This is a genomic window from Micromonospora sp. NPDC005237 (assembly GCF_040607775.1).
Taxonomy (GTDB): domain Bacteria; phylum Actinomycetota; class Actinomycetes; order Mycobacteriales; family Micromonosporaceae; genus Micromonospora.
The window spans coordinates 512,126-566,970 of the sequence record NZ_JBEXHJ010000003.1 but is presented as its reverse complement, the minus strand read 5'-3'; the positions used below and the strand labels follow the sequence as shown (position 1 = coordinate 566,970).

Below are 54,845 nucleotides of genomic sequence, written 5' to 3'. Positions count from 1 at the left end.
ATGCTTGACCTGTTGTTCACGGAGGACCGCGACATCCAGGTAGCGGTCTACGACGCGGCCACGAGCCGACGGGTTGCCCGTATCGCCGCGCGTTCACACGTGTCGTTGGATGTCGCGCACGCCGTCGCGACCGCCGCGCTCTACCGCTGCTATCTGGTCACCCGAGACCCGAAGACCGTGTCGCCGGCGATGCCCCCTGGGCTGGAGATCCTCGATATCAGCCTGACCTGGGACTAACACTCCGCTGGGACCTCTGTCTCGGCCGTTCGACGGGGCCGGTCAGGTCGGGCAGGGCTCAGTCGCCATGCCGACAATGCGTGGATGGTGGTCACTCGTCGGGGATAGTGGCGAACGTGGCGAGGCTGACCGACGAGGGCGATGACCCGTACCTCTGGCTGGAGGACCTGGATGGCGCGGACGCCGCCGGGTGGGTGCGGGACCGCAACGCGGAGACCCTGGCCACGCTGACCGGAGGCGAGGCGTTCGCCGGGCTGCGGGCCGAGATCCGGCAGGTGCTCGATGCGGAGGACCACATCCCCTACCCGGGCTGGCGCGGGGACGGCTTCTACTACGGCTTCTGGAAGGACGCGTCGCACCCGCGTGGGGTCTGGCGGCGGACGACGCTCGATGAGTACCGCCGGCCTGCGCCGGAGTGGGACGTGCTGCTCGACGTCGACGCGTTGGCGGCGGAGGAGGGCGAGAACTGGGTCTGGAGCGGGGTGACGGTGCTGCGGCCCGGTTATCAGCGCTGCCTGATCAGCCTGTCCCGGGGCGGCGCCGACGCGGTCGTGGTGCGCGAGTTCGACCTGCTCCGCCGGGCTTTCGTCGAGGACGGCTTCACGCTGCTGGAGGCGAAGAGCCGTGTCTGCTGGATCGACGCGGACCACATCTACGTCGGCACCGACTTCGGGCCGGGGTCGCTGACCTCCTCCGGGTACCCACGCGTCGCGAAACGCTGGCGGCGAGGCACGCCGCTGTCGGCGGCCGACACGGTGCATGAGGGGCGGCCGGAGGACGTAGCGGTGTTCGCCTCGCACGATCCAACCCCTGGATTCGAGCGCGACTTCGTCGTTCGCAGCCTGGACTTCTACCGCACCCAGAGCTACCTGCTGACCGGGGCGGGCGAACTGACCCGGATCGAGGTGCCGGAGGACGCCTGGTGGGAGGTGCACCGGAAGTGGCTTTTAATCCGGCTGCGCTCGCCGTGGCTGGTCGGTGGGGTGACCCATCCCTCTGGTGTTTTGCTGGCGACCCGATTCGAGGCGTTCCTCGCTGGTCAGCGGGAGTTGACGGTGCTCTTCCGGCCCGACGCTCGCACGGCGCTGAGCTCTTACGTCTGGACCCGGAACCATCTGATCCTGGCCACGCTAGTTCACGTGCGGAGTCGGCTGGAGGTGCTGACGCCCGGCGAGACCGGTTGGCGGCGGGAGCCGCTTGCGGGGGTGCCGAAGCTCGACCACAGCCGGATCCTGGAGACCGACCCGCACCACGACGACGCCTACCTGCTCGCCTCCGAAGGGTTTCTGCAACCGGCGAGGCTGCGGCTCGGCCAGGTCGGCGGCGCGGTCGAGACGCTCAAGCGGGAGCCGGAGTTCTTCGACGCGGACGGCCTGGCGGTACGCCAGTTCTTCGCCACCTCGGCCGACGGAACCCGGGTGCCGTACTTCGTGGTGGGGGAGCCGGGCGCGGCCGGCGGGCCGACGCTGCTCACCGGGTACGGCGGCTACGAGGTCTCCCTGACCCCGCACTACAGCGGGACCATCGGGCGCGGCTGGCTGGCCCGGGGCGGCAGCTACGTGGTGGCGAACATCCGGGGCGGCGGAGAGTACGGCCCCGAGTGGCACCGCGCCGCGCTGCGGGAGAACCGGCCCCGGGCGTACGAGGACTTCGCGGCGGTGGCGGTCGACCTGGTGACGCGCGGGATCACCACGCCGGAGCGGCTCGGCGTCGAGGGCGGCAGCAACGGCGGGCTGCTGATGGGGGTGATGCTGACCCGCTACCCCGCGCTCTTCGGGGCTGTCGTCGCCAGCGTGCCGATGCTGGACATGCGGCGCTACCACCGGCTGCTGGCCGGAGCCTCGTGGATGGCCGAGTACGGCGACCCGGACCGGGAGGCCGACTGGGCCTACCTGCGGGAGTACTCGCCGTACCACAACGTCCGCGGCGGCCGGCTGTACCCGTCGGTCCTGTTCATCACCTCGACGCGAGACGACCGGGTGCATCCGGGGCACGCCCGGAAGATGGCTGCCCGGCTGCGCGAGCACGGCCACGACGTGTCCTACTACGAGAACGTCGAGGGCGGGCACGGGGCGGCGGCCAACAACGAGCAGCGGGCCTTCGTGTGGGCGCTGACGCTGGAGTTCCTGTGGCGAAAGCTGACCGGACAACCCGACAGCCTGCCGCGCCAGGTCTCGCCGGACGACGCGGTTGAGGCGGGAGCGGACCTGGGCGTTGCAGCGCCGGGAGGACGCGGGGGAGAAGGTCGACATCGAGGTGCCGCCGAAGTACAGCTCGGCGGACTTCGCCCGGCCGTCGTACTGGAAGGCGCGCGGCAAGCTTGACGTGCCGAAGGAGCGGTTCATCTCGTACCCGCAGGCGGGGCGGGACAGTGACGGCAGCGAACTGCTCGGCTGGGCCGGGTGGGACCACTTGGCGCAGGCGCAGGCGCTCGCCACCATCTACCTTGACCGGAAGACGCAGGAGGCGTGGCCGGCGCACCGGCGGCTGCCGCTGCTCGCCGGGCTGGTGGAGATCGAGCCGTGGCTGCACCAGTGGCACACCGACGACAATCCGGCCTACATGGGTTCACCCGCAGCGTTCTTCAGCACATTCATAGACGCTGAGCTGGCCCAGCTCAGCTCCGACCGCTCGGCGTTGGCGCTGCTGCGTGGCGTGCCGGAGCTGCCATGAGCATCAGGAATCCGGCATGATCCGACGGTCCGCAAGGAGGGCGTAGAGGTAGCTGGGCCCGCGTACGACGTTGTTCAGTGCGCCGGGCCCAGCCACCGGCCACAGGCCCAGCGCGGCCGTCAGCTGACTGCGGTGGATCCAATGGTGGGTGCGGTCGGTCAGCAGCCGGTCTCCGTCAACTGTGTAGTAGAACTTCAGCCCGCTGACCGTCCGAAAGGTCTGACCGGCGTGCTCGGTGATCGCGGCCCAGACTTCATCGATGTCGTGCATGGACGGCTCCGCTCTACCGGTCGAAGGCGGACCAGTCGTCCTCCCACTGTGCGACGTCCTGCGGCTCGATCTTGGTGTGTCGGCTCTCGCTGTTGCGCGGTCTGACGCCCACCCGGGCCATGAACTGCTGGTGGCGCTGCCGCACGTCATGACGCAGCTCGTCGCCAGGTGCGATGAAGAACCGTGGGTGTGCCTCCGAGACGTCGACAAGTACGTACGTCGCAACGGTGCTGTCGGTGAACGTGGCGATGTCCGCGATCATCCAGGCGCCCTTGCCGGCGACCATCACGGCGGCGCGGCGGCCGTCGATGTCGATGAAGGTTTGTGCACCGGCGAGGCTCGCGCGGTGGCCACGTAGCAGGGCCTGGCCAACGGCCAGATGACGGCCGGCTTGGTGGGTCTGCTGATGAGTCGGCATCTTGTCCTCCCAATGGTCCTGTCGGTTGTCGCTACTGCGGCGCGTCCGACCTCGGCCAGAGTGCCCGGAGAGCCTTCGCCTCGGGGGACTGCGCCTCGAAGGGCTTGCGCCAGTCGATCTCACCGCCAACTGCTTGGACAGCCTCATTCACCTTCTCGAACGGGCATGTGCCAAGACCGCCGGAGTTGTGCGGCCATACCAGGAAGGCCACCGGCCGGCGTCGCTCCTCGGTCACCACCCGTGCGACCCGGGCCGGCGGCCAGGCTCGGGAATTCTTCCGTGGTTCCTGCCTGATCGGGCCGACATCGACCAGAACGACCTCGTCTCCCTGACGGACCATGCGCTCGTCGCCCCGGTACATGCGCCACGGCAGGACGGCGCTGTGGCCGTGGCGCTGCTCTAGCCGCTCTGCCACCGCCGCAGCCTTTCCTGAAAGTGCCGTCGGCTCGTTGACGGCCATGCCCACCCACAGGCGCGATAGCCGCCGGCTGGCGTGCGGCGGGGATGCTATTACAGGAGGGCGATAGACCTGCTGTGCGTGCGTCAGCCACGTCGCGTCAATCCGATCGCTGTCGGCCTGCCACACGTCCAACTGCTCGATGACCTGCGCGCACAGCCCCTCGTCGTCTGTGACGACGGCCGCCTCCCGCAGTCGATCGCGAGAGTGAGCGGAGGCGTTGGCCGAGCCGATAACGACCCGCGTGCGCCTGCCCGCCAGGTGCATCACCTTGGCATGCAGGCCCCACAGGGAGCGCACCTCGACACCGGCGGTGAGCCAGGCGCCGATGACGGCTGGGTCTACGAGACCGGCGCCGAGCGCGGCGTCGGAACCGTCGATGATGATCAGATCGCCGGACACGAGGCCGAGCAGGTCCGCGGCGGCCGATCCGACGTAGGCAATGGCGGCGCGTTTGCGGGTCGCCTGCCTCAGATAGCTTTCCAGGCCGTGCCAGGTGTCATCCGCGATCAGCCGGATCATGGTCGCATCCTTGCACTGCGCTGCAACTGCGGTCGATGCCGTCTCAGGCAGTTGATGGGTCCCGAGACCGGCGCTTCCTCGTCACCTTGGCGGGTTGACGGATGATGTCCTCGTCCTCCGGCTCCCGCGGCACCAGGTGGAAGCCCTCCTCCGTGTCCGGGTCGTAGTGCACCACGGCGTGCCGCTCCTTCAGATCGCGCAGGAGGGCGTCGACTCGATAGATGTCGTCCTGGTTCAACGTCTTGCCGGCGCGACGTCGCGCCTCTGCACGGAGCAGGACCACCAGGTAGTTGTACTTGTGTCGAGGCTCGACCCCCCCACGGGATCAGCTCCTCGTCGCGAACCTGCCTGGGATCCAAGCCGTGCGTGCGTCGGAAATAGCTCCAGCCGGAGGGGCTGATGCGGATGCTGTACTTCCGCTCGTGCTCGGCGGTCATCCACGTATAGGTGCGGCCCTCCGTGATCCATTGGATCGCTTCATCTGCGTTCTGGATCTTCGGCTTCGGTGCCATCCAACCCCCTGTCATCACGCCCCGGCCAGGCGACTCCCCGATCGCGCCGGCGCTGGAACTTACCTCGTCGCCGAGACGAGGCAAGTGGGGACTCCACGCCTTCGCGGACGACCCGGAGCGCATGCCCGTGAACCCCTTATTGGTGAGCGCCGCGAGGTGCCAAGCAGTGCCCAGGCGATCCGGAGAGGGCGCCCAGCCTCCGAAAGATTCGAAGGCTGCGCCGATAACAGTCAGTGGCGGAGGTTCATGCCCCTGACGCCTTGGACGAGGTGGCCCAGGCCGCCGGGGTGAAGGTCAGCCCCGGGGCCGCTTGGATGCTTCTGACCAAGACCTTGGGCCTGCTGATCGCCGACGAGCATGTGCCGTACCTGCCGGCGCAGCGGTACAAGCCGTCCGGGCTGCGCAAGCGGGCGCAGTGGGAGCGGACTTGGGCGTTGCAGCGCCGGGAGGACGCGGGGGAGAAGGTCGACATCGAGGTGCCGCCGAAGTACGCCTCGGCGGCCTTCGTCCGGCCGTCGTACTGGCGGGCGCGGGGCAAGCTCGACGTGTCGAAGGAGCGGTTCATCTCGTACCCGCAGGCGGGGCGGGACAGCGACGGCAGTGAACTGCTCGGCTGGGCAGGATGGGACCACTTGAAGCAGGCGCAGGCGCTCGCCACCATCTACCTTGACCGGAAGACGCAGGAGGCGTGGCCTGCGGAGCGGCTGCTGCCGCTGCTCGCCGGGCTGGTGGAGATCGAGCCGTGGCTGCACCAGTGGCACTCGGGCGAGCAACCCGGCTTCCCCGGATCGCCCGCCGAGTTCTTCACCGACTTCATCAACGCGGAGTTGGCCCAGCTCAGCTCCGACCGCTCGGCGCTGGCGCTACTGCGCGGCGTGCCGGAGCTTCCGTGACTTTGGCGAGCGCCACCGTGAATACCCAAGTCAATCCCTGTCAAAGTTGGCGGGCGCATGCGGGCGGTGTGTAGACTGAATCAAACGACATGATCATGATTCACTGCTTGGGGGTAGGTCATGGCCAGGGTCGATGTAGGCGTGTCGATTGAGCGTGCCAGGGTGGCTGCCGGCCTCAGTCAGCGAGCCCTTGCGGACCGGACGGGCATTTCCCAGGCCACCCTGTCACGGATAATCTCCGGCGACCGGGCGGCGAAGATCCCCGAGATTGTGGCGATTGCGTGGGCGACGGGGCATACGGTGGCCCAGCTCACCGGGGCGCAGACGGTTGCCGACCGCGCCCAGTACGCGGCTCGGGCCACCAACGGTTCGGGGATGGAAGAAATGCGTCAGGCGCTGCTGCACTTCCTGGAGCTGGACGACTACCTCGATGAGCAGGCCATTCCGGCCACGATCTGACCTTGGTGGAAGACCGTGAACGCTGAAGCCGAAGGGTGTGCTGCTGCCACCCTTTTCCGCAGAGAGCACCGCTTGGGCGTGCAGCCTCTGGGTGATCTCATTGCGATCATCGAGCAGGCGACTGGGATTGATGTGGCCGTGCTCGATGCCGGACCGGACGAGCACGGCCTGACGATGCGAGACCCGAAGCGCAACACGATGTTCATCGGGGTTGCCCGCTCCCGGAGACCGATTCGGCAGCGCAGCACGCTGGCTCATGAGCTCGGCCACGTGCAGTTGGGAGACTGGGCGGACGCCGACGCGGGCGACCTGAGCGCTCGGTCCCCTGCCGAGATCCGGGCCGATGCCTTCGCCAGGCACCTGCTTCTCCCCTCGGACGGCCTCCGGGATTTCCTCGGCGACCGAGAGCAGGCAGCGACGCGGTCCACCCTCTCCGTGGTCGTCCAGCGATTCCTGGTCTCACCCGCCGTCGCAGCCATCGCGCTGCACCAGGGCGGGTACATCAACGCCACCACCAAGACGGAGTGGATGGCCCTCTCCACACCCCAGCTTGCGGTGCGCTTCGGGTGGATCGACCAATACCACGCACTGCAGGCCGACTCCGACAAGCGGCGGGCTCCGCAACGTCTGCTCGCCCGCGCGACCAAGGGCTACGTGGAGGGCGTGCTCCCCGTGCAGGCCATCGCCAACCTGCGTGGCATCGCCGCAGAGGCCGCCGAAGCGGAGCTGCGGGAAGCGGGCGTGGTGCCTGTCGACCGTCCGATCGCCTGGGCCGATCCCGCTGAGCTGCCGGAGGTTCCGATCGACCTGGCGGCGCTGGACGAGGACCTGAGCGCGCCAGACGACCCGCCGGACCGGACGATCGAGACAGACGCACGATGAGTCAACGGCCGATCATTGACGCTGGGCCCAGCCTGAACTTCCTCTCGATAAACCGAGAGCGGCTCCTGATCGGCATTCTCGGCCCGCTCAGCGCCCCGGAGACGGTCCAGTCGGAGGTCATGCGCAAGTCTCGGGACGACCAGCGCTTCCGTCCCGCCGCGACAGTGTGGCGAAAGCTGGCACCGCGCTGGCTACAGATTCTCTCCGACGACGAGACACCCGAACTCGCCGCAGTGGTCCACCGGATCACCCGGCAACCCATGCACGAGCGGCTGAAGCAGTCGAGAGACCTGGGCGAGGTAATGGTAGTGGCGCACGCTGTGGTCGCTGCCGAAGCTGGCGAGTCGATGACCGTGCTCATTGACGATGGGGCAGGAGCGCGCCTCGCCACCTCGGAAGTAGGCCGACTGCAACGGCTTCGAGCTCAAGGCCGTGCGGTGGGATCGATCAGGCTGGTGAACACGCTGACAGTCCTCGAACGCGCGGCAGGCAGCGAGCACATCCCGGACAAGACTGCGATGCGCGACGTCTACGATCGGCTGCGCGGTCTCGATGACGGCCTGCCGCCGGTTGATACGACGAACCTCATGTCGACCGCCTGCTGGCGGTAAGCGGCCGCAGTCGAGCCAGCGGGCCGTAGCCACACGACGGCGTTCCCGGCAGCCTTCTCGTGTGGGGCTATCTCGGGTTGATGTATATGCCTCATCCGGTGCGCGCGCTATCGACCACACGCGGGTCGTGACGCCCGAGTTGGCGGGGCCCGCTGTCTCAGCGTTCGCAGTGTCCGTCTACAAAGGTCGACGATCTCGCCCAATCGTCGGGGCCTGCGGGGTCACGTACGCAAGATCGGTGAGCCAAGATCTTTAGCTGTACCGATCAACGCGTAGCTTCCTCGCCTGCTCCATGCGGGAGGCAGCGCGACGAGACTGCCGGGAGACCCCTCAACGTGATCAACAAGTTCGCCGGACGCTGTGGTAAGTGCGGACAGTGGGTGGCAGCCGGAGCCGGGCAGGCTCTCAGGCTCGGCGGCCGCTGGAATTCGTTCCACCACGATTGCGCGCCGATCCAGGCCGCGCCGCCGGTGGGGAATCACCGAGGGTGGCACGACATGCCTGTCGTCGGTTTCGACATTGAGGGCACTGACGGCGAGCCACAGGACACGCGGATCGTGTCCGCAGCCTTGGTCTACGCCGACGGCACGGCCAAGACCTGGCTGATCAATCCGGGGGTGCCGATTCCGGCGGACGCCATCGCCATCCACGGCATCACCGACGAGCTGGTGCGCGACGCCGGGGCGGCACCCCGTGAGGCGTTGGCCGAGCTCAGCACCGAGATCGCCAAGCTGATCGTGAACGGCACACCGCTCGTCGCCTTCTGCGCTCACTACGACGTCACGGCGCTCCACACCGAGTTGGCCCGGCACGGTCTGCCGGCGGTGGAATGGGAGCGGGCCAGCATCATCGATCCGTCGATCCTGCACCGGGAGGTTGAGCCCGACTGGTCCGGAGGGTGGCGGCTGGGCGACCTCTCTAGGTACTACGAGGTCGAGTTGACGAACGCCCATGATGCCGCGAGCGACGCGCGGGCGGCTGCCGAATTGGCGGTATCGATCGCGACCCGCCATGAGCGGATCGCCCGGATGCGACCCGATGATCTCCACCAGGCGCAGGTCACCTGGTTCGCCGAGCAGAAGCGCGAGCTGCAGGCCTTCTTTGACAGGCAGGGGCGAGACGAGAAGGTGAGCCTGGAGTGGCCGTTGGAGACCAGGCGGCGCCGGTAGGCGCTGCGGCACCTCCGAGAACAGCGGCCGTCGGTGATGTCGCTCAGCGCCCGATCGCGACTGCCGTGAAGTGGTAGTTGCCGGGGCCGACTGACTTGTCGAGGGCGCGGATGATCCGGTCGGGGTTGTCGTACGGGCCTTGCTGGAAGTAGGGCTTGCCGCCCAGACCGAACGTGATCAGGCTCGGCGGGTCCCACGTTCCGAGGTGGGGTGCGCTGCTGTAGAAGTCGCGATGCGGGTCGAAGCCGAGGCCGTGGGCGTAGTCGACGGCCCCGAAGACCAGGTGTCGGGCGAGGTCGATGGGTGCCTTGACCGCCCCGGATTCGTAAGCCTGGAAGAAGTCGCCGAGGAAGTACGGCAGCTCGTCCAGGTCGGTCGTCGTAGGCGGCACGGCGTTCTTGACACCGAGGCAGTAAGTGTCGACCAGGAACCCGCAGGTGGTCACGGCGTCGCCGTCGGCGCGGGCGACCGCGACGCTGACCAGGCCTGCTCCCATCGCCATCGGTGGAAGTGCGTCATCGTCGATCCAGTCGGCGGGCCGCTCCGTGATAGTCAGGCCGTTGCTCCACTGACGGCTGATCCAACAGCCCACGAGCGGGAGTTCCGAGGGGTGAACGCGGCCTGGTCGCGTAACGGCCACACCACGGACGAGTTTGGTGGCCACGGCACGGGTGACGCCGAGCTCCCGGGCGATCTGTTTGGGCGTCCTGCCGGCTGCCCGGAGCGCCTGTGCCTGTGCCTTCAGCTCGTTCGATTCCACCGGGCCATCTTGATGTCGCCCCCGCCGGGCGTCAACGCCGGCACGCGGTTGCGGGGTGTCGCCGATGCTCGCGGTCAGCCCAGAACTTGATGTACTGCCGGACTGCTCGGCCGCTGCCTTGCAGGGTGATGGCGGCCTCCACCAGCCGCTGTTTGCCCTGCTCGGCTCGGTTGATGGCTCGGCAGCCGGGATCGGGAGACGACAAAGGGATGCCGCTTCGGCAACCGGACGGCATCCCTTCGAGTAGGAGGTGTCAGCGGCCGAGCGTCTCCTGCTTGACGCTGGCGACGAAGGTCGACCAGGCGGTCGGGCCGAACGTCAGCACCGGGCCGGTCGGGTCCTTGCTGTCTCGCAGCCCGACCTTGCCCGCCAGGTTGTCCGCAACTTCGACGCAGTTGCCGGAGCCGTTGCTGCGGGTGCTCTTGCGCCAGGTCACCGGGGCCTGGTTGACCTCTTCCACCCGCGCCGTCCTCTCATAGCTCGTCGAGCGCCCCCTGGATCAGGTCGCGCGACTCGCGAGCGCTGGCCGCTGTGGCGACCAGGTGCTCGAAGACGCGGCTGTACTCCCTGACCTGTTGGCCTTCGAGATAGAGGCTACCCGCGCGGGTCTCGACATAGACGACCCCCGGATCGGCCGGCTCGGGGAAGGTCAGCACGCTGAAAGCGCTGCCCATCGACCCGTATTCGCCTGCCCCGAAGGTCAGGATCTGGATGGTGCGGCCGGGTCGGTCCGCCTCCTTGGCCAGCCGCTGCAACTGTGCCTGGAACGCCTCGGCGCCGCCGACCGGCCTCCGCAGGGCTGCCTCGTCCAGCACCACCCAGAGCTTCGGGGGACTGTCGTTGTTCTGCCGGCGCATCCGCAACTCCACCCGCCGATCCACCTCGTCGCCGGGGGCGTCCGGATGCTCGGCACGGATGACCGCGCGGGCGTAGTCGGCCGTCTGGAGCAGGCCGGGGATCAGTTGCGGCTCGAAGGCGCGGATCTCCGAAGCTTCGGCCTCCAGTCCGACGTAGACCTCGAACCAGTCGGGCAGCACGTCGTCGTACGCCTGCCACCAGCCGCGCTTGCGGGCGTCGCGGGCGACCTGGACGAGCGCGTCCACCTCTTCGCCCTCGACGCCGTACAGCTCAAGGAGGCCACGGGCGACCGGTGGCATGACGGAGACCTGGGCGTTCTCGATGCGGCTGATCGCCGACTTCGAGATGCCCACCTCCTTGGCGGCCTGGTCGGCGGTCATGCCGGTTTGCTCACGGAGGCGACGAAGCGCGGCAGCCAGGCGTCGACGTCGGACGGTCGGACTTCCAGTCATGCCCGTCAGTGTGACGGAACGAGACAGGCTTCGCAACGAACCACTCCCAGATCGGGAGTTGCATAAAGGGTGCGGTTCGCTGCACGATGAGTGAGGCCACGAATCGCCTGAGTCACGAACAGTGCTCGCCTTTCGGGCTGCTCGACTGGCCCTGCTTCCGTACTGCTGATTGAAGGCTGCGGTGGCAGGTGCCGGGGTGGGTCCGTCGGTGCGCGGCGGGCCGATGGGCCCGCCCTTCCACAGGTCAATCTCGACGGTGAGAGGCAGGTCCTGTCATGCGCGTCTTCTTCCGGCGTGCCCGGCGTCGTCAGCGGTCGGTCAGCGGGCCGACCTGCTACCGCTCGGCGGCCTACCATCCGCTGCGCCCCTGGCAGGTGCGCGAGCGAGGCTTCCGGCCGACCCCGTTCGGGCGGCGTGGGCTCGACCCGCAGGAGGTGCGGGAGTTCCTCGACCGGATCGCCGGTGACCTGGCCGTCGTCTACGACGCGCTCGCGCAGAGCCGCCGGGAGACCGACCGGGTCAAGGACGCGCTGCGCCGCTGGCAGTCCGAGCAGGCCCGAACCCGCAACGAGCGGGGGTACGACCGGTGACCGAGCGCTGGGTCATCCACCTGCCGGTGGTCGCGAACGACCTGCTCTCCGCCCAGCGCCTCGCCCGGGTGGTGGCGCACTGGACCCACGTCCTGCCGCAGACCGACCCGGGCGGCACCACCGTCTCGGCGGAGGACGACCAGGACGTACGCCACTGGGTCTTCTGCGACCGGATCATGCCCGGCGGCCCGCGGTGCCTGCTCCGGTCCGACCACGACGGCGCGTGTTCCCGGCGGTTCCGCTGGCGGTGACCGGCCGGGCCGGTCACCGCCGCGGCGCTCGCGGTGTACGAGGCCAGCATCAGCGGTCCGAAGGACGGTAGCTTCGCCTACGGGTACTACGTAGAAAAGAGCACTTCTCGTAGTCGGGCGCGAGGCCTGTTGATCTGTCTGAAGTGAGCCATGCGCGCGCTGCCATACGACGCCGGTACGGTTGCGAACCGCTTGTGCCCGGTATGCCGCGCCCCTCCGGGCACGACAACCGGGCATGAACGTCCGCGCCGGCGGTACGGCTCCCTACCAGGCTCGGTTACGCGGAGGCGGCGGTCAGCGCCGAGACCTCCGCCTCCGTCAGCGCGAGGTCAGCGACCGCGAGCAGTGCCGGCAGTTGCTCGACGGTCCGCGCGCTCGCGATCGGCGCTACGACGGTCGGCTGAGCGAGGAGCCAGGCGAGCGCCACGGTGGCCATCTCGGCACCCCGCGCGGTGGCGATCTCGTCGAGTGCTGCGAGGACCTTTTGCCCCCGTTCCGACTTCAGGTACTCCGAGGCGCCCTGCGCCCGTACGCTGTTCACCGCCGCGCCCGGCCGGTACTTGCCGGTCAGGAAGCCGGAGGCGAGCGAGTAGTAGGGAACGACTGCGAGGCCGTGCCGCGCAGCCGTCGTCTCCAGGTCCCCCTCGTACGTATCGCGCGAGACCAGGTTGTAGTGCGGCTGCAGAGCCACGTAGCGGGCGAGGTTCTGGCTGTCGGAGAAGGCGAGGGAGGCCTCGAGTCGCTCGGGGCTGATGTTGGAGGCGGCGATTGCTCGGACCTTTCCCTCCTTCACCAGTTGGTCGAGCGTGGTGATGATCTCCTCGACGGGCAGGGTCGGGTCGTCGTAGTGGGTGTAGTACAGGTCGATGTAGTCAGTGCGCAGGCGGCGCAACGACTCCTCGACCCCGCCCTTGATGGTCGTGGCGGCCAGCCCCTTGTACGTCGGGTGGGCGCCGACCTTGGTGGCGATGATCATGGAATCGCGGTTGCCGCGTGCGGAGAGCCAGTTCCCAATGATGGCCTCGGACTCGCCGCCCTGGTTGCCGGGCACCCAGGCCGAGTACATGTCAGCGGTGTCGATGAAGTTGCCGCCCGCGGCGGCGTACGCGTCGAGCACGGCAACTGACTGCGCCTCGTCGGCCGACCAGCCGAAGACGTTGCCGCCGAGCGCGAGCGGGAAGACCTCGAGGTCTGACGAGCCGAGCTTACGAAGATCAACCATGTCTGGCACCAACATGCGTCACACGCCGTCCATTCCTACCTGGGAAAACATGTGAAAGACCTCATGTCGTGGTGGTGGCGAGGTCCACGCCGACGCCGCAGGCTGGTCGCCGCCGCTCTACTCGAAGCCGAAGAACTGGCCGAGTGCGACGCCGCGCAGTTGCGGCAGCCCTCGCAATAGGCGCTGATCATTACCACGCCAGCCCGGGACTGGGGACCTGCGGCGACGACGCCTTAGGGTCGCCGGTGACGCCAGCGTCACGGGGAGCGGTTGCGAGGCGTGAGATGACCCTGCTGCGGGACGTGATCGAGATCCCGACCTCGGTCGGGGACGGGGACTTCGTCGTCCGCGCCGCCGAGGGCGCCGACCTGCGCCGGTACGTCGTCACCGACCAGATCCGGGACAACTTCGCCGAGGCGCTGCGCCGGGTCGGCCACGCCGTCACCACCGGCCGCTCCCGGGCGAATGCCACGTTGACCGCCACGCTGGGCGAAGTCGTCGATCCGGTGGAGCGTTTCGACGGCAACAGCATCCGACTACGGGAAGATGTCACACCTGCGACCTGGCGGGCACTCACCGCGGACGCGGCCACCCGACTGTGCCTGCCTGAGGTCAATGACAAGGCCCTGGACGGTCTCAAGTTCGGCGCGGCCCTGCCGAAACGGTTGGCCGCAGCGACGCTCGCGGCGCGCCTGGCCGACCTGGACGGCGCTGCCGTGGTGCTGGACGAACCTGTGCGGTTCGTCGTCCTTTAGTAGTGAATGCGCTAGTTCCTTCGTGAGGATCGGCGATGGCCGCTCAGCGGCGGGGGGCCTCGCTGGCGATCGTCGCCTCCCGGGGCAGCGCCGCCGCGCGCAGCGCCCAGTCCAGGGCGTAGTCGGCGACCGCCTCCCAGCCGGGCGCCCCGACGGTGAAGTGCGAACGCCCGGGGAACTCCTCGTACGCGGTGAGCGCCCGGGACTTCTGGTAGAGCCCCGCGTTGGCACGGACCACCGACGCGGGCACCACGTGGTCCTCCCCGCCGGCCATCAGCAGCAGCGGCGCGCGGTCGTCGCGTCCGTTGTCGACGCGGGCGGGTGAGCGCGGGTCGAGGTTGGCGAACGCGCCCTCGAAGAACACCCGACCGGCGCCGGGCACGGCGTAGCGCTGCCAGGCCCGGTCGGAGTCCTCGCGGCTGAGCGTGTTGCCGAACGTGTAGGCGAAGTCGTCCGGGGTGAACGGGACGGCCCTGTTCCGATTGGCGGGGCTGCGCAGGATTGGGAAGCCGGAGCGCAGCTGGCTCAGCGGCACCTTGAGCACCCCCTTGATCGCTGCCGGATGCACCCCCACCACCGCCGCGCCGAGGCCCCTGTCGGCGAGGACCTGGGCGAACAGGCCTCCGAACGAGTGCCCCATGATGATCGGCGGTTGGGGGAGCGCCCGGATGATCCGGTCGTAGTGGGCGATGATCGTGGCCATGCTCTGCTGCGCGATCGGGGTGGGGTCGTCGCGCAACTGCTCCACGGACCGGTCCATCCCGGGCCAGGCGGGGGCGATGACGTGCATGCCGCGCTCGGTGAACCGCTCGACCCACCCCTGCCAGCTGCGCGGGGTCATCCAGAGTCCGTGGATCAGCACGACCGTGTCGACCCGGCCCTGCGGCGTGGCACCCATCGCGTCCTCCCGGTGTCGCTGTCCGGCCCGGCGGTTACCCGCTGCCGCGCTGGCAATGCCTGCCGGTGGGCTCGGACCGGGCGGAGCGCAAGAGCCAGGGGCGGTGGCGGACCTGTCGGAAGGCGATATGACGCAGAGGTATATCTATGACTCTGAGTCATATCGCTCTGGGCCGTATCTCCTGCCATGGCCGTCACACTCCGTGTCCGGCCAGGCGTGCCACATCGACCCGTCGGCGGGCCGTCCCTGACAAATGTCACGGCCGGAACGTGACGGCCGCTCCGGGAGCCGACGTCCGCGACGCCGGAGCATCTATTGCATGACCAGTACGCATCCGGCCGTCGAGCTGAACGGCCTCACCAAGACCTTCGGTACGGTCACCGCGGTCGACGGGCTGAGCCTGCGGGTGCAGCCCGGCGAGGTGGTGGCGTTCCTCGGCCCCAACGGGGCGGGCAAGACCACCACCATCGACATGCTGCTCGGCCTGGCCCGCCCGGACGCGGGCACGGTCCGCGTCCTGGGCGGCACCGCCGACGACGCGGTGGCCCGGGGTCGGGTCGCCGCCGTACTCCAGACCGGCGGGCTGCTCAAGGACCTCACCGTCGGCGAGACCGTGCGGATGACCGCCCACTTCTACCGACACACCCGCCCGGCGGCCGAGGTGCTGGAGCGCGCCGGCATCGCCGACATCGCCGACCGGATCGTGGGCCGGTGCTCGGGCGGTCAGCAGCAGCGGCTGCGTTTCGCGCTGGCCCTGCTGCCGGACCCGGACCTGATGGTGCTCGACGAGCCGACCACGGGGATGGACGTCGAGGGCCGCCGGGACTTCTGGCAGGCCCTGCGCCGCGACGCCCGCGACGGCAGGACTGTCATCTTCGCCACCCACTACCTGGACGAGGCGGACGCGTACGCCGACCGGATCGTGCTGGTCCGGCAGGGACGGATCGTCGCCGACGGCACCACCGCGGAGATCAAGAACCTGGCCGCCGGCCGTACGGTCCGGGCCACCCTGCCCGGCGCGGACCAGGCGGCGCTCGCCGCGCTGCCCGGTGTGGACGCCGTGGAGGTACGCGGCGACAGCGTGCTGGTGCGTACCGGCGACTCGGACGCGATCGCCCGTCACCTGCTCACCCGGACCGCCGCCCGGGACGTGGAGATCACCTCCCGCAACCTCGAGGACGCCTTCCTCGCCCTGACCACCGAGCGCATCGGAGCCTGAGATGTCCACCCTGCCGGCCACCCCCGCCGCCACCCGCACCGACCGACCCACCCAGCCCGACCGCCGGCTGCCCGCAATGGGTGGCTTCGCCCCGGCCGTCCTCGGCATCGAACTGCGGCGGGTGCTGCGCAACCGCCGCACCCTCGCCTTCACGCTGATCATGCCGGCTGTCTTCTTCCTCATCTTCGGCCTGCCGCAGCGGGGGCAGACACTGGACAACGGCCGACCCGTGACGGCGTACGTCATGATCAGCCTCGCCGTGTACGCGGCGATGGTGGCGACCACCAGCGCGGGCGGCGCGGTGGCCACCGAGCGGGCGTTGGGCTGGAGCCGGCAGCTGCGGCTCACCCCGTTGCGCCCGACCGCCTACGTGGCGACGAAGGTGGCCACGGCGATGACCCTCGGCCTGATCGCGGTCGTCATCGAGTTCGTGGTGGGCGCCGCGGCCGGCGTCCGCCTCCCGCTGGACGTCTGGCTGCTGTCCGGGCTCGCCGCGTGGCTCGGCTCGCTGGTCTTCGCCGCGTTCGGTCTGTTCATCGGCTACCTGGTGCCGGCCGAGAACGTCATGCAGTTCATCGGGCCGATCCTGGCCGTGCTGGCCATGTTCGGCGGGCTGTTCGTGCCGGTCGAGGTGCTCCCGCACGTGCTACAGCAGGCCGCGAAGTTCACCCCGGTGTACGGCATGGGTGAGCTGGCCCGCGCCCCGCTGACCGGCGACGGGGTGAGCATGGCCGGAGTGGCCAACATGGTCTTCTGGACCGTGGCCTTCGGCGTCGGCGCGGCCCGGCTGTTCCGCCGGGACACCGCTCGGGTCTGACCGCCGCGACCGCTAGCGTGGAGCCGATGGACCTCCCGACGGGGCAGCCCCAGCCGATGAACCGCCAGTGGCGGTACATCGGCTGGCTGCTGGCCGCCGTGTGGCTGTTCTTCCTCAACGTGCCGATCTCCACCGCCTTGCAGCAGCCGGAGCCGTGGCGGCGGGTCGTCGGGGTGACCGCCCTGGTCGTCTTCGGTCTGGGCTACGTGCTGCTGTTCCAGTGGGCCCGCCGGCTGCGCCAGTTGCTGCTGCCGATCCCGGCGTGGCGCGCGCGGCTGGGCCTGCTGGCGCTGCTCGGGGTGGGCCTGGTCAGCATCCCGGGCACCGGCGGCGACTGGCTGGCGACCCTGGTCTACGTGGCCGCGGCCGGAGTGTTCCTGCTGCCGCCGTGGGAGGCGTTGGTCACCGTGGCGCTCTGCGCCGTGACTCCCGCGTTGGCGTCCTGGCTGGTGCCGGGCTGGGAGGCGGAGCACGGCATCGTCTTCGCGGTGCTGCTCGCCTCGTTCGCCATGTTCGGCGTGTCCCGGTTGGCCCAGCGCAACAGCGAGTTGCAGGCCGCGCAGCAGGAGATCGGCCGGCTCGCGGTCGCCGAGGAGCGGGCCCGCGCCGCGCGCGACCTGCACGACATCCTCGGGCACTCGCTGACCGTGGTGGCGATCAAGGCCGAGCTGGCCGGGCGGCTGATCGAGGTCGACACCGTCCGGGCGGCCGCCGAGATCGCCGAGGTGGAGAGGTTGGCGCGGGCGGCGCTGGCCGACGTGCGGCAGACCGTCGGGGCGTACCGGGAGGTCACCCTCGCCGGGGAGCTGGCCGGCGCGCGGTCCGCCCTCGCCGCGGCGGGCATCGCGGCGGAGTTGCCGGCCGAGTTGCCGGAGCTGCCGAGGGAGTGGGACCGGCTGTTCGGGTGGACGGTACGCGAAGGGGTGACCAATGTGGTCCGGCACAGCGGCGCGCGGTGTTGCACGATCCGGGTGCGCCCGGACGGGGTCGAGGTGAGCGACGACGGCCGGGGGCCGTCCACGCCGGACGCCGGCGCCGCCGGGTACGGGCTGGTCGGTCTGCGGGAACGGGCCCGCCGGCTGGACGCCGTGGTGACCGTGGGCCGCGGCCGGGACGACGGCACCGGCTTCCTGCTGCGCGTGCACGCCCCGGCGGAGGCCCGGTGAGCGCGGCGGGTACGCCGATCCGGCTGCTGCTCGCCGACGACCAGGCGCTCGTCCGTGGTGCGTTGGCCGCGCTGCTGTCGCTGGAACCGGACCTGACCGTCGTGGCCGAGGTGGGCCGGGGCGACGAGGTGGTGCCCGAGGCCCTCCGGCACACGCCCGACGTGGCCCTGCTGGACGTGGAGATGCCCGGCCTGGACGGGATCGCCGCCACCGCCGCGCTGCGGGCGGCGCTGCCGGCCTGCCGGGTGCTGGTGGTGACCACGTTCGGTCGGCCCGGCTACCTGCGTCGCGCCATGGAGGCCGGCGCGAACGGCTTCGTGGTCAAGGACACCCCGGCCCGGCAGCTCGCCGACGCGGTCCGCCGGGTGCACGCCGGCCTGCGGGTGGTGGACCCGACGCTGGCCGCGGAGACCCTGGCCACCGGGGCGAGCCCGCTGACCGAGCGGGAGACCGAGGTGCTGCGGGCGGCCCGCGCCGGTGGCGCGGTCGCCGAGCTGGCGAAGGCGCTGCACCTGTCCGAGGGGACGGTGCGCAACCACCTCTCCGCGGCGATCGGCAAGACCGGCGCCCGCAACCGGGCCGCGGCCGTGCGCATCGCCGAGCAGAACGGCTGGCTGCTCGGCGATTGAGCGGCCCCGCTCAGGCGGTCGGCGGCGGGGTGGCGAGCTGGTCGACCACCACCAGGCTGCTGCCGGGTCGGACCTCGGCGAGCAGTTCCCGCTGGCCGCTGCGGTTGACCCGGATGCAGCCGTTGGTGGTGTTCTCGCCCAGTTCGTCGTCGTTGTACCAGGTGTGCAGGCCGATGTGCGCGCCGCGCAGCCCGGTGGGCACCGCCTCCGGGTCGTCGGGCACCGAGCCGAGGGCGTAGATGTCCACCCCGCCGTAGACCTCCCCGGGCGGTGGGGTGCGGCCCAGGACGAAGGTCCGCCCGAGCGGCGTCTCCTGCCCGGACTGGCCGAGACTCGTCTCCCAGGAGCGCACCGCCTTGCCGGACCGGTACCAGGTGAGCCGGTGCGCCTTGCGCTCGACCACGATCTGGTCGCGCAGCGCCACGGTGTCGAACCCGCCGGGTGGCAGCCAGGCGAGACGCCGGTTGGCCGAGGGCAGCAGGACGGCCGTCCAGCCGACCCGACGCTCGGCGATCGGCACGGTCAGCTCGACACCGGCGAGCGTCGGTTCGAGGAAGGCCCGCGGCCGTCCGCCGGGCGCGTCGTACGCGGCGATCCGCCGGGTCGGGTGCACGCCCTCGGTCAGGGGTGTGACGTCCATCGTGGCCGGGTCGGCGGGAAAACCCTTGGGCGCGGGGTCGTAGTCGAGCACCGGCAGACTGGCCGGGGCGGGCGCGGCCGGCGGGACCGACTCCTCCGGGCTCTGCTCGACGCTGCTCGGCGTCGGGTCGGCTGCGGCCACGTTCCGACTGTCGGGGGCCGTCGAGCGTGGGGTGAGAGCCTGGCCGACCAGCAGCGCGGCGGCCAGCAGCACGGGTACGGCGATGCCGGCGGCGATCCAGCCGGCACGGCGGCGGTACGGGGACATTCGGTCAAACGACACCAAACCACTCTATGGCGGTGGACGGTCCGGGGCCCCCGGTTCGGCGATACGCGCCGGCCGGAGGCCCCGGGGTCGGTCAGACCCGCGCGCCGATGTGGATGGCCACCGCGTCGTGCGCCGGCACGTTCGCGGCGAACCAGCCGTTACCGTCCACGGTGATCACCGGTCCGCTGCACGTGCCGCCCGCGTACGTGCCGTGGATGACGTCGCAGTACCGGCCGGCGGGCAGCCCGGTGTAGTACGAGCGACCGTTCACGGCGGAGTCCTCGTCGTTGAGCGTGACGAAGCCCTTGCCGCTGCGGCTGAACGCGATGTGGTTGTTGCCGTTGTCGTACCAGTTGGCCACGCCCGCGCCCTCGGTGGCGTTGCGGAAGCCGACCATGTTGGCGATCACCGGCCAGCGGTGCTCGCACTCCCAGCCGGAGTAGCAGGCGGTGTTCAGCGTCTTGTTGTTGCCGTCCGAGGGCGGGCCGGCGTCGCGGTTGCTGAAGGTGTAGCTGGACATGACGGTCGGCGAGCCGTACGGCCAGGCAAGCATGAAGGCGTTCGCGAGGGCGTAGATCCCCCGGTCGCGGTAGGTCAGCACCCCGCTGTTGTCCCGCTGGGTGTCGTGGTTGTCCACGAACACCGCGGCCGACCCGGTGGGCAGGTGACCCCAGCCCTCGCCGAAGTTGCTCAGGTACGCCAGCTTCTCCGAGCGGAAGACCCGGGCCAGGTCCTTGCCGTAGCGGAACTCGTGCACGTCACCGTTGCCGGTGTACTCGGTCGGCTGGACCGGCTCGCCCGCGCCGTAGATGACCTCCTGCACGATGTACACCGAGCGGGACAGCTTGCTCTTGATCGCGGCGATGTCGGCGGCCGGCATGTGCTTGCTGGCGTCCATCCGGAACCCGTCGACGCCGAGGGAGAGCAGGTCGTTGAGGTACGACGCGATCTTCGTCCGGACGTAGTCCGACTCGGTCTTCAGGTCCGACAGGTTGACCAGCTCGCAGTTCTGCACCTCGTACCGGTCGTTGTAGTTGGCGATGTCGTCGCCGCCGTTGCGCCCGCAGTGGTGGAAGTCCTGGGTCTGGTAGATGCCCGGATAGTCGTAGTGCGAGTACGACGAGCCGGCCCAGCCGGTGCCGCCGTTGTCCTGGCCGGACATGTGGTTGATCACCGCGTCGACGAGCACCTTGACGCCGGCCGCGTGGCAGGTGTTCACCATCGACTGGAACTGGGCCCGGGTGCCCTTGCGGGACTCGATCCGGTAGCTGACCGGCTGGTACGCCAGCCACCACTGGTTGCCCCGCACGTGCTCCTGCGGGGGCGAGACCTGGACGTAGCCGTAGCCCTTCGGGCCGAGCGTGCTCTGGCACTCGCTGGCCACCGACGGCCAGTTCCACTCGAAGAGCTGGACGATGACCTTCTTGGCGCCGGACGGGCTGGCGGCGGCCGGGGGCGCCGCCGCGGTGAGGGGGACGAGCAGGCTGGCGACCAGGCCGAGGGCGAGGATCGCCGAGCCGCGTCGACGTCGGTGCATCGGGACTCCTGACGGGAGCGGGGGTGGGGGTGGTGGTGCGGCGGGGGATCGCATCGGCTGCTCGAATCTTGCAACCCATGCTGAAATTTGCCGAAAGGTTACAAGCGTGTTGCAACGACTGTCAATGTATGGATGTCGATCACTGTCCACGGTGGCCGTTACACGCGTCCCGGCGTCGGTCGGTTCGATCCGGCTCAGAAATTTCCGTCCCCGGGTGATCCGCTCGCCCCGCCGGTCCGTACTGGATGGGGGAGCAGGGGTCGGCCGGTGGTGCGCCGCCGCGAGACGATCGAGGAGCAGATGGCCCGGGCAAAGCAGAACCAGAAGGCCACCGAGGTCCGGACCAGCACCAGCAGTCGGGGGGTGCGGACCAGGTCGCGCTCGGCGACGACGTTGCTGATCGCGTCCGCGCTGGCCGCGCTCTGGGCGGCGACCATGCTGACCGGCGCCGGCCAGACGGCGTACGCGTACGGCTTCTTCTTCACCGAGTTCTTCGCCGGGGTGATCGCCCTGGTGTCGTTGAGTCTCACCGTGATGCTGGGCCTGCTCGCCACCGACCGGCTGGTGCTGGGCATCTCGCACCGGGTGCTGATGCAGTCGGCGCACCGCGCCACCGGCGTCCTGGGCGTCGCCGGGCTGTTCTTCCACGTCCTCACCAAGATCGCTACCGGTCGCGCGGCGGCGACCGACTCGCTGGTGCCGTTCGTCGGCGGCCGGGGCCTCTACGTCGGCCTCGGCACGGTGGCGGCCCTGCTCATGGTCAGCGTGATCTGGACCGGCATCATCCGGGCCCGTTTCGCCGGCGTCGGTCCGAAGTGGCTGTGGCGAGCCCTGCACTCCGCCGCCTACCTCGCCTGGCCCTTCGCGATCGTGCACGGCCTCAACGCCGGTCGGGCCGCGAAGTCCTGGGTGGTGCTCAGCTACCTCGCCTGCATCCTGTTCGTCGTGCTGGCGCTGCTGGTTCGGCTCTCGGTCACCATCGGCCGGCGCAGCCGGGAGCAGCACCAGGCCGCCGTGCGCAACGCGGTGCTGGCCGGGCGGGCCACCGAGGAGGGCCGCGGGCGGTCGCTGCTGGCCGGCCTCAGCCGTCGCCGCGACGCCAGCGAGGACAAGCGCCCCGCCTGGGCGGAGGCGACCACCGCCACCTGGACGGCGCCGCCCGGCCCACGGCGGCGCGACCCCGAGCGGTTCACCGTTCCGGTGGTGCCCGAGCCCGGCTCGCTCGCCGAGCCGGCCCGGCCCAGTCGACGGCGGCGGGACGAGGCGCCGGCGGCTCGGCAGGACGCCGACCGGCCGACGCGTGGACGGCGCGACGAGGCGGAGACCACGACCCGCCGGTCGAGCCGGCGCAGCGTCGAGGAGACCGGCACCCGTCTTCGCGACGAGGAGGAGTTGGAGCCGGTGACCCGGCGGCGCGCGTCGCGTACCCGTGACGAGGAGACCGCCCCGACCCGGCGCCGTCGCGCCGAGGAGCCGGCCGCCGAGCAGAGCAGCCGCCGGTCCCGCTCCGAGGACGAGGGCACCCGTTACTCGGCGCCGCCCCGACGGGCCGTCGAGGAGCCGGAGGAGCCGTGGGACAGCCCGCGCCGCTGGCAGGCCGCCGAGCCGATCTCCGCCGGCCCGGTCTCCGCCGAGCCGATCTCGGCCGGCCCGATCTCGGGTGGTCCGATCTCGGCGGCGCCGCGCAGCGGCAGCGGCCGGCACAGCGTCGAGGACGATCTGCCGGAGGAGCCGGACTACTGGCGCCCGCCGGCGCGGTACGTGCCCGAGGAGGTGCCGCCGCCCGTCGACGACACCCCGACCCTTGTCGACCTGGCGTCGCGGCGAGCCCGGCGGGCCGCCGGCGAGGGCCGGTCCGCCAAGCGCCGCAAGGCCAGCGCCGACGCTGTGGACGGGGCGTACTGGGCCGGGCTGCGGGGTGAGGCGAAGTGATGCGCACGACCGTGCCGCCGGTGGCCTGCGTCGGTGAGCCTCGGCTGACCGCCGGCTTCGCCGAGTTCGGCCGGCTCGACCTGGCCGCGCACGAGGAGGTGCACGGGCCGATCGGCCCGATGGAGCCGGCGCAGTTGCTCCGGCTCGTCGAGGGCATGCAGCTCAAGGGCAAGGGCGGGGCGGGCTTCCCGTTCGCCCGCAAGCTGCGCGCGGTGCTGGAGTCCTGCGAGCGGCAGGACCTCGCCGCGGTGGTGGTCGTCAACGCCAGCGAGGGGGAGCCGGCCAGCTGGAAGGACAAGGTGCTGCTCACCCGCGCCCCGCACCTGATCCTCGACGGCGCGGCGCTGGCCGCGTACGCGCTGGACGCCGAGGAGATCGTTCTCGGCGTGGCCGACGACGGTGTCGGCCGGGACTCGCTGATGGAGGCTCTCGCGGAGCGCCGGATGCCGGTGCGGACCACCATCGTCACCGTGCCGCACCGGTTCATCTCCGGCGAGGGCGGCGCGCTGGTCAACGGCATCAACGGGCTGCCGCACATCCCGCCGGGCACCAAGAAGCGCTCCAGCGACTCCGGCGTCGGCGGCCTGCCCACCCTGCTGTCCAACGCCGAGACGTACGCCCAGCTCGCCGTCGGCGCACGACTCGGCCCGTACGAGTACGCGGCGCTCGGCACCGACGACGAGCCGGGCACCGTGCTGCTCACCGTGACCGGCGCGGCGGCCCGTCCGGCGGTGGTGGAGTGCACGGCCGGCATGCCGCTGCGCGACGTTCTCGACCTGTGCGAGGTCCCGGACGTCCAGGGCATCCTGATGGGCGGCTACCACGGCAAGTGGATCACCCCGGAGGCGGCGGAGAAGGCCGAGGTCTCCCGCAAGGGCCTGGCCGCGGTCGGTGGCACCCTCGGCGCCGGCATCATCATCCCGATCGGCGTCGACACCTGCCCGCTCGGCGAGGCCGCCCAGGTGGTGCGCTACCTGGCCGGCGAGTCCGCCGGCCAGTGCGGCCCGTGCAAGATGGGCCTGCCGGACCTGGCCCGCGCGGTCGACCTGGCCGTGGCCGGCAGCCAACCGGCCGACGTGGTGCGGGCCGCCGCCGGCGACGTCAAGGGCCGCGGCGCGTGCAGCCACCCGGACGGCACGGCCCGGTTCGCCCTCTCCGCGATCGAGGTCTTCGCCGAGGACCTGCGGCTGCACAGCACCGGCGACGGCTGCGGCCGGCGGGTCAAGGGCGTCATGGGGCTGCCCGGCGCGCCCGACCCCAATCCGCAGATGCTCACCCTGGACTGGTCCCGCTGCGACGGGCACGGCCTCTGCGCGCACGTGGTGCCGGACTTCATCCGGCTGGACGGCAACGGCTATCCGGCGTTCCCGACCACTCCCGTGCCGACCTGGCTGCGCGAGGGCGCCCTGAAGGCCGTCAAGGTCTGCCCGGAACTCGCCCTGCGCCTCGCCAAGGCCGAGTAGCGAAAGGCACTGACCACCACACCTGTCGAACGGAGCTGCGGATGCGCAAGCCGATCGGGCGGACAGCGGCGGCGTACCCGCCCCGCGCCGCCATCGTGGGGGCGCTCGTCGCCACCCTGCTCGCCACGGCGTCCTGCACCGGCACGGTGCCGCCCGACGCTGCCGCCGCCGGGACCGCGCCGGCCCCGGCCAGCTCCCCGGCCACCCCGGCTGCCTCCGCGACCGGCTCGCCGTCGGCCGCGCCGGCCCCGGTCCCGGTCCAGGTCCCGGACGTCCTGCGCTTCAGCGGGACCACCCTCACCGGCAGCGCGTTCGACGCGACGCGACTGGCCGGCCGGCCGGTGGTGCTCTGGTTCTGGGCGCCGTGGTGCGCCACCTGCGCCAGCCAGGCGTGGACGGTGGCCGAGATCGCGCCGAAGTACCGGGACACCGTGCCGATCGTCGGCGTCGCCGGGCTCGGCGAGCAGCGGGACATGAAGAACTTCGTCAGCGAGTTCGACCTCGGCGACACGCCGCAGATCGACGACCGCAAGGGCGTGCTCTGGAAGCGGTTCAAGGTGACCGAGCAGAGCATCTTTGTGATCATCGACCGGGACGGCAAGGTCGTCCACCAGGGTTTCCTGGACGGTGAGGCGCTCAGCGCCCGGGTCGCCGCCCTGGCCGGGGCGTGACCGCCCCGCTGCTGCTCGCGCTGACCGCCGGCATGCTCGGCGCGGTCAACCCGTGCGGCTTCGCGTTGCTGCCCGCGTACCTCTCGCTGTTGGTCGCCGGAGCGTCGGACGCCCGCGGCGCGGTCGGCCGCGCGCTCACCGCGGCGGCCGGGCTCACCCTGGGGTACGTGGTGGTCTTCGGCGCCTTCGGCCTGGCGCTCGCGCCGCTGGCCGGCTGGCTGCGTCCCCGGCTGCCGTGGCTGACCGTGGCGCTCGGGCTGCTGCTGGTGCTGGCCGGTTGCTGGCTGCTCGCCGGTCGGCGGCTGCCCGCGCCCGGGTGGACCGCGCGGGCGCCCCGGCTGACGAGGTCCTGGCCGTCGATGGCGCTGTTCGGCGCGGTGTACGCGCTGGCGTCGCTCGGCTGCGCCATCGCACCGTTTCTCGCCATCGTGGTGACCAGCCTCCAGGCCGGCTCGACCGGCCGCGGGCTGGCTCTGTTCGGCGCGTACGCCCTCGGGATGGGTCTGGTGGTCGCGGTCGCCGCGCTCGGTGTGGCGCTGCTGCGCGACGGTCTGGTGGCCCGGCTGCGCGTCGCCGGCGCGCTGGTGCCCCGGCTCAGTGGCCTGGTGCTGCTGCTCGCGGGCGGGTACGTCGCCTGGTACGGCTGGTACGAGCTGCGGCTGGCCGCCGGCCGCCGCGACGCCCTGCGTGACCCGGTCATCCGAGCGGCAACACAGTTCCAGCAAACCCTGTCGAACACCGTCGACACGCTAGGCCCGACACCACTCCTGGCCGCCCTGGCAGCACTCCTCCTGGCAGCCCTCCTGCTCAGGCGCCGCCGCCCTCCCAGCGTCGATCATGAAGTTGTTGCCGCGACACGCCGAGGCGGCGGGCAATAACTTCATGATCGACAGCGGGAGGCGGGGTTAGCGCGGGGACAGGCGGTCTGTGCCCAGGCGGTCCTGGAGCACCTCGGGGACCAGGACTGAGCCGTCGGCCTGCTGGTACTGCTCCAGGATGGCCGGGAAGAGCCGGCTGGTGGCCAGCGCGGAGCCGTTGAGGGTGTGCACGAAGCGGGTCTGCTTGGCACCCGGCTCGCGGTAGCGGATGGCCGCCCGGCGGGCCTGGTAGTCGCCGGCCCAGGAGACCGACGACACCTCCTTGTACTTGCCGGTGCTCGGCATCCACACCTCGATGTCGAGGGTCTTCTTCATCGAGGCGCTCGCGTCACCCGCCGAGAGCAGCGTCCGCTGGTAGTGCAGACCCAGCCCTTCGACCAGGCTCTCGGCGTGGGCGAGCATCTCCTCCAGTGCCGCGTCCGCCTGCTCGGGCAGGGTGAACTGGAAGATCTCCACCTTGTTGAACTGGTGCCCGCGCACCGTGCCGCGCTCGTCCGAGTGCGACCCGGCCGACTCCCGCCGGTAGCAGGGCGTGTACGCGAACGCCTTCAGCGGCAGCTTCGTGGTCTCCAGAATCTCGTCCTGGTACGCGCCCAGGATCGCCGTCTCCGACGTGGGCAGCAGGAACTGCCCGCGCGGCGCGGAGTCGGCGTCCAGGTGGTAGACGTCGTCGTAGAACTTGGGGAACTGACCGGCGGCGAAACCGGCCGAGTCGAGCAGCAGGTGCGGCGGGAGCAGGAACTCGTAGCCGGCCCTGATGTGCTGGTCGACGAAGTAGTTGAGCAGCGCCCACTCCAGCCGCGCGCCGACCCCCGTGTAGATCCAGAAGCCGGAGCCGCCGAGCTTGACGCCGCGCTCGTAGTCGACCAGACCCAGCGCGCGGGACAGCTCCACGTGGTCGCGGACCTTCTCGATCACCGGCGGCTCGCCGAAGGTCTTGACGACCCGGTTCGCCTCCTTGCCGCCGGGCAGGACGTCGTCGCTGGGCAGGTTCGGCAGCTCGCTCATCGCGTCGCGCAGCCGGGCCTGCACCTGGTCCAACTGGGACTCCAGGTCGGCGAGCTGCTTGCGCTCGGACTCCGGCGCGGTGACCTGCGGCTCGGTGCCGGCGCGCTTCGCCTGCGCGTACGCACGGGCCTCCGCCTTGCGGCGCTGCCGCTCGGCGTCGATCTCCGTGATCAGGGCGCGCCGTTCCTGGTCGAGCCGCTGGATCTCGTCCAGGGCCCGATCGACCTCGGCGGGATCCAGACGCTTCGCCAGCGCGGTCGCCACCGCCTCGCGATCCTTCCGGATCAACTCCATGTCGAGCATGCTGCTCCGTACGCCTCCGTCCGGGGTCGGGTGGACCACCAGATGCTACCGTCGCGCCCGTTTCGACCCGGGACGGGGAGCGCGACAGGTTTTACAGCCGGATCGGCATCAGCACGGAGAAGGTGTCCTCGTCGTTCGGGCGGCGCACGGCCAGCGGGGCGATCGGCCCGTCCAGCTCCAGCACCAGCTGCGGGCAGCCGGCCGCGTCCAGCGCGTCGAGCAGGTACTCGCCGTTGACCCCGAACCGCAGCCCGCTCACCGGATCGGGCGTCGGGTCGGCCGCGGCCAGCTCGGTGGGGTGCAGCAGGCGCAGGCCGCCGGAGTCGTCGAGGCCGAGGACGGAGACCGCCAGCGGCGTGCCGGCGTACTCGCGGGCCAGTGTGGGAGCGGCCGGGTCGCGCAGTGCCGCGCGCAGCGCCACCACGTCCACCGGGATGCGGTACGCGGCCGGCCGCTCGCCGACCGCCTCGCGCAGCAGCCGACGGTAGTCCGGGAAGTCGTACGGCAGGGCGGTGCCCGTCAGCGTCCGACCGGCCACCGCCACCCGCAGGTCGACGCCGGCCACGGTCAGCCGCACCTCCCGGGCGCCGGCGGTGTCGAGCAGCCGGCGCAGCCGGTCGACGAGGTCCACCGGCACGAGCACCCGCGCAGGCGGTCCGTCGACGGCCGCCGCCGCCCGGGCCACCGCGAGGCGGTGCCGGTCGGTGGCGACCAGGCGCACACCGTCCGGCTCCACGTCGAGCAGCACCCCGGACAGCGCCGGCAGCTCCGGGTTGGCCCCGACGGCGAAGCGCACCGCGTCGAGGGCGGCGGCCAGCTCGGCGGGGGAGAGCAGCAGCGTGGTCACCGTCGTGGGCGCCGGGTCGACCAGGGCCCGGAGCCGGACGACCTCGCGGCGGGCGTCGGCCAGCCCGTCGGCCAGCCGGCGCAGGTGCGCGTCGAGCAGCCGGTGCACCTCGGCCGGCTCGGCGCGGACGGCGGCGGCGATCTCGGGCACCGGCATGCCGACCCGGCGCAGCCCCGCGACCAGCCGGGCCGGGCCGATCTGCTCGTCGGTGTACCAGCGGTAACCCGTCACCGGGTCGACCAGGGCCGGCGTCAGCACGCCCGCCGAGTCGTAGAAGCGCAGCGCGCTGACGGTCAGGCCGCTGGCCCGGGCCAACTCGCCGATGCTGTGCAGGTCGCTCACCACGTCGGGCATCCTGCCCCCTCGACCTGGTCGAGGGTCAAGCCGCCGGCTCCGCGTCCCGCTGCGCCGTCGGCGTGGCATCGTCCCGCTTGAGCACCCGGAAGGTGAGCCCGGCCCGGACCAGCCGGTCCAGCAGCGCGTCACCCATCGCCGCGACCGGGGTGAGCTGGCCGGCGGTCGGCGGCAGGTCGTCGAACGCCAGGCACAGCGCCGACTCGGCGAGCATCTTCGCCGTCTCGTCGTAGCCCGGGTCGCCCCCCGCGACCTCGGTGACCACGCGCTTCCCGCCGCCGGTGCCGACGAACCGGACCCGGAACCAGGACGACGCCCGCTGCTGCGGGGTCGGGCCCTGCCCGGAGGCGAGCCGCCCGAGCAGCCAACGTCGGGTGGGCGGCACCTTCACCAGGCCGACCAGCGCGCCGAGCCCCACCGCGCTGACCAGCACGGTCGGCAGCCGCTTCACGGCGGCGAAGTGCCGGTAGCGAAAGTCCGGGCCGTACTCCGGGCGGCTGGCGGCCGAACGGCGGATCACCTGCGGGTCGATGGTGGGCAGCGGCACGGTCCAGATGCCCAGCTCCGCCGAGCGGGCCAGCCGGCCGGGCACCGCCCGGACGCGGCGGTCGGTGGGGCGCGGCTCGACCGCCCGGCGGGCCCGGGCGGCCCGGCTGGCCTCCCCGGTCCGGGCGAACGCGGTGAGCGCGGAATGGTACGTCCCGGCGGAGAACCGGCCACCGGCGCGTACGTAGCCGTCCACGGTGATCGGGACGCCGGCGGGCAGCTGCTTGACGGTGAACCAGACGCCCAGATCGTGGGGGATGGAGTCGAACCCGCAGGCGTGCACCAGCCGGGCGCCGCTGGCGGTCGCCTCGGCGTGGTGGCGGACGTACATCAGGTCGACGAACTCCGACTCCCCGGTGATGTCCAGGTAGTCGGTGCCGGCTCGGGCGCAGGCCGCGACCAGTGGCTGCCCGTGGTGGACGTACGGGCCGACGGTGCTGGCGACCACCCGGGCGCTCTCCGCCACGGCGCGCAGCGACCCGGCGTCGGTCACGTCGGCGGTGAGCAGCGGCAGGTCGGCCAGCGTGGGGTCGATCGCGGCGAGCCGGCCGCGCACGGCGGCGAGGCGATCGGGGTTGCGCCCGGCCAGCGCCCACCGCAACCCGGGCGGCGCGTGCCGGGCCAGGTACTCGGCCGTCAGCCCCCCGGTGAAGCCGGTCGCCCCGAACAGCACCACGTCGTACGCCCGCTCCCCAGCCATCCCCCGAGTCTGCCACCCGCCATCGCCCAGCGCCGATCGGAGGGCGCGGTCACGGTGTGAACACGGCCCGGACGCAGCCGTCGGCGCGGTCGGCGAACAGCGCGTACCCGCGGAGGCCGTCCTCCAGCGGCAGCCGGTGGGTGGCCAGGTGCTCGGTACGCAGCTCGTCGCGGGCCATCCGGTGCAGCAGCATCGGCACGTCGCCCAGGTCCGGCCGGCGTGCCCCCCGCACCGTGAGCCGCTTGTCGGTCACCGCGCCCAGTGCGAACGCGTCCACGTGCCCCTGGGCCCCGCCGAGCACCACCACCACGCCGTCCTTGCGGCAGGCGTGCACCGCCTCGCGCACCGCGTCCGGGCGGTCGACGTCCCGGCCGGCCAACCGATCGACGACCGACCGCGTCGGCGGCACGCCCACCGCGACCACGCACACGTCCGGGCCGCGTCCACCGCTGCGCTCCCGCAGCTCCGCCGCGACGTCGGTACGGCGGTAGTCCAGCGGCTCCGCCCCGGCGTGCCGCTCGGCCATCCGCAGCCGCTCCTCGTGCCGGTCGACGACGAGCACCCGGGCGGCGCCGCGCAGCGTCGCGGCGCGAGCGGTCAACTGACCCACCGCCCCGGCGCCCCACACCGCCACCACATCGCCGGGTCGCACCTCGCCCAGCTCGGCCGCCAGCCAGCCGGTCGGCGCCGCGTCGGCGGCGAACAGCGCCCGGTCGTCGCCGACCGCGTCCGGCACCCGGAACGCGCCCACGTCGGCGTACGGCACCCGGACGTACTCGGCGTGGCCGCCCGCGAAGCCACCCGCCGCCCGGGGCCGGCCGAAGCAGCCGGCGTCCGAACGCCCCCGGTCCGGATCGACGCTCGCCACGTCGGCGCCGCCGTTGTCGCAGCAGGAGTGCCGGCCCCGGCGGCAGTACCAGCAGCCGCCGCACGCGACACTCGCGCCGACCACCACCCGGTCGCCGATCCGGTGTCGCCGGACCGCCGGGCCGGCCTCGACCACCTCGCCCAGGAACTCCGTCCCCAGCACGTCACCGGCACGCAGCAGCGGGTCCCGACCGGCCAGCAGCGGCAGGTCGGCGCCGCTGGTGGCGCTGCGGCGGACGCGGACGATGACGTCCCGCTCGTTGCGCAGCTCCGGGTCGGGCACCTCGCGTACCGCCAGCTCGTCGGCGGCCACCCAGCACAGCGCCCTCACCCGCGGGCCGTCCGGCGGTCCAGCGCCGAGCGGTCCGCGCGCAGCACCTCGCCGGCCTCCACGCGCTGCTTGACCTGGCGCAGTGTCCGGCGGACCAGCAGCTGCGGGTCGTCGCCGACCAGATGCGCGGCCAGGCCGGGCGCCGCGGCGGCGCCGGCCACCGGGCGGGCGGCCAACTCGGTGCCCCGGTCACCCGGCGCCGGCCGCACCCGCACCTCGACCGTGCCGTCCAGGTCGCACAACGGCTCCGGCCACCGGCCGCCGGGAAGGACCTGGTCCGCGGGTCGGTCGACGGTCACGACCTCCCACCCGGCCGCCGTGGTCCGGTGGCGGTCCGCGCCGGGCCGGCCGCGCCGCCGGGGTACGCGCAGCAGCCGCGCCGCCCCGGCCCGCGCACCAGTGCCGACTGCGGATCTCGCCCGCGCCAGCCGTCTGATCGGTCCCATCCGTCCTCCCGGTCCACGTCTCCCGATCGTCGGTCGCGCCGGGGTGAAGCGGGCTCGCCCGGAAGGGGTGAACAGGTTCGGGCCGGGTAACCGCTCGCCGACCGGGGGTGGAACGCGTCGTGGGGGTGGGGCCGGGTGCCGGAACAGCAGGATCACGCGCGAGTCGGCACGGCACCGCGACGCCGGGGGGAGCAGCCGGCGCTGCTGGCGTCGCGGCTGACCCCGACCGTGCCGCCCGAGCCGGTGGTGGCCCGGCCCCGCCTGCTGCGCCGGCTCGACGAGGGCAACGCCGGGCCGGTCACCCTGGTGGCCGCGCCCGCCGGCTGGGGCAAGACCACCCTGCTCGCCTCCTGGGTCCGGCTGACCGAGCCCGGGTCGATGTCCGGGCCGGCGTGGGTCTCGGTGGAGGCCGGCGACGACGGCGACCGGCTCTGGGCGTACCTGGCGGCGGCGCTGCGCACGGCCACCGGGGCGGCGGACGACGACCTAGTGACGCCGCTGCCCACCGGCCCGCCGCGCCCGGACCAACTGGAACTGCTGGCGGCCGGGCTCGCCGCCGCGGAGCAGCCCGTGCTGCTGGTCTTGGACGACCTGCACCGGATCACCGACCCGGCGGCGCTGACCGGGCTGGAGTTCCTGCTGCGGCACTCCGAGCAGCGGCTGCGCCTGGTGGTCGGTGCGCGGGCCGGGCTGCCGCTGGCCCTGCACCGGCTGCGCCTCGCCGGCGAGCTCACCGAGATCGGCCCGGACGAGTTGGCCTTCACCGACGACGAGGTGGCCGACCTGCTGACCGCGCACGCCGCACCACTGCCGGCGGCCGCGGTGCGCCGGCTGCGCGAGCGCACCGGGGGTTGGCCGGCCGCGCTGCGGATCGCCGCGTTGGCGTTGCGCGGGCAGCCCGACCCCGAGCGCTGGGTGGGGCAGTTCGGCGGCGACCAACCGGAGGTCGCCGGCTATCTGCACGAGGAGGTACTGGCCGCCATCGACCCGGCCGACCGGGACCTGCTGCGCCGTACGGCCCTCGCCGAGACCGTCTGCGCCGATCTGGCCGAGGCGTTGACCGGCCGCGTGGACGCCGAGCAGGCGCTGGCCGACCTGGCCGGGGCCGGCGGCCTGCTGCACCGGGAGGAGACCCGCCCGCCCTGGTACCGCTGCGACCCGCTGCTCGCCGACCTGCTCCGCGCCGAGCTGGCCCGGATGCCCGCTGACGAGGTGCGGGAGCTGCACGCGCGAGCGGCCGACTGGTACGCCGGCGCCGGCCGCCCGGCCGACGGGCTGCGGCACGCCCTCGCCGGCGGCCGGTGGGGCCTGGCCGGCGACCTGTTCGTCGCGCACTGGCCGGAGCTGACCCGCTACGACCGCGACCCGGTCAGTGGGCCGCCGCCGTCCCCGCCGTCCCCGCCGCCGGAGGTGGTGCACGCCGACCCGGAGGTGGCTCTGGCCTGTGCCGCCGAGCGCGCCTACGCCGGTGATCTGCCCGCCGCCGCCGGCCATCTGCGCACGGCCGCCGGGCACGCCGGCGCGCTGCCCGTGCCGCGGCGGGACCGGTTCATGCGGTTGACCACCGCGCTGGAGCTGACCCTGGCCCGGCTCGCCGGTGACCTGCCGCAGGCGCGTGCCGCCGCCGCCCGGCTGCTGCGCACCCGCCCGACCGACGGCCCACCCGCCGGGGTGCCGGATCGCCGCGCAGCCGGGTCGCCGGATGACCAGGCGGCTCGGCCCGAGCCCACGTCGACCCGCCCGTCGGACGCCGACGACGCCGACCTGCGGGCCTTCACGGGCACCGCGCTGGGTCTCGTCGAGCTGTCGGCCGGCGCGCTGCCCGACGCGCGGTTCGTCCGTGCCCGGGCGGCGGCCCGGGAGGCGGGTCGGCCGCGCACCGAGCTGGTCGCCGCCAGCCGTTCCGCGCTCCTGCTCGCCGTCCGCGGTGACCTGCGCGCGGCCGAGACGGCGGCCCGCGACGCGCTGGGCATGTCGCCCTGCCGGGGCTGGTCCTCCCGGCTCGACTGCGGCTACGCGTACCTGGCGTTGGCAGTGGTGGCCCTGCACCGCGACCAACCCGAGGAGGCTGCCGCGAACCTCGCGCTCGCCGCCCCGGCAACCGGCGCGGCCTTCGCGGTCGGCCCGGCCGGTGCGGTTGGCGCGGTCGGCTCGGTTGGCGCGGTGGGCTCAGCGGGTCCGGGCGGTGGGGTCGGCCTCGCGGAGGCGGGTCCCGCCGACGGGTCGGGGTCGAGCGCGGAGCCGGTGGCGGCGGCGGTCCTCGCGTGGTGTCGTGCGGGGCTGGACCGGGACGCCGGCGACCCGGCGGCCGCCCAGCGGCTGCTCGCCCGCGCCCGGGAGGCTCTGCCCGACGAGCCGGCCGCTGCCGAACTGTCGGGCCTGCTCCGGGCGGCCGAGGTCGAGACCCGGGCCGAGCGGGGGGACCTGGACAGCGCCCGCGACCTGCTGGCCGGTGTGACCGGCGACACGGCCACCCCGGCGCTCGACGTGGCCCTGGCCCGGGTGGAGCTGCGGGCCGGCGACCTCGGCGCCGCCGGGCGGGCGCTGCCGGACTGGCAGGCGCCGCCGGCCGCCGCCTGGCCCCTTCCGGTACGCCTGGACGCCGGCCTGCTGGAGGCGGTGCTCGCGGAGCGGGCCGGGGACGTACGCCGGGCCGGGCGCGTCCTGGAGCAGGTGCTGGACCTGGCCGGCCCGCAGGGCTGCCGCCGGGCGTTCACCCGGGCCCAACCGTCGGTGCGGGACCTGCTGGCCGCCCACCTGGATGCGGGCACCGCGCACTTCTCGCTTGTCAGCGATCTGGTCCGGGGCGTCGAGGAGAGCGCGCCCCGGCCGGCGGTCGAGCCGGGTGGCCTGCTCGACGAGCCGCTGACCGAGCGGGAGCTGACCATCCTGCGCTACCTGCAGAGCATCCTGTCCAACGTGGAGATCGCCGCCGAGCTGTCGTTGTCGATCAACACGGTGAAGACCCACGTGCGCAACATCTACCGCAAGCTCGGCGCGACCCGCCGGCGCGAGGCGGTCCGGCGGGCGCGCGAGCTGCGGCTGATCTGAGCGGCCGGGCAGCCGCCCCGGTCAGTCGTTCGCCGCCGCGTCCACGGCGGCCAGCAGGTCGGGCAGGTCGTACCCGCCGTCGTGCCGGACGTCGTTGACGAAGAGCGTCGGCGTGCCGTTGACCCCGCTGCGGATCCCGCCGACGAAGTCCCGGCGTACCCGGTCGGCGAACTTTCCGCGCTCCACCTCGCCGTTCAGCTCGTCCGGCGGCAGCCCGAGCTGCTCGACGCCGAGCGAGAGGTGCACGGGGTCCAGCTGGTCCTGGTGCTCGTACAGCCAGTCGTGCATCTCCCAGAACTTGCCCCGCGCCGCGGCGGCCTCCGCCGTCTCCGCGGCCCGTTCGGCGTACGGGTGGACGTTGGCGATCGGGAAGTACCGGTAGACCAGCTGTACCGTGTCGGCGCGCTGGCGCAGCAACTCGTGCAGGTTGGCGTACGCGGCACCGCAGAACCGGCACTGGAAGTCGCCGTACTCGATCATGGTCACCGGGGCGTTGGACGGCCCGCGGACGTGGTCCTCGATGGTCACCGGCTCCCGGAGCCGGGCGGTGACCTGAAGTGGGGTGGTCATCGGGCCATCACCTTCCGATCGCGGGCGAGGTTGTCCAGCGCGTCGAAGATCCCGTCCGCGCCCGGGTTGACGTCGGGGGCCGACAGGTAGCTCCACGCCACCATCCCGGCCTGGTCGAGCACCACCAGCGCGCGGGCCGCCTCGCCCTGCGGGGTGTACGCGCCGTACTGGCGGGCCACCTCGCCCTTGGGCTCGAAGTCGGACAGCAGCGGGAAGGTGATGCCCCGGCTCTCGGCGAACGCCCGGTGCGACCAGATGCTGTCCACCGAGATGCCGAGCACCATCGCCTGGTACTGGTCGAACACCGGTGCCGCCGCCTGGTAGAGCGACATCTGGTCCCCACAGACCGGGCTCCAGTCGGCGGGGTAGAAGACGAGCACGACCGGGCGACCCCGGAACTGCTCGGGGCCGATCTGGCGCCCGTCCGGAGTGCTCGCCAGGGTGAAGCCGGGCGCGGCGCGCCCGGGTTGGATCAGCCCGTTCGGATCACTCATGCGCCCAGCCTGCCTCCGGGGCGGGTGAGGCCGGCTCACCCGCCCCGGGTGGTTGCGCGCTCAGCGCAGGACCGGTGCGACCGCGATGTGGTTCTGGACCTCCCGGATGCCCGGTGCGGACCAGGCCACCTGCTCCACCTCGGCGCGTTCGGGCATGGAGTTCACCAGTCCGGCGAGCACCGCCGTGTCGCCGTGCACCCGGACGGTGATCCGTTCGGCCTCGGTGGCGCCGGCCCGGGCCAGCGCGTCCACGATCCGGTCGGCCACGTTCGCGCTGTCCGGCGGCGCGCTCGGCCGCACGGTGACGCCGTTGCTGACGCCCCGCACGCCGGTCAGCCGCGAGACCGCCCGTTCGGCGGCCCGGCGCTGGTACTCCCACTCGACCTCGCCGTGCAGCGTCACCCAGCCGGCTGAGACGGTGACCTGGAGCTTCTCGATGGGCACGAACGCGTCCCACTCCAGGGCGTGGCCCGCCGCGGCGGCCACGTCCGGGTCGGCGCGCTCGTGGCTGCCGGGCAGCTGCACGGTCAGATCGTTGGCGACCGCGCGGACTCCGACGACCCGGTGCGCGGCCCGTTCTGCGGCCCACTTCTTCGCGTAGCTGTCCACCCGCCCGGTCAACGTGACGACGCCCTCGGCGACGGTCACGCCGATCTCGTGCGGCTGCACCCGGGGTTCCCAGGTCAACTCGTCGAGTACGGCGGACTGGATGTCCTGGTCGGTGCGCGTGATCGTCGCGATGGCCATCGGTCCTCCCTCCGCTGCGTGCGCTGGCTGGCGGACCGGGTGACGACCGTGGCCGGCAGGCCCGCCAGGGTCCGATCGTGCCGGCCAGCGGGGTGAGCGGGCCTCACCCGATCCGGACGACGGACCCAAGGGACCTGCCCGCGCCGCGTCGACCGGGCACCGCCGTCGATGGTGGGAGCGCTTCCATAGCGGCGTCGAATCGGTTAGGGTGAGTGCGTTCCTCGATCGCGGGAGCCTCGCGTCGGGTGGTTGGAGCCAGGGCAAGCTCCGATCCGTCCCCCGCGTCGTCGTCCGTCCCCCGGGCCACGGCGCACCACCTTCGGTCGATCCTTCCCGCGTCGTCGCCCGTCCCCCGGGCCGCGACGCCACCCTGGTCGATCCCGTCTCCCGGGTCTACACCCCCGAGAGGAACCACAGATGCCCAGATCACTGGCCGGCGCTCTCGTGTCGGCGTTGGCCGTCGCAACGGCCGTCGTGGCGGTCCCCATCACCGCCGCTGGCTCGGCGCCGGCCCCGGCCGCCGCCGAGGCGTACACCTGGCGCAACGTGCCGGTCGGCGGCGGCGGCTTCGTGCCCGGCATCGTCTTCAACCCCACCGAGAAAAACCTGATCTACGCGCGGACGGACATCGGCGGGGCCTACCGCTGGGAGCAGTCCAGCCAGTCGTGGACGCCGCTGCTCGACTGGGTCGGCGCGGACCGCTGGGGCTACAACGGCGTGGTCAGCATCGCCACCGACCCGGTGCAGACCAACCGGGTGTACGCGGCGGTCGGCATGTACACCAACGGCTGGGACCCGAACAACGGCGCGATCCTGCGCTCTTCCGACAAGGGCGCCACCTGGCAGGCCACCGAGTTGCCGTTCAAGAACGGTGGCAACATGCCGGGCCGGGGCATGGGTGAGCGGCTGGCCGTCGACCCCAACCGGAACAACATCGTCTACTACGGCGCCGAGGGCGGCAACGGGCTGTGGCGCAGCACCGACTACGGGGCGACCTGGGCCCGGGTCACCGCCTTCCCCAACGCCGGCAACTACCGGGCCGACCCCAGTGACCCGAACGGCTACAACGGGCAGAACCAGGGCCTCACCTGGGTCAGCTTCGACAAGAGCACCGGCACCGCCGGCTCCACCACCCAGACGATCTACGTCGGCGTGGCGGACAAGGAGAATCCGGTCTACCGCAGCACCGACGGCGGTGTCACCTGGACGCGCATCCCCGGGCAGCCCACCGGCTACCTGGCGCACAAGGGTGTCGTCGACCCGGTCGGCGGTCACCTCTACATCGCCACCAGCGACACCGGCGGCCCGTACGACGGCGGCAAGGGCGACGTCTGGAAGTTCACCCGCTCGACCGGGGCCTGGACGCGGATCAGCCCGGTGCCCTCCACCAGCGCCGACGACTACTTCGGCTACAGCGGTCTGACCATCGACCGGCAGCACCCGAACACGCTGATGGTGGCCACCCAGGTCTCCTGGTGGCCGGACGCGATCTTCTTCCGCAGCACGGACGGCGGAGCGACCTGGACCCGGATCTGGGACTTCACCAGCTATCCCGAGCGGTCCCGCCGCTACACCATGGACATCAGCTCGGTGCCCTGGCTGACGTTCGGCGTCAACCCGGCGCCTCCGGAGTCCGCGCCCAAGCTCGGCTGGATGAACGAGTCGGTCGAGATCGACCCGCACGACTCCAACCGGATGATGTACGGCACCGGCGCCACCATCTACGGCACCACCGACCTCACCAAGTGGGACACCGGCGGTCAGCTCACCCTCCGGCCGATGGTCCGTGGCCTGGAGGAGACCGCCGTCCTCGACCTGGTCAGCCCGCCCAGCGGTGCACCACTGATCAGCGCGCTCGGCGACGTCGGCGGCTTCCGACACACCGACCTCGACACCATTCCGTCGATGCTCTTCACCCAGCCGATCTTCACGAGCACCACCAGCCTGGACTACGCCGAGAGCAAGCCGGCCGTGCTGGTACGCGCCGGCAACTTCACCGACGCCGACCGGCCCAACGACAGCCACGTCGCCTTCTCCACCGACGGCGGCGCGAACTGGTTCCAGGGCACCGAGCCGTCCGGGGTCAACACCGGCGGCACGGTCGCCGCCGCAGCCGACGGCAGCCGGTTCGTCTGGGCGCCCGGCGACGCCGGCCAACGCGTCGTCTACTCAGTCGGCTTCGGCAACTCGTGGACGCCGTCCGCCGGCATCCCGGCCAACGCGGTCATCGAGTCCGACCGGGTCGACCCCAACCGGTTCTACGGCTTCAGCGCCGGGCGGGTCTACCTGAGCACCAACGGCGGCGCGACCTTCACCGCCACGGCGGCGACCGGCCTGCCCACTTCCGACGTCCGGTTCAAGGCGCTGCCCGGTCAGTCGGGTGAGCTGTGGCTGGCCGGGCCGGGCGGGCTGTGGCGCTCCACCGACTCCGGTGCCAGCTTCACCAAACTGGGCGGCGTCAGCGCCTCCGGCAACGTCGGCTTCGGCAAGGCGGCGCCCGGCCGGACCAACCCCGCCGTCTTCCTCTACGGCACGGTGAACGGTCAGCCCGGCGTACACCGCTCCGACGACGGCGGAACGACCTGGGTACGCGTCAACGACGACCGCCACCAGTACGGCAACCCGACCGAGGCGCTGACCGGCGACCCGCGTGTCTACGGACGCGTCTACCTCGGCACCAACGGTCGCGGCATCCTGGTCGCCGACCGCACCGGCGGCACACCGACCACGCCGCCTCCCACCACGCCACCTCCGACGACACCGCCTCCGACCACGCCGCCCCCGACGACGCCGCCCCCGACGACACCGCCTCCGACGACGCCGCCTCCGGCTGGTGGGTGTGCGGCGGCCTACCGGGTGACCGGCTCCTGGTCGGGCGGCTTCCAGGCCGAAGTGGTGGTCAGCAACCCGGGCACCCGGCCCATCGCCGGTTGGACGCTGGGCTGGACCTTCCCCAACGGCCAGCGGATCAGTCAGCTCTGGGGCGGCACCCACACCCAGACCGGGGCGGTCGTCTCGGTCGTGGACAGCGGCTGGAACGGCGCGCTCGGCGCCGGCGCCAGCACCACGATCGGCTTCCTCGCTTCCTGGACCGGCAGCAACGCGCCGCCGGCCACCGTGAGCTGCACGAGTCGCTGACCCGGTGGCCCGGCGTCGTCCGGGCCACCCGAGAACACCGGTCCGCCGGGGCTGCCTGAGGGGTCCGGCACCCCGGCGGACCGGCCCCATGCCGATCGTCGAGCCACCCACCGAGCAATGCGAACGGGCCCCGTCGACCAGAAGGTCGGCGGGGCCCGCTCGGGGCTAGTCGTCCAGGCCGACGGGGGAGTTGGGGCGGTCGACGTCGACGAACTCGACGTCGTCCACCGCGCGGTCGTCCCGGCTGCCGGCGGCACGGGCAGCGGAGCCGACGGCCCAGCCGACCGCCGCGCCGACCAGCGCTGCCCCGATCAGGAGCGTCCACGGCAGCGCCGGCTGGCGCCCGGCGAGCGCGTCAAAGGCGCGCGAGGCCCGACGCCGGGCCTCCTCCGCCGCGGAGCCGACCAGGTCACCCGCCCCGTCGGCGAGCTCGCCGCTGCTGCGACGGGCCGAACGGGCGGTGTCCCGGACACTGTCGCCTGCGGAGCTGACGGCGGAGAGCAGGTGCTCCCACGCCTGATCCGCGATCCGCTCCGGCTTGCTGCGCCGGTCCAGCAGGTTGGTTCCGAACATCGTGGTTACCTCCTCGGGTGCCGAAGCCGCCGGCCACTTCGGACTTCGGCGTCTGTCCAGCGCGGCACGGTTTCGCTGATTCCGCAGTGCCCCGGGCCGGTCGGCCGCAAACCCGGTCGGCCGGGGCTCACCGGCTCCCTCAGCGCACCGCCACCACGGCCGCACCGCGGGCGAAGTCGTCGTCATCGTCGTCGTCATCGTCGTCCCCGCCGCCGAAACCGCAGGCCAGTACGAGGGCGAGCAGTACGCCGACTCCGGCCAGCCCGGCCAGTCGCTTGATCATCGAAGGTCCTCTCCGCCGCGGTGGGTGTCCCGGGGCTGATGCTAGGTGGCGTCGGCAACCGCCCGACCGGCTCGGACCGGACGCGTTCGGGCGATCGTGGCGCGACACGCCGGTCCCAGGCGGGGCCGGCGTACGGGATGGTTCGGTTGTCGGGCGTGTCGGTTCACGCCCGTTACCCTGGTCCGGCGACGCGTCGGTTCCGACCGATCGTGGAGTGGTCAGATAACGAAAAGTATTGGTTGATCAGATACCGAAAAGTGGGGATATGGGCGACTTTGTTCGCCCGGATCCGTGAATTGCTCATCCCGAGGGGTGGCGACCGAGGCCGTCGGAGGAATACTCTCGGTCGCGGCCCGCGTACTGATGAGACGCCCGGGGGACGGGCGGGTGGAGGTGCTCGCGTGAGCCTGTCGATCGTGAAGTCGGTCCTGTCCGGTGGTGTCGTGGAGATCGCCCCCCGGGGCGAGATCGACGTCGACACAGCGTACGAGGTGCGTGAGGCGATTGCGGAGGTGCTGGCCAAGAGCCGCCCGGTCCGCATCGAGCTGAACATGAGGCTGGTCACCTTCATCGACTCCGTCGGCATCAGCGCCATGGTCGCCGGCTTCCAGACCGCCGAGGTCAGCGGCGTCAAGCTGGTGGTCACCGAGCCGAGCCGGTTCGTGCACCGTCAGCTCTGGGTGACTGGTCTGCTCGGTCTCTTCGGCGCACCGGAGCCCTACTTCGCCGGGGCCGCCACCCCCGAGGTGCTTCCGGGCGCCTGAGCGCCCTCCGTCAAGGCTGCTCGTCCAGACCGGTCAGGTCCACGTCGGTCACCTCGGTGACCGCTCGGATGGCCGTCACCGACGCGTACCCGGCGGCCAGCAAAGCCAGGTCCGTGCCGGGCTGCGCGGCCTGGCCGGGCTCCTCCAGCGCGGTACGCACGAAGCCGTGCCCCGACTCGGCCACCGTCATCTGCACCTGACCGAAGCTGGCCAGGGAGCCGCGACGTACCCCGCGCAGCCGTCCGTGCGGCAGGTCGGGGGCGTTGACGTTGAGCACGCTCTCCGGCGGCGCGGCGGTCAGCCGGGGGAGCAGGTCCAGGGCGACCCGCGCGGCGGTGACCCAGTGCCGTTCGGCGTCGCGTACGCGGGCTGCGGCGTCCACCGCTGCCCCGCCGCTGCCGGCCGTCGCCTCGCCCGCGGAGAGCACGTCCAGTGAGACGGCCATGGCCCGGCACCCGTTCGAGGCGGCGGTGAAGGCGGCGCCCACCGTGCCGGAGTGCAGCACGGCGCGGCCGGCGTTGGCACCCCGGTTGATCCCCGACAGCACCACCGACGGCGGCGGGCCGAACGCGCCGTGCAGCGCGATCAGCGTGATGAAACCGGGCGAGCCGGCGACCCCGTACGCCGGCACGCCCGCCAGGTCGGGCAGCGGGTGGTCGTGCACCACCACCCGCCCGTCCCGTTCCACCGCGCTCATCGCGGCGCTGGTGCCGCTGGCCTCCTCCATCGGCGCCGCGACCACCACGTCCAGGCCCCGCTGGGCGGCGGCCACGGCCAACGCCTGGATGCCCGGCGCGGCGATCCCGTCGTCGTTGGTCACGAGCACCCGCAGCGTCATCGCTCGACCGCCCGGTCGGCCAACTCGTCGGGGGTGGTCCGCTCCTGTTGCCGACTGTCCGCCGGGACCAGCCGGACCCGCTCCACCAGCCCGGTGATCGAGTCCAACCGTCCGGTGCCCAGCCCGTGCCGGGTCACGTTCAGCGCGCCGGCCGCGGCGCCGGTACGGATGGCCGTCCGGATGTCGCCACCACGGGCGATCACGGCCGCCACGCCGGCGGTCATCGAGTCGCCCGCGCCGCGCGGATCGGCGGCCTCCAGCCGGGGCATCTCCACCTCGAAGAGCTCCCCGTCGATGAGCGCCAGCGCCGGCTGGTCGGCTCGGCTCACCACCACCGTCTCGGCGCCGGCGGCGTGCAGGTCGTACATCGTCCGGGTCAGCTCGGCGCCGTCCCCACTGCGGGCGCGACCGTCCCGGACCAGCTCCTCGTGACTCACCTTCAGGAAGAACACACCGCCGTCCAGTACGGCGCCCAGGTGATCACCGGACAGATCAGCCACCACCCGGCTGCCGTTGGCGCCGAGGTCGGCGGCGAAGCGGCGGTACAGGTCGGCCGGGACGAGCCACGGCGCATTCGGGCCACTGAGGACGCTCACGTCGGCGCGCAGTCCCTCGCCGAGCGCCAGGTTGTACAACTCGTCCAGCTCGTGGCGGCTCAGTCGGTCCCCGGGCACGTCCACGACCTCCTGTCGGGACCCGCCCCGCCGGTCGTGCACGTACCCGCCGCTGCCGGAGTCGCGCATCACCACCTTCAGGTCCACCCCCTCGCTGACCAGCAGCGGCTCCAGCACCTGACCGACCTCGCCACCGAGCGCGGCGCAGAGCACCACGTCGACCCCGAGCGACAGCACCATGCGGGCCTGCCAGACGCCCTGGCCGCCGGGGTGCAGGTGCAGTTCGGGCTGGTCGTTCGGCTGATCCACGGTCACCGTCAGCTGCGGGGTGGGCGCGAAGACCATCACGTGCCCGCTCACCGGTCGTCACCGAACATGTGTCCACCTCTCGTCACAACCGGTGATTTCCCATCAGCCGACCGTAATGGGAATGCTGCGCGAATACCGGGACAACGGACGGTGTCCGTCCGGGCGTTGCCAGCCTGAGCCGCGTACGGGACAATCGTGCGACCAGCGACGTCGGGAGACTGTGTGCTCAGCAGCGACAGCTTCAGCTACACCGTCCAGGCCCGCTGCTCACTCGCCGAGGCGGCGGCGTTGTTGAGCGACCTGACCCGCCAGGGCGAACTGCACCCCCTGATCGTCCGGGTCCGCCGGGTGCCGCCCCGTCCGGGCGCCCGGGCCAGCTACACGATCAACGACAGGCTGGCGGTGGGGCCGTTGCGCTTCCGCACCACCTACCAGGCGGACGTGCTGATCAGCGAACCTGACGAGATCGTCACGGTGGCCCGCCAGTGGCCGGCCACCACCGTCCGCAACCACACCCGGTTGCGCGCCGAGCCGGACGGCCTGGTCCGGATCGACGTCGACATCACCCTGCGCGCGCCGACGCCCCTGTTCCGGTACGCCTTCCAACAGGCCCGCGCCGCCCACCTCGCCCTGGCCACCCGCCTCGGTGCGGCCCTGGACACCACCCCCGACGAACAACCCCCGGCCTGACCCACCCCGCGGCTGCGGTCTCGCGTCGTGGTGGCCTCCCGGTGGCCGCTACGTCCTTGTGGCGGCGCGCTCGCGCGGCACGCTCCGCGCGCCGGTCGGCCGGGTGGCTCGGCGGCCCCAGGGCTTGTACGTGGAGAGCACGGTCGCGATGATCATGAGGCTGGTCGACACCGCGGGCGCGATCACCAGGTCGGCGCGATCCCGGGCGGGGAGGGCGGCGCCCAGCGCGCTCGCGTGCCGCAGGTTCGGGGTGAGCAGGAACAGCACCAGCCCGACCATCGCCGTGGTGATCACGAGCTTGACCAGCACCCACCGGTAGCGCACCAGGCCCCAGGGGGTGAGCAGCGCGCTGGCGACGCCGACGAGCCAGACGAGCACGCTCAGCGGCGCGAACAGCACCGTGCCGACGAGCCCGGCGACCGGATAGACCACGGCCGGGTCGGCGCCGCGCTGTGCCGCGATGCCGAGGGTGAGCAGCACCAGGTCGGCCCCGAGCCAGCCGAGCGAGGTGATGAGGTGCAGGGTGAGCAGCGCCTTGCGGGTGGCGGGTGGGATTCGCGGCATACCCGACATGCTGCCGGCCCGGCCCGGCCGGGTCGTCCGATCACCGGCGGCGTCCGGGGTACGTCCGCTGACGTACCCGGGGCCGGCGCACCCGCTCGACGGTGCGCCGGCCACCGGTGGGGTCAGTACACCGACAGGTGTACGTGGTTGGTGTGTTCGCTGGAGGGGTCGCCGTTCCCCCCGCTGTACGACTTCCACCCGCTGCTGGGCAGCCAGATCTGCCTGTACCAGATCACGTAGAGCACGGCGAGCCGGTCGGAGTTGCGGATGAAGTACGCGGCCAGGTTGTTGCCGTACGTCTTGTCGCCGCCGGTGGCGTCCCCGCCGAAGCCGCCCTTCTGGGCGGCGAAGTCGCAGGCCCGGCCCTTCGGGTGTTCGCCGGAGCCGCCCGAGCGGTGACAGGAGACGTACCGGGTGAAGCCGGCGGCCTTCGCCTGGTTGAGGGCGTGCAGGGTGCGGGGGGTGATGCAGCCGCTGGCCGGGGTGGGGTCGTTGACGCTGCACGACTCGGACGGCCAGGAGCCGTCGGAGTTGCGCGGCGCGGGCTGGGCGTTGGCGGTGGAGGTGCCCCGGTTGGAACTGGTGTCGGCAGCGGTGGTGCGCGGCTTGCTGGTGGCGACCGCCAGGGCCCGTTCGGCCTGTTCCTTGCGCTTGGCCATCACCTCGACCTGCTTGCGCTGCTCGCGGATCTCGCCGTCCAGGGCGGTGCGGGTGCGGTTGGCCTCGTCCCGGGTGGCGTGCAGGTCGCGCAGCACCCGGTCCTCGTTGGCGGCCACCACGTCCAGCGCGGCCGCCCGGTCCATGAAGCCCTCGGGGGTGTTGGTGTTGAGCAACGCCGAGACGGTGCTGAGCCGGCCGGTGCGGTACGCCACGCCGGCGATCTCGCCGACCTTGCCGTTGCGCACGGTCATCTCGGCCTCGGTGGTCTTCAGCTTGGCCGCGAGTTGCTGCTGGCGCTGGACGGAGGTGTCCAGGGCGCGCTTCGCGTCCAGGTAGCCCTTGCTGGCGGCCTCCAGTTGGGCCCGCAGCGCGGGGGTGCCGCCCTCCTCGTCGCCGTCGGGCGCCGCGGCGGCCCGCAGGCCGCCGGGGGGAGCGGCGGTGGCGGCGCCCACCGGTAGGGCGACGCCGAGGGTGACCATCATGACGATCAGTGCCGCGAGTCGGGCGGCGGGTGGTCGTGCTGGTGCCACTACGCATGTCCTTCCGTCAGCCGCCGACCGGGTTAGCTGACGGGTTCGGGACGGAAGATCCCTACCGCTGACGCGGATGCACCCCAGGAACGTGGTTCCCCGGTTCGCCCTCTCGGGTGATTAGGCGGCGGCCGCCACCGGCGCCGGGAGGGCGCCGCCGGGTGGTGGCCGGGGACGAGCCTACCGGGGCAGGTGGGACGTGTGCAGTCGATGTGACGGAAGGTGTCTGCGCCGCCACCAAAGATGACGGCAAAACGGTCTTTTCGTCAGATAGGTGCTCACCACTCGATCGAACCGCAGGCGCCCGTGGCGGACCCGGGCTCGATCTGCAGCGTGGCGTGCTCGATGCGGAAGTCCTCCCGCAGGGCGGTACGCGCCGCGGTGAGCACCGTGCCGACCTCCCCGCCGGGTGCCATGATCAGGTGTGCGGAGGCCACCTCCATGCCCGAGGTGAGCGTCCAGACGTGCAGGTCGTGCACCTCCACCACGCCGGGCACCGCGGCCAGTCGGTCGTGCACGGCGGTGACCTGGAGGTGTTCCGGGGCGGCCTGCACCAGGATGCGGACGGCCGCGCGCCCCAGCCGCCAGGTGCGCGGCAGGATGAACACGCCGATGGCGACCGCGACCAACGGGTCGGCCCACCACCACTCGGTGACCGCGATGAGCAGCGCCGCGCCGATCACGCCGAGCGAGCCGAGCAGGTCGCCGAGCACCTCCAGGTAGGCGCCCTGGAGGTTGATGCTCTCCCGGGCGCCGGCGCGCAGCAGCGCGAACGCGATCACGTTCGCGAGCAGGCCGAGGACGGCCACCGCGAGCATCGGGCCGGTCAGCACCTCGTGCGGGTCGCCGAACCGGCCGATCGCCTCGATCACCACGTAGACCGCCACGCCGGAGAGCAGGACGGCGTTGGCCAGGGCGGCGAGCACCTCGAGGCGGTAGAGCCCGAAGGTGCGCTGCGGGTCGCCGGTGGCCCGCCGGGTGGCGGTGATCGCGGCGAGCGCCATCCCGATGCCCAGCACGTCGGTGAACATGTGCCCGGCGTCGGAGAGCAGGGCGAGCGAGCCGGTGTGGAAGGCGGCCACACCCTCGACCACCATCAGGGTCGCGAGCAGCCCGAACGCGGCCCAGAGTCGGCCCCGGTGCTGGTGGGCGGCGTTGGTGACCGACCCGTGGTGGTGGTCATGACCTGCTCCCACGAAATCCACCCTCCGTCGCCACCCGGGACCCGGTCAAATGTATGCTCACATCGCTATGTATGCAAGTGTACGGACCGGCCCACCCTTCGACACGGCAACCCGCAGGTCAGCCGGTCGGGTCGATGGTGGTGAGCCGCTGGGTGGCCCGGGAGAGCGCCACGTAGAGCGTTCGTACGCCGGAGCCCGGATCGGCCCGGATCTCGCTCGGGGCGACCAGCACCACCCCGTCGTACTCCATGCCCTTCGCCTCCAGGCTGGTCACCACCTGCAGCCGCGCCGCGCCGAGTGAGCCGAGCCAACCGGCGACCTCGTCGCGGCGGGTGACCGGCGTGATCACCCCGACCGTGCCGTCCACCTCGGCCAGCAGGCCGGTGGCCGCCTCCACGACCGCGGTCTCCAACCCGGCCGGCGGCACCACCAGCTCGACGGGGTCGATACCGGTGGAGCGTACGGCGTTCGGCAGCGACAGGTCGGGGTAGAGCCGGCGGATCTCCGCCGCCGCCACCGCGAAGATCTCCGCCGAGTTGCGGTAGTTGGTGGTGAGCGTGAAATCGTGCCGCTTGCGACGGCCCAGCGCCTGGTCCCGGGCGTGGGTCAGCTCCTGGGGATCACCGATCCACGCGGTCTGCGCCGGGTCGCCCACGACGGTCCAGGAGGCCAGGCGGCCGCGCCGTCCGACCATCCGCCACTGCATCGGCGAGACGTCCTGCGCCTCGTCCACCACCACATGCGCGTACTCCCGGTAGTCCTCCGGACGCTCCCGGGCCGCCGCGCGGGCGGCCCGCTGCCGGTCGCTGGCGGTGCTCAGCTCGCGCACGCCGCCGGCGAGTTGGAACGGGTCACGGCGGGCCCGCGCCGGCTGCATGGGCTTGCCGAGCAGCGCGTCCAACTCGTCCAGTAACGCCACGTCCGCGATGGTCAGGCCCGCGGTGTCCAGATTCTGGTACGCGGCGGTGAGCAGCCTGATCTCCGCGCCGGAGAGGATGCCGCCGGCGTACCGACGCAGCCGATCCGGGCGAGCCAGCCAGCCGAGCACGTGTCGGGGGTGCAGGCGCGGCCACCACGCCTTGAGGAACTCCCGGAACTCCGGCCGCTCGGCGATCTCGCCCTCGAAGGCCCGGTGCTCGGGCAGCCGGGTGATGCCCACCGCCCGGGCCTGCGCCCAGAGCGCGGCGAACACCCCGTCGAAGCCGGCCCGGCGTGCCTCGTTGCGCCGGGCGCCACGGTGCAGCGCGCGGTCCCGGATCCGGTCCAGCTCGGCCCGGTCCAGCCGCAGCAGCGTGCCCCGGTAGAGCAGCCGCAGCTCACCCGGGCCGCCCGGCACCGCGTCGCGGGCCGCGCGCTCCAGCACCCGGCGCATCCGCAGTGAGCCCTTCACCGCCGCCACCTCCGGCGGGTCGGTGCGGGTGGCGGTCATTCCCGGAAAGAGGCTGCCCAGCGAGTGCAGGGTCGCCGTGTCCTCACCGAGCGAGGGCAGCACCGAGGCGATGTACTCGACGAAGACGGTGGACGGCCCGACCACCAGGATGCCCCCGCCGGCGTACCGGCTGCGGTCGGAGTAGAGCAGGAAGGCCGCCCGGTGCAGGGCGACCGCCGTCTTGCCGGTGCCCGGACCGCCCGCCACGATCGTCACCCCGGAACCGGGCGACCGGATGGCCTCGTCCTGCTCCCGCTGGATCGTCGCCACGATGTCGCGCATGCCCCGACCGGTGGCGCGGGACAGGGTGGCCAGCAACGCGCCGTCACCGACCACAGTCATCCCCTCCGGGGCGGCGGTCGGGTCCAGCAGGTCGTCCTCGATCCGGGTGACCCGCTCGGCGCGCGAGGAGATGGTGCGACGACGCACCACGCCCAGCGGCTGCGCCGGGGTGGCCTGGTAGAACGCGGAGGCGGCCGGCGCGCGCCAGTCGACGACCAGCGTGGTGGCGTCCTCGTCGCGGATGCCGAGCCGCCCGACGTGCAGCACCTGCCGGTCGCGCAGGTCCAGACGGCCGAAGACCAGCCCCTCGTGCTCGGCGTCGAGGGTGTGCCGTCGCTGCGCGGCGTGGAAGACCATCGCGTCGCGCTCGACCAGCGCGCCGAACGTGCCGACCCGGGCCATCCGGTAGCCGTCCCGTTCGGCCCGAACCGCGGACTGGCGCAGCTCGGCCAGTCGGGCGTACACCCGGTCGAGGTGCCGTTGCTCGACGGCGATCTCCTGCTCCAGGGCGGTCTGGTCGGTCAACGCACGCTCCTTCGATGTCGCCGGCAGACGGCGCGAACCGCGCGGGCCAACCGCAGAAGGGTACGGCCCCGGGCCCGGGGCTTCGCGCCCGAGGTGCGGGAACGTGCTCAGCGACCCGTCCCGGTCGCGCTCGCGTCGTGCCCGTCGCGCGCCGGCGCGGCGAGCACCCGACGCAGTACGCCGGTCAGCGCGGCGTTCACCTCGTCCGGGCGCTCCATCATCAGCATGTGTCCGGCACCCGGACAGACGGTCAGCTCGGTGGCCGGCAGGGCGGCGGCGATCGACTCGGCGCACGGCGGTGGGGTCAGCCGGTCCCGGTCACCGACCAGGGCGGCGGCCGGCAGGTGGGCCAGCGCGGTGAGGGTGTCCAGCCGGCGCTGGGCGCCGATCGAGGCGCGGAAGCCGCCGATCGAGCGCAGCGAGGCGCGGGCCACCGCCGAGGTCACCAGCCGAATGTCGGAGGGATCACAGCGGTCGCCGAAGAGCATCCACCGGATGCTCGGTTGCAACGCGTTCAGCAGCGCCCGGGGCGCGCGCCACGAGCCGCACCGGGCCAGGACACCGGCGCCCGTCGTCTCGGCGAGCCGGATCAGCCGGGCGATGCGCGGCGAGAGCCCGTAGACGGTGTGCGTGTGCCCCTCGGCGGTGGTCGAGACGAAGACCAGGCCGGCCGTACGGGCGGCGAAGTGGCCGGGGTGGCGGTGCGCGTACTCCATGATCGTCATTCCGCCCATCGAGTGCCCGACCAGGACCACCCGACCGGTCGGCGCGACCGCGTCGAGGACGGCGGCCAGATCGTCGCCGAGCTGGGCCAGGGTGGCCGTGGGCAACGCCATGCAGCTGGACCGGCCGTGGCCGCGCGCGTCGTAGGTGACCACCCGCACGGCGTCGCCGGCCGAGGCGGTCAGCGCGTCCACCTGCCGGTGCCAGCTGCGCCCGTCCAGCGTCCAGCCGTGCAGCAGGACGGCCGTGACCGGGGCGTCCGCAGGTTCCGTGACCTCCACGTGCAGCCGTACGCCGTCGGGCATACCGACCTCGAACCGCTCCGGCATCGCCACCTCCCCGGGCCGCCCCGGCCTCATCAGCACCGGGATACCCGGCGGTAACACCGGCTACCCGCCGAGACGCCACGCCAATCGCGCCGGGCGAACATTCCCGACCCCGCCCGTGACCGTCGGCGGCGAGCCAAGCTGAACGGCATGGAGGTGGCGGGACAGGGGCGGCAGGCCGGGGGTACGCCCCGCGCCGCGCTCGCCGAGCTGCTCGCCGGCAACCGGCGGTTCGTCAGCGGCCAACCCGTGCACGGCCACGACGTCACCGCCGCGGCGGCGGCCGCCTCCGGCGACCAGCAGCCGTACGCGGTGGTGCTCGGCTGCATCGACTCGCGGGTGCCGCTGGAGGCGATCTTCGACCAGACCTTCGGTGCGATCTGCGTGATCCGTACCGGTGGGCACGTGCTCGACCGCGCCGTGTGCGGCTCCATCGAGTACGTGGTCGGTCAGCTCGGCGTGCCGCTGGTGCTGGTGCTCGGACACGAGCGGTGCGGGGCGGTGGGAGCGACGGTGGACGCGCTGCGATCGGGGGAGCGGCCGGGCGGCTCGCTCGCTTACCTGATCGACGAGATCGCCCCGGCGGTCACCGAGGCCGGGCTCGACGACCCGGCGGTGCATCCCCAGGCGATCCGCCGGCACGTCCGGCGTACGGTCCACGCGCTGCGCGCGGACGACCTGCTGGCCGGGCCGGTCGCGGCTGGTCGGGTGGCGGTGGTGGGCGGCCTCTACGACCTGAGCACCGGCGAGGTCGCCCTGCTCGACCCGACCTGAACACGCCGGACGCGAAACCGCCCGCCGGGAACTCCCGGCGGGCGGTCTGCTGGTGCTGCGGTGGGGGAGGGCTCAGCCCTCGAAGACGCCGGCCGCGACCAGGCGCTTCTCGGTGGCCTCCCAGCCGTCGTTCGGGTGAACGGCAGCCAGGTTGTTGATCTCCGCCCGGATCTTGGCGGCGTGGCCGGCGGCGGCCAGCACCCGGATCTCCTCGACGAAGGCGTCGGAGTCGGTGCGCAGGTGCGCGGTCTTGCCGTTGGTCAGGTTGCGCACGTAGGCGTGCTTGCCGCCGTTGAGCGGGATGAGGTACTTGAACTCGCCCAGCACGCTGAGGGCGCCACCCTGGCCAGCCTGGCCGGCCCGGACGGACGCGCGCGCGGTCTTAGAGGTGTTGCTCGCCACGGAGGTACTCCTTGCAAGACGTACGGGAGGACTGGACGTCCGGGGGCTGTGTGCGGGTGACACTGAGTCGGCCCGCGAAGGTGTAACGCGGCAGAAGCCGCCGATGGAACTGTACAGGACCACGACATCAGGCTGGTCGTCGCGGTGTCCTGAGAGGCAACGGAGACCACCCGTCCGGCTATTCCGGCAGGCGTTTTTTCCGATTCCCTGGCGCACCATCCGTCACAGGAGTCATCATGTGTTGCAGCAACCACTCCGGTGGACGAGGTCGTAGGGGAAGACGCACCTCGCTCTCCGGGAGGTCACCGTGCCAACGCGTGGCGTCGTATACGTCCACTCGACCCCGCTCGCCGTGTGCTCGCACGTCGAGTGGGCGATCGCGCGCGTCCTAGCCGCGCCGGTCAACCTGCAGTGGACGGCTCAGCCCGTCGATCCCGGCGCCCGCCGGGCCGAGTGCGGGTGGACCGGCCGTCCGGGGACGGGCGCCGAGCTGGCTGCTGCCCTCCGGCAGTGGCCCATGATCCGTTTCGAGGTCACCGAGGAGCCGAGTCCCGGCGCAGACGGTGAGCGCTTCATGTACGTGCCCGCCCGTGGCCTCTTCCGGGCCACGGTCGGGGCGGCCGGCGACATCCAACTCGGCGAGGACCGGCTGCGGGCGCTGATGGCCTCCGCCCGGGCCCCCGAGGCGCTGTCGCACGCCCTCGACAAGGCGCTCGGCACCGCGTGGGACGCTGACCTGGAGCCCTACCGGTACGCCGGTGACGGGGCGCCGGTGACGTTGCTCACCCGGGTCGGCTGACCTCCGCCACCGCCCCGCTGGCCAGACGCTCTCGGGCGCTGCGACCGGTAAGGTCAAGTTGCCCCGATAAGGGGGAACCTGGTGGGATGGGCGGGTGCCGATTCGCCCGCGACACGCCGGTGTCGCCGTCGCCGCCCTGACCGCCCTGCTCGTCTCCGGCTGCTCCGGCGCCCCGGACCGGGCCGACCCGACGCCCGGTCCGACCGGCGTCTCGGCGGCCCCGAGCGCCCCCGCAGCGACCCCGGCCGACGACCCGGCCGCGCGGGCCGCCGCCCTCGTCGCGACGCTCTCCGACGAGGACCTGGTCGGGCAGGTGCTGATGCCGTACGCGTACGGCGACTCGGCCACGAAGGTCTCGCCCGGCTCCGCGGCCGGCAACCAGGCCCTCGCCGGCGTCGACACCCCCGCCGAGATGATCGCCAAGTACCGGCTCGGCGGGCTGATCCTGGTCGGCTTCAGCGCCGACGACCCGACCAAGGGCAACCAGGAGACCACCAACGTCGACAACCCGAAGCAGGTCCACGAGCTGACCACCGGGCTGCGGGGCGCCGCCGGACGGCTGGCCGCCGGCCCGGCGCCCTTCCTGATCGGCACCGACCAGGAGTACGGCGTCGTCACCCGGGTCACCGACGGGGTCACCATCCTGCCCACCGCGCTCGCCGCCGGTGCGGCCGGCGACCCGAAGCTGACCGGGGCCGCCTGGCGGGCCGCCGGCGCCGAACTCGCCGCGCTGGGCATCAACGTCGACTTCGCCCCGGTGGCCGACGTGCTGGCCACCCGCAGCACGGTCATCGGCTCGCGGTCGTTCGGCGCCGACCCGAAGCTCGCCGCCGCGCAGGTCGGCGGCGCGGTCCGGGGCCTGCAGGCCAGCGGCGTCGCGGCCACCCTGAAGCACTTCCCGGGGCACGGCCACAGCGCTGACGACTCGCACAAGGACCTGCCGGTCCTCACCCAGTCCGCGGCGGAGCTGCAGAGCGGCGCGTGGCCGCCGTTCACCGCCGGGTTCGAGGCCGGCGCGATGGCCGTGATGTCCGGCCACCTGGACGCGCAGGCCATCGACCCGGGCACCCCGGCGACCTTCTCCCACAAGCTGCTCACCGACGTACTGCGCGGCCAGCTCGGCTTCCAGGGCGTGGTGATCACCGACGGGATGAACATGCCGCCGGCGAAGCGCTGGGCGCCCGGCGAGGCCGCCGTCCGGGCGCTGAACGCCGGCAACGACCTGATCCTCATGACCCCGAACGTCGGCCAGGCGTACGACGGGCTGCTCGCCGCCCTGCGCGGAGGCTCGCTGCCCCGGGCCCGGCTGGTCGACGCGGTCACCCGGGTGCTGACCATGAAGTTCCGGCTGGCGACGGCCCCCACCGAGCCGATGTCCACGCTCAACACCCCGGCGCACCGGGCGGCGGCGGACGCGCTGGCCGCCGGTGCGGTCACCGTGCTGCGGGGCGCCTGCGGCAAAGCGGTGCAGGGCCCCGTCACCGTCACCTCCTCCGACGGCCGCGACGGCACCCGGGCGGCGCTCACCGCCGCGTTGACCAAGGCCGGCGTGACCGTGAAGCCGAGCGGCGGGACCGTGGTGCACCTGGTCGGCTACGGCGACGGCGACAGCGACCTGCGCGCCGACGCGGCGGTCACCGTCGCCATGGACACCCCGTACGTGCTGGCCAAGGCCACGTCGCCGACGCTGCTGGCGACGTACTCCTCCAGTCGGGCGTCGATGACCGCCCTGGCCGCCGTGCTGGCCGGCAAGGCCCGCCCGGGTGGTCGATCCCCGGTGGCCGTGCCCGGCCTGCCCGCCACCACCTGCGGCGCCTGATTCCGCCGGGGCCCGCAGGTCGGAAATCGCGTCGCCGGAGAGGGCGTCCACCTGGCAGCCTCGCTGTCATGGCAACCGCACAGGGCTTCCGCTACGACCAGCGTGCCGACGGCACGGTGGTGATCATGCATCACGGCCGGGTGGCGGGCACGCTGCGCGGCGCCCGGGCGGCGGAGTTCCTCGCCGAGGTCGACGACGACCCGCAACTGGTGATGGCCCGCTGGACCGGCAACTACCGCCACGGCAACGAACGCACCGCCAAGCAGCATCCCCGCAACCGGGGCTGAACGTGCCGAAGGGCCCCCCTTGCTGAGGGGGCCCCTTCGGTAAACCCGCAGATCGGCCGTCGCACGGCCGCCGTCTCACGGTCGTGCGAAGACGAGCGCCACGTTGTGGCCGCCGAAGCCGAACGCGTTGTTCAGCGCGGCGGGGATCTCCATGTGGCGTGCCTTGTGCGCGGCGACCTCCAGGCTGAGGCCCGGCTCCGGGTCGTCGAGGTTGATCGTCGGAGGGACGACGCCGTCGCGGATGGCCAGGATCGTGGCGATCGACTCCAGCGCTCCGGCCGCACCGAGCAGGTGACCGGTCATCGACTTCGTCGCGGCCAGCACCGGGTGGTCGCCGAGCGCCTTGTGCAGCGCGCCGATCTCCAGCATGTCGCCGACCGGGGTCGACGTGGCGTGCGCGTTGACGTGCACGATGTCCTGCTTGGCGATGTCCGCGTCCGCGATCGCCCGAGCGATGGCCCGGATGGCGCCCTCACCCTCGGCGTGCGGCTGCACGATGTCGTACGCGTCGGAGGTGATGCCGGCGCCGGCGAGGCGCGCGTACACCCGAGCGCCGCGGGCTGCGGCGTGGTCGGCGCGCTCCAGCACCACGATGCCCGCGCCCTCACCGAGGACGAAGCCGTCGCGGCCGGTGTCCCACGGGCGGGAGGCCCGCTCCGGGTCGTCGTTGCGGGTCGACATGGCCCGCATCGAGCTGAAGCCGGCGATCGGCAGCGGGTGGATGACCGCCTCGGTGCCGCCGGCCACCACCACGTCGGCCCGGCCGGCGCGAATGATGTCCAGACCGAGCGCGATCGCCTCCGCGCCGGTGGCGCAGGCGCTGGCCACGGTGTGCACGCCGGCCTTGGCGCCCAGCTCCAATCCGACCCAGGCGGCCGGACCGTTCGGCATCAGCATCGGGATCGTGTGCGGGGAAACCCGCCGCGGCCCGGACGCCTCCAGGATGTCGTCCTGGGCGAG

Annotated in this window: 57 protein-coding genes and 1 riboswitch (2 of these 58 running past the window's edge); of the genes, 27 read left to right on the top strand and 30 right to left on the bottom strand. The window is 72.5% G+C overall.

Features of this window, described 5'->3' with window-relative positions; all coding sequences use genetic code 11:
- The 3 genes from ABZT87_RS11485 to ABZT87_RS11475 form a co-directional block, all read left to right on the top strand.
- On the top strand, positions 1–237 hold the 3' portion of the coding sequence (locus tag ABZT87_RS11485) for a hypothetical protein (protein WP_354856273.1). It extends 174 nt beyond the left edge of the window; 237 of the gene's 411 nt are visible here — the last part of the coding sequence; the start codon falls outside the window, past its left edge; the stop codon is at positions 235–237.
- Between the two features lie 116 nt (positions 238–353).
- Positions 354–2,561 carry a prolyl oligopeptidase family serine peptidase gene (locus tag ABZT87_RS11480; RefSeq protein WP_355135196.1) on the top strand — a complete coding sequence of 736 codons (2,208 nt, stop codon included), beginning with the start codon at positions 354–356 and terminating at the stop codon, positions 2,559–2,561.
- Positions 2,494–2,910 (top strand): hypothetical protein, encoded by a 417-nt coding sequence (locus tag ABZT87_RS11475; protein WP_355135194.1) that lies wholly within the window; start codon positions 2,494–2,496, stop codon positions 2,908–2,910. Before ABZT87_RS11480 ends, ABZT87_RS11475 begins: the two co-directional genes overlap by 68 nt.
- A 3-nt stretch (positions 2,911–2,913) precedes the next feature.
- Here ABZT87_RS11475 and ABZT87_RS11470 read toward each other — a convergent pair whose 3' ends face one another.
- Genes ABZT87_RS11470 through ABZT87_RS11455 form a run of 4 tightly spaced genes read right to left on the bottom strand, consistent with a single transcriptional unit; the run spans position 2,914 to position 4,860 of the window.
- Positions 2,914–3,180: a hypothetical protein gene (locus ABZT87_RS11470; protein ID WP_355135192.1), complete on the bottom strand. Its 267-nt coding sequence runs from the start codon at positions 3,178–3,180 to the stop codon at positions 2,914–2,916.
- A gap of 13 nt (positions 3,181–3,193) precedes the next feature.
- Positions 3,194–3,598 (bottom strand): hypothetical protein, encoded by a 405-nt coding sequence (locus ABZT87_RS11465; RefSeq protein WP_355135190.1) that lies wholly within the window; start codon positions 3,596–3,598, stop codon positions 3,194–3,196.
- A gap of 31 nt (positions 3,599–3,629) precedes the next feature.
- Positions 3,630–4,577, bottom strand: a complete 948-nt coding sequence (locus ABZT87_RS11460) for a hypothetical protein (protein WP_355135188.1) — start codon at positions 4,575–4,577, stop codon at positions 3,630–3,632.
- Positions 4,578–4,620: 43 nt separating this feature from the next.
- Complete coding sequence (locus ABZT87_RS11455) at positions 4,621–4,860, bottom strand: hypothetical protein (RefSeq protein WP_355135186.1); 240 nt, start codon at positions 4,858–4,860, stop codon at positions 4,621–4,623.
- 489 nt (positions 4,861–5,349) lie between these two features.
- On the opposite strand from ABZT87_RS11455, the gene ABZT87_RS11450 reads away from it, so the two are divergent.
- From ABZT87_RS11450 to ABZT87_RS11430, 5 genes are all read left to right on the top strand, one after another.
- The gene (locus tag ABZT87_RS11450; RefSeq protein WP_355135184.1) at positions 5,350–5,982 is read left to right on the top strand and encodes a hypothetical protein; all 633 of its coding nucleotides are present in this window, start codon (positions 5,350–5,352) and stop codon (positions 5,980–5,982) included.
- A 120-nt stretch (positions 5,983–6,102) separates the two neighbouring features.
- Positions 6,103–6,441, top strand: coding sequence for a helix-turn-helix transcriptional regulator (locus ABZT87_RS11445; RefSeq protein ID WP_139583850.1), 339 nt, complete (start codon positions 6,103–6,105; stop codon positions 6,439–6,441).
- A gap of 15 nt (positions 6,442–6,456) precedes the next feature.
- Positions 6,457–7,323 (top strand): ImmA/IrrE family metallo-endopeptidase, encoded by an 867-nt coding sequence (locus tag ABZT87_RS11440; protein ID WP_355135181.1) that lies wholly within the window; start codon positions 6,457–6,459, stop codon positions 7,321–7,323.
- The gene (locus tag ABZT87_RS11435) at positions 7,320–7,934 is read left to right on the top strand and encodes a hypothetical protein (RefSeq protein WP_355135179.1); all 615 of its coding nucleotides are present in this window, start codon (positions 7,320–7,322) and stop codon (positions 7,932–7,934) included. The genes ABZT87_RS11440 and ABZT87_RS11435 overlap by 4 nt, the downstream gene beginning before the upstream one ends.
- Before the next feature lie 335 nt (positions 7,935–8,269).
- Positions 8,270–9,103, top strand: coding sequence for an exonuclease domain-containing protein (locus ABZT87_RS11430; protein ID WP_354856263.1), 834 nt, complete (start codon positions 8,270–8,272; stop codon positions 9,101–9,103).
- A gap of 43 nt (positions 9,104–9,146) precedes the next feature.
- Here the strand turns inward: ABZT87_RS11430 and ABZT87_RS11425 are convergent, their stop codons facing one another.
- The 3 genes from ABZT87_RS11425 to ABZT87_RS11415 form a co-directional block, all read right to left on the bottom strand.
- Entirely contained in the window at positions 9,147–9,605 is a 459-nt protein-coding gene (locus ABZT87_RS11425; protein WP_354856262.1) for a hypothetical protein, read from the bottom strand.
- Between the two features lie 511 nt (positions 9,606–10,116).
- Positions 10,117–10,323: a DUF397 domain-containing protein gene (locus tag ABZT87_RS11420; RefSeq protein ID WP_355135177.1), complete on the bottom strand. Its 207-nt coding sequence runs from the start codon at positions 10,321–10,323 to the stop codon at positions 10,117–10,119.
- Between the two features lie 13 nt (positions 10,324–10,336).
- Entirely contained in the window at positions 10,337–11,173 is an 837-nt protein-coding gene (locus ABZT87_RS11415) for a helix-turn-helix transcriptional regulator (RefSeq protein WP_355135176.1), read from the bottom strand.
- Between the two features lie 275 nt (positions 11,174–11,448).
- Between ABZT87_RS11415 and ABZT87_RS11410 the strand changes: the two genes are divergently transcribed.
- Together ABZT87_RS11410 and ABZT87_RS11405 are read left to right on the top strand one after the other, a co-directional pair.
- Positions 11,449–11,763: a DivIVA domain-containing protein gene (locus ABZT87_RS11410; protein WP_355135174.1), complete on the top strand. Its 315-nt coding sequence runs from the start codon at positions 11,449–11,451 to the stop codon at positions 11,761–11,763.
- Positions 11,760–12,014 carry a hypothetical protein gene (locus tag ABZT87_RS11405; protein WP_354856257.1) on the top strand — a complete coding sequence of 85 codons (255 nt, stop codon included), beginning with the start codon at positions 11,760–11,762 and terminating at the stop codon, positions 12,012–12,014. The genes ABZT87_RS11410 and ABZT87_RS11405 overlap by 4 nt, the downstream gene beginning before the upstream one ends.
- 277 nt (positions 12,015–12,291) lie before the next feature.
- Here the strand turns inward: ABZT87_RS11405 and ABZT87_RS11400 are convergent, their stop codons facing one another.
- Positions 12,292–13,236, bottom strand: a complete 945-nt coding sequence (locus ABZT87_RS11400) for an aldo/keto reductase (RefSeq protein WP_355135172.1) — start codon at positions 13,234–13,236, stop codon at positions 12,292–12,294.
- Positions 13,237–13,520: 284 nt separating this feature from the next.
- On the opposite strand from ABZT87_RS11400, the gene ABZT87_RS11395 reads away from it, so the two are divergent.
- On the top strand, positions 13,521–13,991 hold the full coding sequence (locus ABZT87_RS11395) for a hypothetical protein (protein ID WP_355135170.1): 471 nt from the start codon (positions 13,521–13,523) through the stop codon (positions 13,989–13,991).
- Positions 13,992–14,034: 43 nt separating this feature from the next.
- On the opposite strand, the gene ABZT87_RS11390 is transcribed toward ABZT87_RS11395, so the two are convergent.
- Positions 14,035–14,889, bottom strand: coding sequence for an alpha/beta fold hydrolase (locus ABZT87_RS11390; protein WP_355135168.1), 855 nt, complete (start codon positions 14,887–14,889; stop codon positions 14,035–14,037).
- Positions 14,890–15,208: 319 nt separating this feature from the next.
- Between ABZT87_RS11390 and ABZT87_RS11385 the strand changes: the two genes are divergently transcribed.
- The 4 genes from ABZT87_RS11385 to ABZT87_RS11370 are packed head-to-tail and all read left to right on the top strand — an operon-like array spanning position 15,209 to position 18,720.
- Positions 15,209–16,108 carry an ABC transporter ATP-binding protein gene (locus tag ABZT87_RS11385; RefSeq protein ID WP_234584431.1) on the top strand — a complete coding sequence of 300 codons (900 nt, stop codon included), beginning with the start codon at positions 15,209–15,211 and terminating at the stop codon, positions 16,106–16,108.
- Between the two features lies 1 nt (position 16,109).
- Positions 16,110–16,925, top strand: coding sequence for an ABC transporter permease (locus ABZT87_RS11380; protein ID WP_355135165.1), 816 nt, complete (start codon positions 16,110–16,112; stop codon positions 16,923–16,925).
- Positions 16,926–16,951: 26 nt separating this feature from the next.
- Positions 16,952–18,091: a histidine kinase gene (locus tag ABZT87_RS11375; RefSeq protein WP_355135163.1), complete on the top strand. Its 1,140-nt coding sequence runs from the start codon at positions 16,952–16,954 to the stop codon at positions 18,089–18,091.
- Positions 18,088–18,720 (top strand): response regulator transcription factor, encoded by a 633-nt coding sequence (locus ABZT87_RS11370; protein WP_354856249.1) that lies wholly within the window; start codon positions 18,088–18,090, stop codon positions 18,718–18,720. The genes ABZT87_RS11375 and ABZT87_RS11370 overlap by 4 nt, the downstream gene beginning before the upstream one ends.
- A 10-nt stretch (positions 18,721–18,730) precedes the next feature.
- Here the strand turns inward: ABZT87_RS11370 and ABZT87_RS11365 are convergent, their stop codons facing one another.
- Positions 18,731–19,642 carry a L,D-transpeptidase gene (locus ABZT87_RS11365; protein WP_355135161.1) on the bottom strand — a complete coding sequence of 304 codons (912 nt, stop codon included), beginning with the start codon at positions 19,640–19,642 and terminating at the stop codon, positions 18,731–18,733.
- 76 nt (positions 19,643–19,718) lie between these two features.
- On the bottom strand, positions 19,719–21,164 hold the full coding sequence (locus ABZT87_RS11360) for an alpha-amylase family protein (protein ID WP_355064176.1): 1,446 nt from the start codon (positions 21,162–21,164) through the stop codon (positions 19,719–19,721).
- Positions 21,165–21,431: 267 nt separating this feature from the next.
- Here ABZT87_RS11360 and ABZT87_RS11355 point away from each other — a divergent pair, with 267 nt between their 5' ends.
- From ABZT87_RS11355 to ABZT87_RS11340, 4 genes are read left to right on the top strand one after another with little or no spacing between them, the layout of a single operon-like run.
- Complete coding sequence (locus ABZT87_RS11355; protein WP_355135159.1) at positions 21,432–23,096, top strand: hypothetical protein; 1,665 nt, start codon at positions 21,432–21,434, stop codon at positions 23,094–23,096.
- Positions 23,096–24,559 (top strand): NADH-ubiquinone oxidoreductase-F iron-sulfur binding region domain-containing protein, encoded by a 1,464-nt coding sequence (locus ABZT87_RS11350; RefSeq protein WP_354856244.1) that lies wholly within the window; start codon positions 23,096–23,098, stop codon positions 24,557–24,559. The genes ABZT87_RS11355 and ABZT87_RS11350 overlap by 1 nt, the downstream gene beginning before the upstream one ends.
- A gap of 41 nt (positions 24,560–24,600) precedes the next feature.
- Positions 24,601–25,230 carry a thioredoxin-like domain-containing protein gene (locus ABZT87_RS11345; RefSeq protein ID WP_355064180.1) on the top strand — a complete coding sequence of 210 codons (630 nt, stop codon included), beginning with the start codon at positions 24,601–24,603 and terminating at the stop codon, positions 25,228–25,230.
- The gene (locus tag ABZT87_RS11340) at positions 25,227–26,108 is read left to right on the top strand and encodes a cytochrome c biogenesis protein CcdA (RefSeq protein ID WP_355135157.1); all 882 of its coding nucleotides are present in this window, start codon (positions 25,227–25,229) and stop codon (positions 26,106–26,108) included. Before ABZT87_RS11345 ends, ABZT87_RS11340 begins: the two co-directional genes overlap by 4 nt.
- Positions 26,109–26,135: 27 nt before the next feature.
- Here ABZT87_RS11340 and serS read toward each other — a convergent pair whose 3' ends face one another.
- From serS to ABZT87_RS11315, 5 genes are all read right to left on the bottom strand, one after another.
- Positions 26,136–27,419: a serine--tRNA ligase gene (gene serS / locus ABZT87_RS11335; RefSeq protein ID WP_355135155.1), complete on the bottom strand. Its 1,284-nt coding sequence runs from the start codon at positions 27,417–27,419 to the stop codon at positions 26,136–26,138.
- A 91-nt stretch (positions 27,420–27,510) separates the two neighbouring features.
- Positions 27,511–28,620: a MerR family transcriptional regulator gene (locus ABZT87_RS11330; RefSeq protein ID WP_355135153.1), complete on the bottom strand. Its 1,110-nt coding sequence runs from the start codon at positions 28,618–28,620 to the stop codon at positions 27,511–27,513.
- Positions 28,621–28,645: 25 nt separating this feature from the next.
- Positions 28,646–29,866, bottom strand: a complete 1,221-nt coding sequence (locus ABZT87_RS11325; protein ID WP_355135151.1) for a saccharopine dehydrogenase NADP-binding domain-containing protein — start codon at positions 29,864–29,866, stop codon at positions 28,646–28,648.
- Between the two features lie 49 nt (positions 29,867–29,915).
- On the bottom strand, positions 29,916–31,064 hold the full coding sequence (locus tag ABZT87_RS11320) for an alcohol dehydrogenase catalytic domain-containing protein (RefSeq protein ID WP_355135149.1): 1,149 nt from the start codon (positions 31,062–31,064) through the stop codon (positions 29,916–29,918).
- Entirely contained in the window at positions 31,061–31,510 is a 450-nt protein-coding gene (locus ABZT87_RS11315; RefSeq protein WP_355135147.1) for a hypothetical protein, read from the bottom strand. Before ABZT87_RS11315 ends, ABZT87_RS11320 begins: the two co-directional genes overlap by 4 nt.
- Before the next feature lie 201 nt (positions 31,511–31,711).
- On the opposite strand from ABZT87_RS11315, the gene ABZT87_RS11310 reads away from it, so the two are divergent.
- Positions 31,712–34,561, top strand: coding sequence for a LuxR C-terminal-related transcriptional regulator (locus ABZT87_RS11310; RefSeq protein ID WP_355135402.1), 2,850 nt, complete (start codon positions 31,712–31,714; stop codon positions 34,559–34,561).
- 21 nt (positions 34,562–34,582) lie between these two features.
- Here the strand turns inward: ABZT87_RS11310 and ABZT87_RS11305 are convergent, their stop codons facing one another.
- From ABZT87_RS11305 to ABZT87_RS11295, 3 genes are read right to left on the bottom strand one after another with little or no spacing between them, the layout of a single operon-like run.
- Complete coding sequence (locus ABZT87_RS11305) at positions 34,583–35,131, bottom strand: thioredoxin domain-containing protein (RefSeq protein ID WP_355135145.1); 549 nt, start codon at positions 35,129–35,131, stop codon at positions 34,583–34,585.
- Positions 35,128–35,625 carry a redoxin domain-containing protein gene (locus ABZT87_RS11300; protein ID WP_355135143.1) on the bottom strand — a complete coding sequence of 166 codons (498 nt, stop codon included), beginning with the start codon at positions 35,623–35,625 and terminating at the stop codon, positions 35,128–35,130. Before ABZT87_RS11300 ends, ABZT87_RS11305 begins: the two co-directional genes overlap by 4 nt.
- Before the next feature lie 60 nt (positions 35,626–35,685).
- A complete protein-coding gene (locus ABZT87_RS11295; protein WP_355064195.1) occupies positions 35,686–36,372 on the bottom strand; it encodes a BON domain-containing protein in 687 nt (228 codons plus the stop codon).
- Positions 36,373–36,789: 417 nt separating this feature from the next.
- Here ABZT87_RS11295 and ABZT87_RS11290 point away from each other — a divergent pair, with 417 nt between their 5' ends.
- Positions 36,790–39,510, top strand: coding sequence for a cellulose binding domain-containing protein (locus ABZT87_RS11290; protein WP_355135141.1), 2,721 nt, complete (start codon positions 36,790–36,792; stop codon positions 39,508–39,510).
- Positions 39,511–39,675: 165 nt separating this feature from the next.
- Here ABZT87_RS11290 and ABZT87_RS11285 read toward each other — a convergent pair whose 3' ends face one another.
- Both ABZT87_RS11285 and ABZT87_RS11280 read right to left on the bottom strand, forming a co-directional pair.
- A complete protein-coding gene (locus ABZT87_RS11285) occupies positions 39,676–40,083 on the bottom strand; it encodes a hypothetical protein (RefSeq protein WP_355135139.1) in 408 nt (135 codons plus the stop codon).
- Between the two features lie 139 nt (positions 40,084–40,222).
- Positions 40,223–40,366: a hypothetical protein gene (locus tag ABZT87_RS11280; protein ID WP_354859433.1), complete on the bottom strand. Its 144-nt coding sequence runs from the start codon at positions 40,364–40,366 to the stop codon at positions 40,223–40,225.
- Positions 40,367–40,767: 401 nt separating this feature from the next.
- Between ABZT87_RS11280 and ABZT87_RS11275 the strand changes: the two genes are divergently transcribed.
- Positions 40,768–41,130 (top strand): STAS domain-containing protein, encoded by a 363-nt coding sequence (locus ABZT87_RS11275; protein WP_354859435.1) that lies wholly within the window; start codon positions 40,768–40,770, stop codon positions 41,128–41,130.
- Positions 41,131–41,140: 10 nt separating this feature from the next.
- Here the strand turns inward: ABZT87_RS11275 and ABZT87_RS11270 are convergent, their stop codons facing one another.
- Positions 41,141–41,968 carry a 5'/3'-nucleotidase SurE gene (locus ABZT87_RS11270; protein ID WP_354859437.1) on the bottom strand — a complete coding sequence of 276 codons (828 nt, stop codon included), beginning with the start codon at positions 41,966–41,968 and terminating at the stop codon, positions 41,141–41,143.
- Positions 41,965–42,942: a PfkB family carbohydrate kinase gene (locus tag ABZT87_RS11265; RefSeq protein ID WP_355135137.1), complete on the bottom strand. Its 978-nt coding sequence runs from the start codon at positions 42,940–42,942 to the stop codon at positions 41,965–41,967. The genes ABZT87_RS11270 and ABZT87_RS11265 overlap by 4 nt, the downstream gene beginning before the upstream one ends.
- Positions 42,943–43,113: 171 nt before the next feature.
- On the opposite strand from ABZT87_RS11265, the gene ABZT87_RS11260 reads away from it, so the two are divergent.
- Positions 43,114–43,581, top strand: coding sequence for an SRPBCC family protein (locus ABZT87_RS11260; RefSeq protein WP_355135135.1), 468 nt, complete (start codon positions 43,114–43,116; stop codon positions 43,579–43,581).
- Between the two features lie 48 nt (positions 43,582–43,629).
- Here the strand turns inward: ABZT87_RS11260 and ABZT87_RS11255 are convergent, their stop codons facing one another.
- The 5 genes from ABZT87_RS11255 to ABZT87_RS11235 form a co-directional block, all read right to left on the bottom strand.
- Positions 43,630–44,145, bottom strand: a complete 516-nt coding sequence (locus ABZT87_RS11255) for a hypothetical protein (RefSeq protein ID WP_355135133.1) — start codon at positions 44,143–44,145, stop codon at positions 43,630–43,632.
- A gap of 122 nt (positions 44,146–44,267) precedes the next feature.
- Positions 44,268–45,287, bottom strand: a complete 1,020-nt coding sequence (locus ABZT87_RS11250) for a hypothetical protein (protein ID WP_355135400.1) — start codon at positions 45,285–45,287, stop codon at positions 44,268–44,270.
- Positions 45,288–45,340: 53 nt separating this feature from the next.
- A riboswitch (cyclic di-AMP (ydaO/yuaA leader) is annotated at positions 45,341–45,472 on the bottom strand.
- 141 nt (positions 45,473–45,613) lie between these two features.
- On the bottom strand, positions 45,614–46,531 hold the full coding sequence (locus tag ABZT87_RS11245) for a cation diffusion facilitator family transporter (RefSeq protein WP_355135131.1): 918 nt from the start codon (positions 46,529–46,531) through the stop codon (positions 45,614–45,616).
- A gap of 106 nt (positions 46,532–46,637) precedes the next feature.
- Positions 46,638–48,755 carry an AAA family ATPase gene (locus ABZT87_RS11240; protein WP_355135129.1) on the bottom strand — a complete coding sequence of 706 codons (2,118 nt, stop codon included), beginning with the start codon at positions 48,753–48,755 and terminating at the stop codon, positions 46,638–46,640.
- Positions 48,756–48,862: 107 nt separating this feature from the next.
- Positions 48,863–49,807: an alpha/beta hydrolase gene (locus ABZT87_RS11235; RefSeq protein WP_355135127.1), complete on the bottom strand. Its 945-nt coding sequence runs from the start codon at positions 49,805–49,807 to the stop codon at positions 48,863–48,865.
- A 147-nt stretch (positions 49,808–49,954) separates the two neighbouring features.
- On the opposite strand from ABZT87_RS11235, the gene ABZT87_RS11230 reads away from it, so the two are divergent.
- Positions 49,955–50,578 (top strand): carbonic anhydrase, encoded by a 624-nt coding sequence (locus ABZT87_RS11230; RefSeq protein WP_355135125.1) that lies wholly within the window; start codon positions 49,955–49,957, stop codon positions 50,576–50,578.
- 72 nt (positions 50,579–50,650) lie between these two features.
- On the opposite strand, the gene ABZT87_RS11225 is transcribed toward ABZT87_RS11230, so the two are convergent.
- Complete coding sequence (locus ABZT87_RS11225; RefSeq protein WP_007463527.1) at positions 50,651–50,980, bottom strand: hypothetical protein; 330 nt, start codon at positions 50,978–50,980, stop codon at positions 50,651–50,653.
- Between the two features lie 307 nt (positions 50,981–51,287).
- Between ABZT87_RS11225 and ABZT87_RS11220 the strand changes: the two genes are divergently transcribed.
- The 3 genes from ABZT87_RS11220 (at position 51,288) to ABZT87_RS11210 (ending at position 53,885) form a co-directional block, all read left to right on the top strand.
- The gene (locus ABZT87_RS11220; protein ID WP_007463525.1) at positions 51,288–51,779 is read left to right on the top strand and encodes a DUF3145 domain-containing protein; all 492 of its coding nucleotides are present in this window, start codon (positions 51,288–51,290) and stop codon (positions 51,777–51,779) included.
- A gap of 94 nt (positions 51,780–51,873) precedes the next feature.
- Positions 51,874–53,598 (top strand): glycoside hydrolase family 3 N-terminal domain-containing protein, encoded by a 1,725-nt coding sequence (locus tag ABZT87_RS11215; protein WP_355135123.1) that lies wholly within the window; start codon positions 51,874–51,876, stop codon positions 53,596–53,598.
- Positions 53,599–53,666: 68 nt separating this feature from the next.
- Positions 53,667–53,885: a hypothetical protein gene (locus ABZT87_RS11210; protein WP_355135121.1), complete on the top strand. Its 219-nt coding sequence runs from the start codon at positions 53,667–53,669 to the stop codon at positions 53,883–53,885.
- Between the two features lie 75 nt (positions 53,886–53,960).
- On the opposite strand, the gene fabF is transcribed toward ABZT87_RS11210, so the two are convergent.
- On the bottom strand, positions 53,961–54,845 hold the 3' portion of the coding sequence (gene fabF / locus ABZT87_RS11205; protein ID WP_354859462.1) for a beta-ketoacyl-ACP synthase II. The gene runs 342 nt beyond the window's last position; the window shows 885 of its 1,227 coding nt (coding positions 343–1,227); its start codon lies off the right edge, out of view; it ends in the stop codon at positions 53,961–53,963.

Excerpts from the sequence above, each read along its gene's own strand:
- ABZT87_RS11470 (WP_355135192.1), bottom strand. The coding sequence starts at position 3,180 with ATGCACGACATCGATGAAGTCTGGGCCGCGATCACCGAGCACGCCGGT.
- ABZT87_RS11465 (WP_355135190.1), bottom strand. The coding sequence starts at position 3,598 with ATGCCGACTCATCAGCAGACCCACCAAGCCGGCCGTCATCTGGCCGTT.
- ABZT87_RS11460 (WP_355135188.1), bottom strand. The coding sequence starts at position 4,577 with ATGATCCGGCTGATCGCGGATGACACCTGGCACGGCCTGGAAAGCTAT.
- ABZT87_RS11445 (WP_139583850.1), top strand. The coding sequence starts at position 6,103 with ATGGCCAGGGTCGATGTAGGCGTGTCGATTGAGCGTGCCAGGGTGGCT.
- ABZT87_RS11435 (WP_355135179.1), top strand. The coding sequence starts at position 7,320 with ATGAGTCAACGGCCGATCATTGACGCTGGGCCCAGCCTGAACTTCCTC.
- ABZT87_RS11425 (WP_354856262.1), bottom strand. The coding sequence starts at position 9,605 with ATGGCGATGGGAGCAGGCCTGGTCAGCGTCGCGGTCGCCCGCGCCGAC.
- ABZT87_RS11415 (WP_355135176.1), bottom strand. The coding sequence starts at position 11,173 with ATGACTGGAAGTCCGACCGTCCGACGTCGACGCCTGGCTGCCGCGCTT.
- ABZT87_RS11410 (WP_355135174.1), top strand. The coding sequence starts at position 11,449 with ATGCGCGTCTTCTTCCGGCGTGCCCGGCGTCGTCAGCGGTCGGTCAGC.
- ABZT87_RS11400 (WP_355135172.1), bottom strand. The coding sequence starts at position 13,236 with ATGGTTGATCTTCGTAAGCTCGGCTCGTCAGACCTCGAGGTCTTCCCG.
- ABZT87_RS11395 (WP_355135170.1), top strand. The coding sequence starts at position 13,521 with ATGACCCTGCTGCGGGACGTGATCGAGATCCCGACCTCGGTCGGGGAC.
- ABZT87_RS11390 (WP_355135168.1), bottom strand. The coding sequence starts at position 14,889 with ATGGGTGCCACGCCGCAGGGCCGGGTCGACACGGTCGTGCTGATCCAC.
- ABZT87_RS11385 (WP_234584431.1), top strand. The coding sequence starts at position 15,209 with ATGACCAGTACGCATCCGGCCGTCGAGCTGAACGGCCTCACCAAGACC.
- ABZT87_RS11380 (WP_355135165.1), top strand. The coding sequence starts at position 16,110 with ATGTCCACCCTGCCGGCCACCCCCGCCGCCACCCGCACCGACCGACCC.
- ABZT87_RS11375 (WP_355135163.1), top strand. The coding sequence starts at position 16,952 with ATGGACCTCCCGACGGGGCAGCCCCAGCCGATGAACCGCCAGTGGCGG.
- ABZT87_RS11360 (WP_355064176.1), bottom strand. The coding sequence starts at position 21,164 with ATGCACCGACGTCGACGCGGCTCGGCGATCCTCGCCCTCGGCCTGGTC.
- ABZT87_RS11350 (WP_354856244.1), top strand. The coding sequence starts at position 23,096 with ATGCGCACGACCGTGCCGCCGGTGGCCTGCGTCGGTGAGCCTCGGCTG.
- ABZT87_RS11345 (WP_355064180.1), top strand. The coding sequence starts at position 24,601 with ATGCGCAAGCCGATCGGGCGGACAGCGGCGGCGTACCCGCCCCGCGCC.
- serS (WP_355135155.1), bottom strand. The coding sequence starts at position 27,419 with ATGCTCGACATGGAGTTGATCCGGAAGGATCGCGAGGCGGTGGCGACC.
- ABZT87_RS11330 (WP_355135153.1), bottom strand. The coding sequence starts at position 28,620 with ATGCCCGACGTGGTGAGCGACCTGCACAGCATCGGCGAGTTGGCCCGG.
- ABZT87_RS11325 (WP_355135151.1), bottom strand. The coding sequence starts at position 29,866 with ATGGCTGGGGAGCGGGCGTACGACGTGGTGCTGTTCGGGGCGACCGGC.
- ABZT87_RS11315 (WP_355135147.1), bottom strand. The coding sequence starts at position 31,510 with ATGGGACCGATCAGACGGCTGGCGCGGGCGAGATCCGCAGTCGGCACT.
- ABZT87_RS11305 (WP_355135145.1), bottom strand. The coding sequence starts at position 35,131 with ATGACCACCCCACTTCAGGTCACCGCCCGGCTCCGGGAGCCGGTGACC.
- ABZT87_RS11300 (WP_355135143.1), bottom strand. The coding sequence starts at position 35,625 with ATGAGTGATCCGAACGGGCTGATCCAACCCGGGCGCGCCGCGCCCGGC.
- ABZT87_RS11295 (WP_355064195.1), bottom strand. The coding sequence starts at position 36,372 with ATGGCCATCGCGACGATCACGCGCACCGACCAGGACATCCAGTCCGCC.
- ABZT87_RS11290 (WP_355135141.1), top strand. The coding sequence starts at position 36,790 with ATGCCCAGATCACTGGCCGGCGCTCTCGTGTCGGCGTTGGCCGTCGCA.
- ABZT87_RS11285 (WP_355135139.1), bottom strand. The coding sequence starts at position 40,083 with ATGTTCGGAACCAACCTGCTGGACCGGCGCAGCAAGCCGGAGCGGATC.
- ABZT87_RS11280 (WP_354859433.1), bottom strand. The coding sequence starts at position 40,366 with ATGATCAAGCGACTGGCCGGGCTGGCCGGAGTCGGCGTACTGCTCGCC.
- ABZT87_RS11270 (WP_354859437.1), bottom strand. The coding sequence starts at position 41,968 with ATGACGCTGCGGGTGCTCGTGACCAACGACGACGGGATCGCCGCGCCG.
- ABZT87_RS11255 (WP_355135133.1), bottom strand. The coding sequence starts at position 44,145 with ATGCCGCGAATCCCACCCGCCACCCGCAAGGCGCTGCTCACCCTGCAC.
- ABZT87_RS11250 (WP_355135400.1), bottom strand. The coding sequence starts at position 45,287 with ATGATGGTCACCCTCGGCGTCGCCCTACCGGTGGGCGCCGCCACCGCC.
- ABZT87_RS11235 (WP_355135127.1), bottom strand. The coding sequence starts at position 49,807 with ATGCCGGAGCGGTTCGAGGTCGGTATGCCCGACGGCGTACGGCTGCAC.
- ABZT87_RS11230 (WP_355135125.1), top strand. The coding sequence starts at position 49,955 with ATGGAGGTGGCGGGACAGGGGCGGCAGGCCGGGGGTACGCCCCGCGCC.
- ABZT87_RS11210 (WP_355135121.1), top strand. The coding sequence starts at position 53,667 with ATGGCAACCGCACAGGGCTTCCGCTACGACCAGCGTGCCGACGGCACG.